This is a genomic window from Streptomyces sp. NPDC041784 (assembly GCF_055591025.1).
Window position 1 is genome coordinate 1 of record NZ_JBVJAB010000006.1, and the last position, 55,466, is coordinate 55,466.

Sequence of the window (55,466 nt, forward strand, 5' to 3'; positions counted from 1 at the left end):
TGCCGCGGCACACGGTACGACGCAGACCACCGACGCTCACTCCCGCTCACCAGAACACCCTTGAACACACTCCAGCGGCAGCAGCTCCGAACCCCCTGATCGGTGTCCCCATCTACGCGATCTTCGATCCCCGTACCGGGACGGGCGCCGTCCTCACCGACATCCATCCCACCCCCGACGGCCCCCGCTACGCCACCCGCAAGGACTTCGTCTACGGCGAGGACGTCACCATCGGTGACTGGACCATCCCCACCGAGAACCTCCCCCGCTACATCCGCTGATCACCGCACGGCCGAAGCCCCCGCCGCCTCCGCCTTCTCCAGCCAGTCCAGGTACCAGCGGGCGAACGTCGTCGGCGTGCCGTCCGGGGCACGGAGAGGTTCGAGGTCCGCGTCGTCGCAGCGGGGGTCGGACCAGACCGTGCCGCGGTGGACGCCGGTGACGACGAGCCACTCGCGTCGGGCGCAGCCCAGGTGGCAGATCGGTATCGCTCCGGCCGTGCGCTCGGGGGCGAACAGCGGGCCGTCGTACCAGCGTTCCTGCCACGCCTCGTACGCCTCGTCGAAGGCGTCGATGTCCTCGAAGGACTCCTCGTCGGGCTGTTCGGCGAGGAGGGCGTCGACGATCTCGGGGTCCGGGCCGCGCTCGGGGAACGGCCGGGCCAGCAGCGTCAGGTCGGCGAGGTCCGCGCCGTCTCCCTCCCAGCGCCAGCCGCCGTCCACCCGCCGGACCGGGAAGACGCCGTACGACGGGCCCGCGCCGCCCGCGCCGACCCGGGTGAGGAACGTCCGGTAGTCCTCCGGCAGCCGTACGCCCACCTGCGCCTCCAGGTCGGCCAGCTCGGCTTCGGTCAGAGGTTCGTCCAGGGCCCAGCCGTGCCCGTACGCCCCGAACACCTCGCGGCTCGCCTCGCGGGAGCCCAACTCCGTGACGCGCCGCCGCACGCCCGCCCATGTCTCGTCGACCATGCCCCGACCGTACGTCCCCCACTGACAACGGGCCCCGCGGGCATTCACTTCTCCAGTGCCGCCCGCAGCTCCCCCCGTTTCCTGATCCCCAACTTCCGGTAGGTGCTGGTGAGATGGGTCTCGACCGTGCGCCGCGCCACGTGCAGGGCCTGCGCTATCTCCGTGTTCGTACGGCCGTCCGCCGCCAGTTCGGCGATCCGGCGCTCGCTGCCGGTCAGCGCGGCGGACCCGGTGTGGGCGGGGGTGGAGCGGCGGGCTCCGGCGGTGCGCAGGGCCTCCTCGGCGTAGGCCAGCAGCCGTACGCTGCCGAGCCGTTCGGCGCGTTCGGCGCCCTCGCGGAGATGGTCCCGGCCCCGGGTCCGCTCGCCGGAGGCGATCAGCTGGAACCCGTGCGCGAGGAGCGAGGCCACGAACTCGGCCTCGGCCGGGGAGTCCCGCAGCACGGTCACCGCCTCCTCGCCGAGTTCCAGCCCGCGCCGCCCCCGGGTGGCCCGGCCCAGCACGCGCAACGCGCGCCCCACCGTGCGCGGGGTGTTCCAGACGCGGGCCAGTCGCAGTTCCTCCTCGGCCAGGACCAGCGCCTCCTGGGGGCTGCCGAGGGCCAGCCGGCACTCCGCGGCCGCCGTCCGCCACGGGGTGACGACCGGGCTGAGGACCGCGCGGGCGGACTGGCGGCGTCCGCACTCCAGGAAGTCGTGCAGGGCGCCGGTGACGTCCCCCTCGGTGAACCGCAGGACGCCCCGCGCGTACAGGAAGCGGTTCAGCTCCCAGCTGTCGCCGGCCCCGCCGAGGTCGAAGCCGTCGGCCAGCCGCCGGGCCTCCTCGGTGCGGCCGGTCTCCACGAGCGCGAGCAGGGCGTGCGCGTCGGCGTTGGCGGGGCCGGTGTGCCGGGCGGGGCCGGCGGGACGGGCGGCGAGCAGGACGTCGTACGCGCCCCGGGCGGCGGCGATGTCGAGGCGGACGTCCAGCAGGGCCTGTTCCATCGGGTGCAGCAAGGACGGCCGCTGCCCGGCGAGGCCGCGTTCCACGAGTCGTTCCGCGTCGTCGAGCTGGTCGGCCCACTGGGCGACGGCGGCGGCCGTACCCAGCAGGAAGGGTTCCGCGAGCGGATCGGAGGGTTCCGTCAGCAGGGTGCGCAACCGCCGCATCGCGTCCTGCGCCGAACTGTCCCCGGCCGTCGCCGCGTACCGCACGAGCAGCGCCTGGCCGGAGGCGCCGACGAGTTCCGGGGTGCGTTCGGCGGTGTCGGCGAGCCAGCGGTACGCCTCCCGGCGGGCGGTCTGGTCCTGGTCGGAGAGGAGCGCGGACGCGGTCTGCACGGTACGGGCCAGCTCGGGGTGGCCGGCCAGCCGGCCCTCCAGGCGGCGCAGCACCTCCATCGCCGTACGGACCTCGCCGAGGCCCGCGAGGGCGGTGCCGAGCGCGATCGCGGTACGGACCCGGTCGCGGGGTTCGGCGGGCAGGTCGAGTGCCTCGGCGAGCCGGGGTATGCCGGCCGGGGCGTCGGCGGAGACGTACTCGAGCGAGCCCAGCTCGGTCAGCAGGCGCTGGCGCAGATCGTCGGGGACCGGCTCCTGGAGGGCGCGGCGCAGGTATCCGACGGCGGCGTCGGGGCGGGCGTCGCGCAGGGCGGCCGTCACGGCGTCGCGCAGCACGCGCAGCGCCCAGGGCAGGCCGACGGGCCCGCTGTCCAGCAGTTGCCGGGCGACGGCCTCGGCCCGGTCGCCTCGGCGCAGCATCGCCTCGGCGACCGCCCGGTGCGCCTCCTGCCGCCGGGCGGCGGGCCAGCCGGCGAGTACGGCGTCCCGCAGCAGCGGGTGCGCGTAACGGGGCCGCCCGGCGTGGTCCGGCCGCAGCACCCCGAGCCGCGCCATCGCGGTCACCCACCCGGCGACCCGCGCCGGATCGGCCCCACAGGCGTCGGCGACGAGCGCGGCGTCGTGGGCGGCGGCGCGGGGGTCGATGCGGGGGGCTGTGCGGGGGAGGATCCGGGGCTCGGCGGGCCCGCCCGCATACGGCTCGGCGGGCCCGCCCGCATACGGCTCGGCGGGCCCGCCCGCGTGGGTGGCCAGTGTTCGGGCCACCTCTGCCGTCTCCGGGCCCGCAGTGTCCAGCCACCAGGAGACGGCGGCCGGGTAGGAGCCGGGGTACAGCGCGGCGGACGTCTCCGGTACGGCGGTCGGGGGCGGGGCGCCGCCGAGGTCGTCGAGGAGGGCGTGCAGGAGCAGGGGGCTGCCCGCGCCGGCGCGCACCAGGTCGGCCGTCCACCGGGCGGAGGCCGCGGGGAAGGCGGCCCGGACCACGTCGGCGGAGGCCTCGTCGGTGAGCGGGGCGAGGGTGTGGGTGCGGACCAGGGACGGGGAGAGGGCGTGGGTGAGGCCGGCGGGCCCCGGGGCGATGTCGTACTGGCTGCGCTCGGTGGCCACCAGGAGTACCGGTAATCGGTCGACGCGCCGGGCGGCCTCCACGAACCAGCGGCGCGACGCGTCGTCGGCCAGGTCGACGTCGTCCACGGCGACCATCAGCGGGCCCTCGGCGGCGTACGACCGCAGCAGCCGCCACAGGCGGGCCGCGCTCCCCCGGTCGTCCAGGCCGGGCGCCACGTCCGCGAACTCCGGTACGGGGCCGAGGAGATGGAGGACCGCGGAGAAGGGGACGGCGGTGTCCTCGGGGGAGCAGCGGGCGCGCAGCACCCGCAGCCCGCGCTCCGCCGCCCGCGCGACCACGCTCTCCAGCAGGGCGGACCGGCCGGTGCCCGTGGCCCCGCGCAGCAGGACGAGCCGCCCGCTGCCGGCCAGGGCGCGCTCGGCCTCGGCGTCGAGCAGCCTGTGCGCGTCGTGGCGTTCCCGCAGCGGTCCGGTCATCTCTGCCTCCTGCTGTCGGAAGTTCCTGGTACGGACGTCCGTGATGTGGACGTGCCGGGTGTGGGCGTGCCCGGTACGGGCGTCCCTGGTGTGGACGTGCCTGCTGAGGACGACGGCGAATCGGGCACCGCCGTCCCTGTGGCGAGGCTCACGATCCCTCGCCCACGACCCCCGTGAACCCTTCTGACCTGCGGTGACGTGCGGACACCGTGGTGCCGTGGCCGCTGCTCTCGTGGTCCTCCTCGTGGTGCTCCACGATTGCCGCCACCCCACGGTTCGCAGAAGTCTGAATCCGACCCACCCGCCACCGGTCCCCGCCGGCCGGCGGGCCCATGACCCTGGGGGAATCGGTTGCTCAGCTCACCCCGGACACCGGACACCGGCACCACGACAGCCCGCCGGCGCATTCCCGTGTCCGTCCAGGCCCCGGACCCCATCTCCCGCGAGGGCGCCGTCAGCCAGCTGCGCGGACGGCCGGAGATCGAGGTCCGCGAGGACCCCGCGGCCGCCGGCACGGTCGCGCTGCTCATCGAGGACACGCTCGACGAGGCGGCGCTCGGCCGGCTCAGGCGGATCGCGCGCGGTGAGGGCACCCGTGCGGTGCTCGTCGTCGGCACCATCCGCGAGACGGAACTGCTGGACGTCATCGAATGCGGCGTCGGGGCGATCGTCTGGCGCCGCGAGGCCACCGCGCACCGGCTGGTGCAGGCGGTGCTGGCGGCCGCGCGCGGCGACGGTGACCTGCCCGCCGATCTGCTCGGCCGGCTGATCAGCCAGGTCGGCACCCTGCACCGGGGCGCGGTCGGCCGGCCGGGCGCGCCCTCGCTGGGCCTCGCGCCACGGGAGGTGGACGTCCTGCGGCTGGTCGCCGAGGGCCTGGACACCGGAGAGATCGCCAGCAAGCTGTCCTACTCGGAACGGACCGTCAAGAACGTGATGCACGGACTCACGACCCGCCTGCATCTGCGCAACCGGGCGCATGCCGTGGCATATGCCCTCCGGGAAGGCTACATCTGACCGAACGGGCACTCGAAGGCGGACACGCGGGCAGCGTGTCGTGCCCGGTCCCCGACCCCGGCACGCCTCTCCCACCCGGGGCGCCCCGGGCACGATCGACGAACGGCTTTCCGGGCAAGGCAGTTGAGGAGCGCGACGGTGATCCACGAGGTCGACGAGGTCCTCAAGGGACTGCTCGGCGGCGGCGCCCTGACCGGCTCCGACATCGACGTCTCCTTCGAGGCCCCCACCCGCGACTGGGCGGCCCGCCGCAACGCCCCCGTCGTCAACGCCTACTTGTACGACATCCGGGAGGACGTGTCCCGCCGCCAGCGCGGCCAGATCGCGGTGCGCGACCAACGGGACGTAGTGGTGAAACGCCGTCAGCCGCCGCGCTGGTTCCGGCTGTCGTACCTGGTGACCGCGTGGACGAAGACCCCACAGGACGAACACCGGCTGCTGTCCGCCGTGCTGGCGAACCTGCTGCCCCGTGAGCTGCTCTCCCCCGAGGAACTTCCCGGCCTGCTCGGCGCGTTGGGGCTCTCGGTGCCGGTGAACGTGGCCGGGGTGCAGACCGAGTCCCGCTCCCTCGCCGAGATCTGGTCCGCCCTGGGCGGCGAGCTGAAGCCCTCCCTGGACCTGGTGATCACGGCGCCCTTCCCGGCGTACCCGGAGTACGACGCCGGGCCGCCGGTCACCGAGGGCGCGGCGGTCCGCGTCCGCGGCATGGACGACGACCCGCCGCAGGACGGCGAGCGCGCGCACCGGCCGCACCAGGTGGCCGCGGCCCGCGCCGCCCGCGAGGACCGCCGGTGACCGACGCGCTGCTCACCCGGCTCGCCGCCCTGCGCGACCGGGTCGCCGTCCTGGTCGACCACCGCGCCACGGGCGACCCGACGGCCGACGACCCGCTGCGGGGGCTGTACCTGTCCGAGGAGGCGGTACGGCATCTGCTGGGCCGAACGGCGGCCGGGTCGCCCGTGGCGGACCTCCCGCCGACCGGCCCCGCCGGCCCCGTCGGCCCCGCTGTGGGCGACCCCGTCACCGCGCTCGCCGAGCGCCTCCCCCTCACCGACCTGGACGTCACCGTCCTGCTCATCGCCCTGGCCCCGGACCTGGACCGCACCTTCGAGCCGCTCTACGGCTACCTCAACGACGACGTGAGCCGGCGCCGGGCGACCGTCGGACTCGCCCTCGACCTGTGCGGGGTGCCCGCGCACCTCGCCCCGGCCCGCGCCCGATTCCACCCCTCGGCACCGCTGTGCGCGCTCGGCCTGCTGGAGGTCGAGGAGCCCGAACGGCCCTTCCTGTCCCGCTCGTTGCGCGTCCCGGACCGGCTGCTCGCCCACCTCCTGGGCGACGACACCCCGGACGCCGCGCTGCACGGCCATCTCGGTCCGCTCCCGCAGCCGCTCCCGCAGCCGCAGCCACAGCCGCTCCCGGCCGACGAGGACGACGGGACCGCCGTCTTCGTCCAGCGGCTGGCCAAGCGACTGCTGGACGGCCCCCTCACCGCCTACCTCCGCGAGCACCGCGAGGGCGACGGCCTGGCCGCCCTGGCCACCGCCCTGCACGCGGCCGGCCTGCCGGCGCTGCGCTTCACCGGCCCCGCCGACCGCGTCCCCGACCTCCTGCGCGAGGCACGCCTCGGCGGGCGGGCCGTCGTCCTGTCCGGCCTCCCGGACCAGCCGGGCCCGATGGTGGCCGAGCTGACGGCCGCGACGGACGTGACCGTCCTCCTCACCGACCCCCGCCCCTACGACCCGCACTGGTCCCCGTACGACCCGCTGGTCGTGGAGGCCCCACGGCGCCGGGCGGGCGGAACGGAAGCGTGGACGACGGCGTTCGGCACCACCGAACGGCCGGATGCCGAACCAGGCCTCCCCATGGAAGGCCTCCCCATGGAAGGCCTCCCCACGGACGGCCTCGGCCCGAACAACATCGGCCCGGACAGCCTCGGCCGCCTGGGCTTCGACCTGGCCACCGCCGTCGCCCCCTACCGCCTCGGCGGCGACCGTGCCCAGCGCGCCGCGCACGCCGCCCGTGCCCTCGCCGCCTTCGAGGGCACCCCGCTCACCGCGGACCACGTACGGCTGGCCGCCCGCCAGCAGTCGGCGTCCGGGCTGGAGCGGCACGCCCGCCGGATCCGTCCCGCCGTCGGCTGGGAGGATCTCGTGCTGCCCGAGCGCCCCCTCGCCCAGCTCCACGAGCTGGCCCTGCGCGCCCGGCACCGCGACCGGGTCCTGGGCGACTGGCGGCTCAGCGCGGGCGGCGGCCGGGGCCGGGGCGTGCTGGGCCTGTTCGCGGGCGAGTCCGGCACCGGGAAGACGCTGTCCGCCGAGGTCGTGGCCGCCGAACTCGGCCTCGACCTCTACGTCGTCCAGCTCTCCTCCGTCGTCGACAAGTACGTCGGCGAGACCGAGAAGAACCTCGAACGCATCTTCACCGAGGCGGACCGCACCGACAGCGTGCTGCTCTTCGACGAGGCCGACGCCGTGTTCGGCAAGCGGTCGGAGGTGAAGGACTCGCACGACCGGTACGCCAACATGGAGAGCGCCTACCTGCTCCAGCGCCTGGAGTCCTTCGACGGCATCGCGCTGCTCACCACCAACCTGCGCGCCAACATCGACGAGGCGTTCACCCGCCGGCTCGACCTGGTGGTGGACTTCCCGTTCCCGGACCCGGAGCAGCGGCTGGCGCTGTGGCGGCACGGGCTGGCCCATGTGCCGTGCGAGCGGGGCGTGGAACCCGGCCCGCTCGCCCGGGAGTTCGAGCTGGCGGGCGGTTCGATCCGCAGCGCGGTGGTCACCGCCGCCTACCTGGCCGCCGGACGGGGCGCGCCGGTGGGCGACGGCGACCTGTTGGAGGGGGCCCGCCGCGAGTACCGCAAAGCGGGCCGCCTGGTGCCGGGAGAGGCGACCTGGTGAGCCGCTCGGCCGCCTCGCCCAGTGGCCTTATCCCTTGCGCCACTTCTGGTTCGGGGTGCCCGAGCACGTCCACAGCTGGAGCTTCGCGCCGTTGCCGGTGCCGTTGTCCTTGACGTCCACGCACTTGTCGGCCTGCGGGTTGACCAGGTCACCGGCCTGGCTCAGCACGAACTGCTGGGCGGGGTTGCCGCTGCACCGGGCCAGCTGGATGACCGCGCCGTCCTCGCGCGAGCCCCAGGCGACGTCCATGCACATCCCGACGGACCGTACGGTGCCGTCGCCCCGGAAGTCCCACTTCTGGTTGGCGGATCCGGCGCAGTCCCAGATCTGGAGCGGGGTGCCGTCCTTGCCCTTGCCGTTCTGGGCGTCGGGGACGTCGACGCAGCGGTTGGACGCCTGGCCGATGATCAGGTCGCCGACCGGCTCGGGTTCCTCCTCCTCGTCGTCGGAGCCGCCGCCACCGCCGCCGCCCGAGGTGGAGGAGCCGCCGGAACCGCCCGAGCCGGACCCGGAGCCCGAGTCCGATCCGCCGGTGTCGTCCTGCTGGGGCGGCGTGGAGGGGGTCTCGACGTCGGGGAGGGCCTCGGCGGAGGCGTCCGGCTTTTGCGCGGACGGTGCCGACACGACGGGGCTGGGCAGCGCGGTGCTGCCGGCCTGCGTGAGCTTCTCCGAGGCGCGGGTGCCGACCGACGGCTTGTACGTCAGCCAGATCATGACGAACGCGAGCGCCAGCGCGAGGGAGATGCTCAGGGCGGTCGCCAGCCATCTCGGCAGGAACCCGCGCTGCACGAACGTGCCGTCCACCGACAGCGGCACCGCGCCCGAGCGCTGCACGTTCAGCGCGTAGGGCCGCTGTTCCTTCGACCCGAACCAGATGATCTGCCGGGGCCGCAGGGTGGTGTCCACGAACACCGCCCGGCCCGGCTCGATCTGCACATTGCCGGGCCGGAAGTCGTACGCCAGGTTGTCGCCCATGTCGGAGCCGGCGACGGACGCGGTGAGACGGGTGTTGCCGAGGTTGTCGATGGCGAGCCGCGGCCGGCCCCGCAAGCGGCCCTTGACGGTCGGCGGGACCAGCTCCGCGCGCACCTCCGTGAAGGGGGTGACGGTCAGGTTGCCCTCGGGGACGGTGACCGCGTCCGGGTGCTCGGTCGGCGTGATCCGGACCGCGTACGGGTGGGGTCCCGCCGTGGCGTCCGGGGTGCGGGGCGGGGCGAAGGTCAGCTCGACGGTGCCCGTCGTCCCCGGGTAGAGCCGCAGCGTCGGCGGCTCCACCGTCGTCCAGGGCGCCACGCTCCCCACCGGCTCGAAGCGGTACTCGTCGACGACGTCACCGGTGTTGCGCACCCGCAGCCGGACGGTCGTGCCGCCGCCGGGGTCCACGGTCGCGGCCACTGGTTCAAGAGAAGTCCACAGGCTCACGCACCGACGCTACGGCGAGGGCGGCGGCCGAGGTCAGAGGCCACGGGGCAGAGCGGGTGCCCGGCAGGACCGGACCGGCTTGCCCTCCCGGCCGAACGTGCCCCCGGGGTCCTTCGTCGGACGCACTCCCCCGTGGGGCTCACCGGCGTCCAGTCCGACGCGCCTTTCGCGTCGACCGCCCGCACCTGGTGGCACTGCCTCTCCGCCGGCTGACCGGTGAAGGTGAACGGGGTGCTGTTCGGACCCACGCTCACGCTCGTGTTGAGGGTGCTGTTGCGACCTGGTAGCTCGTCTCGTCGGTCGCGGTGTCCTCCCAGACCACCCGTACCCGGGAAGGATCCCCGGCGAGCCTGGTGGCGACCACGCCCGACACCTCGGCGGGACGCCCGGCCCCCAGTCCGGGACCGGTGGTGTGTTTCAGGCTGACGCCGAGCGGCCGCTCAGGGGTTTCACACGGTGAACCGGACCGCTTCCAGCTGGAGTTTGTCCCCCATGGGGCTGCCGCCGTACTTCCAGCCGCCCGGTTCGGTGCAGCCCACGCCCAGCCAGCCCCGGTCCTTGATGTGCGGGTTGAAGCAGACCGCGCCGTCCGGGGTCTTGATCGTGAAGCCCTGAAGCGGCGAGAGCGCCTCCTTGGTGCTGCCGATGTACATGTCGACCCCGTCGGCGGCGTTCGACCACTTGTCGCCCGTGTACCAGCCCTCGTTGACATGTGCGCCGTTGCCCGTGACCCCGCCGGTCGCCACCGTGGCGATGTTCAGCGCCTTGATGGGCAGGCTCTGGCCGGTCGTGCCCGCGATCGCGCCGTCGCACACCGGGGCCTGCCAGCCCTGGTCCGCCACGTACGCGCGGTAGCAGATGTGCCGGCCGTCGCTGCGCGCGGCGAGCTTCTGCACGGCGTCGGCGGCCGTCTCCGGCTCCGGCGCCGCGTCCTCCTCGGCCGCGCCGTCGTCGCCGCCGCCCGAGCCGCCGCCGTCCCCGCTACCCGCCGTGTCCCCGCCGCTGTCCGCGGGGGCCGACGGCAGGGCGGGCTCACTGGCGGCGGGCGCCGAGGGCGCGCTCGGCGCGGGCGCCGAGGGGGTGGGCAGCGCGGTGGCCTCCGCCTGCGCGGCCTTCTCCGTCGCGAGGGTGCGCACCTGCGGCTTGTACGCCAGCCAGATCATGACGAAGGCGATCGTCAGCGCGAGGGAGATGCTCAGCGCGGTCGCCAGCCACCTCGGCAGGAACCCGCGCTGCACGAACGTCCCGTCCACCGCCAGCGGCTGCGCCCCCGACCGGCGCACGGTCAGGCTGTACGGCTGCTCCTCCTTCGACCCGAACCAGATGATCTGCCGGGGCCGCAGCGTGGTGTCCACGAACACCGCCCGGCCCGGCTCGATCTGCACACTGCCCGGCTGGAGTTCGTACGACAGCCGGTCACCGTTGTCGCTGCCGCTGAGGGAGGCGGTGACGCGGGTGTTGCCGACGTTGTCGATGGCGAGCCGCGGCCGGCCCCGGAAGCGGCCCTTGACGGTCGGCGGTACGAGTTCGGCGCGTACCTCCGTGAACGGGGTGACCGTCAGGTTGCCCTCGGGGACCGTGACCGCGTCCGGGTGCTCGGTCGGCGTGATCCGGACCGCGTACCGGGTGGGACCCGCGGCCGCGTCCGGGGTGCGGGGCGGGGCGAAGGTCAGCTCGACCGTGCCCGTCGTCCCCGGGTACAGCCGCAGCGTCGGCGGCTCCACCGTCGTCCAGGCGGCGACGGGGCCGACGGGTTCGAAGCGGTACTCGTCGACGACGTCACCGGTGTTGCGCACCCGCAGCCGGACCGTCGTCCGGCTGCCCGGATCGACGGTGGCGGAGGCTGGTTCGAGGGAGGTCCACATCAGTCAAGGTCCAGGTGGCTCGGCAGTCGACGGCTGGTGATCCAGCCGTACCGGAGCCGGCGGGCGCGGCGGAAGGACCGCGGGGGCAGTCTCGGGGGCAACCCGCCCACCTCGCCCGTCCGCGACCGCGGCCGTCCTGCCCCTGCGGGCAGCGGCCATGCCCCCGGACGTGCACCGCGGGACGTTTCGGGGACGCGCTTCGCGCGTGACGGTGAGAGATGTCCTGACGCGTACCCCGAGGAGAGCACAGCATGCCGTCCTACCTGTCGCCCGGCGTATACGTCGAGGAGGTGGCCAGCGGCTCCCGCCCGATCGAGGGAGTGGGCACCTCGGTCGCGGCCTTCGTCGGGCTCGCCCCGACCGGCCCGCTCAACGAGCCGACCCTGGTGACCAACTGGACCCAGTACGTGGCGGCCTTCGGTGACTTCACCGACGGGTACTACCTCGCGCACTCCGTCTACGGCTTCTTCAACAACGGCGGTTCGGCCGCCTACGTCGTCCGGGTGGGCGGTTCCCCGGCGGGCGCGGCCGGTGACACCAAGTCCCCGGCGGCGGTGGGCGCTTCCGCCGCGCCCGCCGCGCTGCCGGCCGGTGAGCCCCGGCAGCTCGGCACGTTCGCCGTGACGGCCGTGGCGCCCGGCGACCTGAGCGTGGAGGTCGCGGACGCGGAGGGCGAGGGCCCCGCCGAGCGGTTCAAGCTGATCGTCAAGGACGGCGACCGGGCGGTCGAGACGTTCGACGTGTCCGCGAAGAAGGGCAACCGCGCCTACGTCGTCACCCAGGTCAAGGAGCGGTCCAAGCTCATCACCGTGGCCGAGGCCGCGCCCGCCGCGCAGCTGGCCCGCCCGGAGAACCAGACGGTCGCCCTGCCGGCCGCGTCGGCCGCCGCCGCGCCCGCCGTCCCCGCCTCGGACGAGGCCGCCTCGGTCGGCCCGGCCCAGTACCTGGGCGACAGCGCCGACCGCACCGGCTTCGGTGGCCTGGAGGCCGTCGACGAGGTGTCCATGGTCGCGGTGCCCGACCTGATGGCCGCCTACCAGCGCGGCGCGATCGACCTGGAGGCCGTCAAGGCCGTCCAGCTCGGCCTGATCGCGCACTGCGAGCTGATGGGCGACCGCGTCGCGATCATCGACCCGCCGCCCGGCCTGAACGCCCGCCAGATCCGCGTCTGGCGCCAGGAGACGGCCGGTTACGACTCCAAGTACGCCGCCCTGTACTACCCGTGGATCAAGTCCTTCGACCCGGCCGTCGGCCAGTCCCGGCTGGTCCCGCCGAGCGGCCACATCGCCGGCGTCTGGGCCCGCAACGACTTCGAACGCGGTGTGCACAAGGCCCCCGCGAACGAGGTCATCCGGGGCGCGGTGGACCTGGAGATCCAGATCACCCGCGGCGAGCAGGACCTGCTCAACCCGATCGGCGTGAACTGCATCCGGGCGTTCCCGGGCCGCGGCATCCGCGTCTGGGGCGCCCGCACGCTGGCCTCCGACCCGGCGTGGCGCTACCTGAACGTCCGCCGGTACTTCAACTACCTGGAGGAGTCGATCCTGATCGGCACCCAGTGGGTGGTGTTCGAGCCGAACGACCACGCGCTGTGGGCCCGGATCCGGCGCAACGTCTCCGCGTTCCTCGTCAACGAGTGGCGCGCGGGCGCCCTGTTCGGCGCCCGGCCCGAGGAGGCGTTCTACGTCAAGTGCGACGAGGAGACCAACCCGCCGGAGTCGGTCGACGTCGGCCGGGTGGTGTGCGAGATCGGCATCGCGCCGGTCAAGCCGGCCGAGTTCGTGATCTTCCGGCTGGCGCAGTTCTCCAGCGGGAGCGGGGAGCTGGAGGAGTAGCCCACCTCCGTCCGCCGGTACCTCCCCTCAACCCACGTAGAAGGAAAGCCAGATGAGTCTCCAGCCGGGTGACGCCCTCACTTCGCACAATTTCGGCCTCCAGATCGACGGCGTGATGGTCGAGTACCTCGCCGAGGTCAGCGGCCTCAGCCTCGAACAGGACGTCATCGAGTACCAGCAGGTCTCCGCGCAGGGCAAGCCGGTCACCAAGAAGCTGCCGGGCGTGAAGAAGGCGGGCACCTGCACGGTCGTACGCGGTATGACCCAGTCCGCCGCGTTCAACCAGTGGATCACCGAGTCGATCAACGGCGTGATGGGCACGGCCCGCAAGAACGCCACGATCATGGTGATGGATTATCAGAACAATCCGGTCAAGCGGTACAACATGCGCAACGCCTGGTGCAGCAAGATCGACACCAGCACCGTGAAGGCGGGCGAGGCGTCGGCGCTGACCGAGACCGTGACGATCACGTTCGAAGAACTGGTCATCGAGTAATGCGGCGTACGGCGGTGCGGGGGCCGGTGGCGGGCGCGGAGCAGCCTCAGGAGGCGGCTCCGCTCCCGTCGCCGGAGCCCGCGCCCGCACCCGCGCCGGCCCCGGTGCGACAGCGGCTGCAGACGGAGTTCCCCTTCGAGCTGCCGCGCGGCTACGTCGACGAGGCGGGCACGGTCCACAGCGACGGCGTGATGCGCCTCGCGACGGCGCGGGACGAACTGGTCCCGCTCCGGGACATCCGCGTCCAGGAGAACCCGGCGTACCTGTCGGTGGTCCTGCTGGGCCGGGTCATCACCCGCCTCGGCACGCTGCCCCTGGTGCACGACGGGGTGGTGGAGAACATGTTCGCCTCCGACCTGGCGTTCCTTCAGGACTTCTACCGCCAGATCAACGCCGAGGGCCACACCCGCGCCTCGGTGGAGTGCCCGCACTGCGCGGAGCCCTTCGAGGTGGAACTGGGCGGGAGCCGCCTGGGGGAATCGTGACGTACGCGACCGACCGAATGCACGAGGAGATCGCGTACGTCGCCTACCACTTCCACTGGCCCCTGGACGACATCCTCGACCTCGAACACCACGACCGCCGCCGCTACACCGGGCACATCGCGTCACTGGTGACACGGGGCGGGGCGGAGGGTTGACGTGGGGTTTCTGGATCGGTTGAGGGGCCGGGGAGCGGCTTCGGGGTCGGCTTCGGCGGGGGCTGGGGTTGAGGCTGCGGTTGGGGTCGGTGGTCGTGCCGGGGCCGGTGCGCGCACGGAGGTGAGCGGGGAGGGCGGGGAGTCACGTCCGGCGGTGGTGGCCGCGTGGACCGGGCTGCCGCCCATCCAGCGGGCGGTGGGCGGAACGACGGCGGCGGGGGTCGCCGACGCGGGGTTCGGCGGGCGGCTCGCCACCTGGCAGAACCCGTCCTTCACCAGGACGCACGCACACACCGTCCTCGGCGACGGCCCGTCCGGCCGCATGGGCGACCTGCTGGCCGCACCGGCCCGAACGCAGACGTCACCGGTGCCCTCCGCGCCGCCGACCGCTCCCCCCACTCCCCCGGCTGCGCAGCCGCTGACGATGCCGTCGTATGCGGGACCGTCGACAGCGAGGCCCTCCCACGGCGGGCCGCCCCACGGCGGGCCGTCCGCAGGGGCGTCGACCTACGCTCGGCCGTCGGCTGCGACGCCGTCGTACGGCGGATCGTCGGCAGCGGCGCCGGCACCGGCCAGGTCGGTGACGCCTCTGCAGACCCGGGCGGTGAGGCCTGGGGCTGGTCGGGCGGGGGCGGCTGTGGCTGGTCGGACGGGGGCGCCTGCGGCTTCGGCTGGTCGGACGGGGGCGCCTGCGGCGGGGGCGGCTTCGGCGGCGCGGCCGGGGGTGGCTGGGCCGCCTCCGGCAGGGTCTCCTTCACCTTCACTGGCGCGGGCGGTGAGGCCGGCTCCGGCTCCGGCAGGGTCTCCTTCACCGGCGCGGGCGGTGGCCCCTGCGCCTGCCCGGGCGGACGCTCCTTCACAGATCCGAGCGGGGGCTTCCTCGTCCGCCCGGACAGTGGCGCTTGCCCCAGCCCGGACCATGGCCCCTTCGCCTGCCCAGACGGCGGCTCCTTCACAGGCGGCTCAGGCGGGGGCCTCTTCGTCCACCCGGAGCGGGGCTCCTTCACAAGCCCAGGCGGGGACGCCTTCGCCTGCCAGAACCGGGGCTCCTTCACAGGCCCAGCCGGGGGCTCCCTCGTCCGCCCGGACAGTGGCGCTTGCCCCGGCCCGGACCGTGGCTCCTTCGCCTGCCCAGACGGCGGCTCCTTCACAGGCGGCTCAGGTGGGGGCCTCTTCGTCCACCCGGAGCGGGGCTCCTTCGCAGGCCCAGGCGGGGACGCCTTCGCCTGCCCGAACCGGGGCTCCTTCACAGGCCCAGCCGGGGGCTCCCTCGTCCGCCCGGACGGTGGCGCTTGCCCCGGCACGGACCGTGGCTCCTTCGCTGACCCGGGCGGTGGCACCTCTACCGACTCGGGCGGTGCCTCCCGCGTCGGCTCGGGCGGTGGCTCCTTCACAGAGCCGGGACATGACTCCCCCGTCGGCCCGGACGGGGCCTCCTTCACCGAGCCGCCCGTCGTCGGCCTCCACGCCCTCGGCCGCGGTGCCTGTGCAGACCCGCTCGGCAGGCCCTTCCGCGAGCCGACCTACGACTCCTGCACCGACGCCGACGGCAGCGACTTCCCTGACGCCGACGACGGCACCGTCCCCTACGCCGAGCCCGACGGCGACTTCCCCGACCCAGGCCGCGGTTCCTGTACAGACCCGCCCAGCGGGGTCTTCCGCAACCGGACCAGGGGCTTCTTCCCCGGGCTCGACGGCGCCCCTTTCCCCGGCCCAGTCGCCGAACCCGACGGCGAGCCGGCCGACGGCTCCTACACCGACCCTCCCGGCGGAAACTTCCCCCACCCAGGCCACGGTTCCCGTACAGACCCACCCAGCAGGACCCTCCACAACCCGGCCAGCGACCCCTATCCCGGGCCCGACGGCGACCCCATCCCCGGCCCGGACAGCGGCGACCGCCCCGACCCGGCCGACGCCCCCTGCACAGACCCGCCCGTCGTCGGCTTCCACGCCCCCGGCGGCGGTTCCTGTGCAGACCCGCTCGGCAGGCCCTTCCGCGAGCCGACCTACGGCTCCTGCACCGACGCCGACGGCAGCGACTTCCCTGACCCCGACGGCGGCACCGTCCCCTACGCCGAGCCCGACGGGGACTTCCCCGACCCAGACCCCACGTCCCGTGCAGACCCGCCCAGCGGGACCTGCCGCAACCGGACCAGGGGCCTCTCCCCAGAGCCCGACGTCGACCCCATCACCGGCCCAGTCGCCGAACCCGACGGCGACCCAGCCGACGGGTCCCGCACCGACCCACCCGACGGGAACTTCCCCCACCCAGGCCGCGCTACCCGTACAGACCCGCCCGGCAGGACCCTCCACACGCGGGCCAGCGACCCCTTCCCCGAGCCCGACGGCAACCTCATCCCCGGCCCGGACATCGGCGACCCCCGCGGCCCAGCCGGCGCCCCCTGCACAGACCCACCCGACGGGAACTTCCCCCACCCAGGCCACGCTTCCCGTACAGACCCGCCCAGCAGTGCCCTCCACAACCGGACCAGCAGCCTCGACCCCGAGCCCGACGTCGACCCCGTCCCCGAACCCGACGGCGGCGTCCGCCCCGGCCCACCCGACTTCCCCCACCCAGGCCGCGGTTCCGGTTCCCGTTCCCGTTCAGACCCGCCCGGCAGGACCCCCTCGGACGGCGGCTTCCTCTCCGGCCCGGTCGACAACCCCTGCGCCGACACAGCCCACGCTTCCCGTACAGACCCGCCCGGCAGCACCTGCCGTAACGAGACAAGCGGCCCCGTCCCCGAACCCGACACCGATCCCGCAGGCAGCGACCGCCCCCGCCCCACCGACGACTCCTGCGCAGAGCCTCCCGGCGGGGACCTCCCCCACCCGGGCCGCGCTTCCCGTGCAGACCCGCCTCGCAGGTCCCGCCCTCACCAAACCGGCCACCCCCGCTCCCTCACCCCAGGCCCTCCCGCCCACCCACCAGGCCGTACCCCGACAGCAGCCCCGTACGACCGGCGGCGCCCCCATGCCCGGGAGCGCGGCGCCCGTCCAGCGAGCCGTGGCGCGCCCGGACGCCGCCCCTCTGCGCCGCACCGGCCTGGGTGCCCCCGTCACGCACCCGCTCACCACCCAGCGAGCGAAGTCACCCGGCACCCCCGCCTCCACCCCCGCGCCCCGCCCCCGCCCTCATCTCGGCGCCCCCCTCACCCACACGCCCCCCGTCCAGCGGCGCCCGACCACCGCCACTCCACCGCCGGTTCAGCAGTCCCCCACGCTCCCCGCTCCCTCCGTCCCCCTCCCGGTACGCCCCACCCCGGGGACACCGCCCATCCCGGTCGTCGTCCACCCGCGCCCGACGACCGCACCCCCACCTCCCCCCACCGTCCAACGAGCCCCGGCCTCCCGCCCCACACCACCTCCGCCCCCAGCGCCACCCGCACCCCCACCCCCACCCGCACCGCCCACCGGCAACAGCGACAAGAAGACGCCCTCCGCTCCCGCCCCCGCCTTCGACCCCCGCTCCCTCACCGACTTCCAACTCGACGAACTCACCCACCGCCTCACCGGCCGCATCACCCGGCTCCTGCGCACCGAACTCCGCCTCGACCGCGAACGCATCGGCAGACTCCGCGACCCCCGCACCTGACCAGGACCGACAAGCCGCACCCCCGAGAAAGGCCAGACCCCTCGATGTCCCGCGATCTCGACCCGGGCTCCACCATCTTCTTCACCCTGACCATCGACGGCGAGAGCCTCGGGTACTTCAACGGGTGCGAGGGACTGTCCTCCCAGGTGGAGATCGAGCACCGCCAGGAGGGCGGGAACAACGGCTTCGTCTGGCAGCTCCCGTCCCGCGTCACCTTCTCCAACATCCGGCTGACCCGCCCCCTCACCCCGGACACCGCCAAGGTGGCCAAGTGGATCTCCTCGGTGACCACCGGAGTGACCCGCCCCACCGCCCAGATCGCGGCACTGCGCGCGGACGGCTCGGAGGTCGCCCGGTGGGGGCTGATCGACGTGCTGCCGGTGAGCTGGCAGGGCCCCTCCCTGGACCCCGCGAACCCGGGCGTCGCCACGGAGGTCCTGGAGATCACCCACCACGGGTTCACGGACTAGGCGGGGAGAGGCAGAAGCACATGGCCAAGGGAAGCAGGGGCGGCGCCGGCAAGAGCCTGGTCCGCGCGACGCTCGCGATCCACGAACCGCCGGTCGGGACGAGCACCACCCCGGGCGGGCTGATCAGGTCCTTCGGGTTCGACTTCAACCCCGCGCAGTTGCAGCTCGGCCGCCGCGCCCAGTGGAAGGTGACCCCGACCGCCGCCGTCCGCGACGGCTCGAAGCCGGAGTTCATGGGCCCGGAGCCGCGCGAGATGACCGTCGAGGTCTTCCTCGACACCTCCGACGAGCCGGGCAGCAACTCCGTGCTGAAGAAGGTGGAGTCGCTCCTGGAGTGCTGCGAGGTCACCTCGAAGTCCATCGCCGCCGAGCAGCCGTCCCCGCCCTGGGTGGTCTTCCAGTGGGGCTCGTTCTCCACGGCCCGCTTCACGGCGTACGTGAGCAGCGTGGACGTGTCGTACTCCCTGTTCGGCACGACCGGCGTGCCGATCCGCGCGACCTGTCAGATCCGGCTGCACGAGATCCCCAGCAAGACGCAGGGCCAGAACCCGACGTCCGGCGCGCTGACCGCGCAGCGGGTGCACCGGGTCGTGGCGGGGGACTCGCTCCAGTCGCTGGCCTGGCGCGAGTACGGCGACACGGCGGCCTGGCGGGCGATCGCCGAGGCGAACGGCATCGACGACCCCACCCGCCTGCCCACCGGCATCGAACTGGTCCTGCCGGCCGCCGGGGAGGTGGGGCACTGATGGTGCAGTCCGCGTTCTCCAGCATCATCAAGGTCACCCTCGGCGGGCGGCCGCTGCCCGCCGACTTCGCCCCGCTGCTGGTGGAGGGCTGGGTGGACCAGGGGCTCGGGGTGCCCGCCGCGTTCCGGCTGACCTTCCGCGACCCCTACCGGCTGGTCCTCGGCAAGCTGGGCGTGAAGTTCGGGACCCCGGTGGTCCTCACCCCGATCGCGGACGGCAAGGGCGGCGGCGACCCGCTGCTCACCGGCGAGGTCTGCGGACTGGAGGCCGACTACGACGGCACCGGATCCTTCACCGTCATCCGGGGCTACGACCACGGCCACCGGCTGATGCGGCAGCGCCGGGTCGCCGCGTACCGCAACCAGAGCGCCTCCGACATCGCCCGCAAGCTGGCCGCGCAGGCCGGCGTCCCCGTCGGGAAGATCCAGTCCACCAGGACCGTCTACGAGTTCATCAGCCAGGCCAATGTCACCGACTGGGACTTCCTCGCCCGGCTCGCCGACGAGAACGAGATGGTCATGTCGGTCGACTCGAAGGGGAAGTTCCAGTTCGTCAGGCCGGATCCGGCCTCCGGGGCGCCGCCGACCTCGACGCCCGGCGAGAAGAGCCCGTTCGTCCTCGAAGCCGGTACCGACATCCTGCGGCTGCGGACCGCCGTCACCTCCGCCGAGCAGGTCGCCACGGTCGAGGCGCGCGGCTGGGACGTGACGACGAAGAAGAAGCTCACCGCCACCGCGCCCGCCACCACCAACCCCGGCATCAGCATCGGCACGACCCCCGGCGAGGCCGCCGCCAAGTTCAAGCCGGCCAAGCTGGTCGACGCGCAGACGCCGTACGACCGGCAGTCGGAGGTGAAGTTCGCGGCGGAGGCCCTGGCCGACGATGTCACCGGCTCCTTCGCCGAGCTGGAGGTCATCGCGCGCGGCACCCCGAAGCTCCGACCGGGTCTGCCGGTCACCCTCGCCGACGTCGGCGCGCCCTTCGAGGGCAAGTACACCGCCACCTCCGTCCGGCACGTCTTCGGCGACGGCAAGCACTACGAGGCGTGGGTGACGGTCAGCGGCCGGCAGTGGCGGTCCCTGTACGGGCTCGCCTCCGGCGGCGGGGGCGCGACGAACGGCCTCCGTCTCCCCGGCACCACCAACGCCCTGGTCACCGACGTCCAGGACCCGCTCAAGCAGGGCCGGGTGAAGCTCCAGTTCCCGTGGCTGGACGACACGTACATCTCCGACTGGACGCGGGTCGTGCAGTGGGGCGGCAAGGACGGCGGGTCGGTCTTCCCGCTGGACGTCGGCGACGAGGTGCTGGTCGCCTTCGACCGGGGCGCCCTCGACCACCCGTACGTCATCGGCGGCCTCTACAACGGCAAGGACCGGCCGACGCCGGTCAAGGACGTGCCCCTGCACGACGGCGCCCGCCGCCGCGCCGCCCGGCACACCCTCTCCGACCGCGACGGCAACCGGGTCGACCTGCTCAGCCAGAAGACCGGCGGCCGCAAGCAAGGAGTGCGGGTGACGTCCGGCGACGACCGGCTCGTCATCAACCTGGACCGCACGAAGACCGAGATCACCATCGACAGCAAGGGCACGGTCAGCATCACGGGCAGCCGCTCGGTGTCCATCGAGGCGGGCACCGACCTCACCCTCAGCGCGCGGCGCAAGCTCACCATCAAGAGCGGCGGACTGCTCGACATCCGCGGCACCGGCATGGTCAACCTCAAGTCGCTGACCAGCGTCGTCGCCGTGGACGCGATGGGGATGCTGAACCTCAAGGCGGGCGGCGCCGCCACGATCAGCGCGGGCGCCAGTGTCCAGGTGAACGCGACCGCCAACGTGGGCATCCGCGCCGCCACCCTCATGCTCCAGGGCGCCGTCCTCGTCAACGCCAAGCCGTACCCGCTGCCGTGACGCACGACAGAGAGGTGGCCCTCTGATGGCCGAGCAATTCGTCGGATCCGGCTGGGCGTTCCCCCTGCGCATCGGCCCCACCGGAGGCATCGCCCTGGTCAGCGGCGAGCGCGAGATCGAGGAGGCGATCCGGCTGATCCTCGCCACCGCGCCGGGCGAGCGCCCCATGCGCCCGGAGTACGGCTGCGCCATCCACGACCTGGTCTTCGCCCCGGTCAACGAGGCCACCGCCGGCCGTATCCAGCACGAGGTGTACGTCAGCCTCGACCGCTGGGAGCCGCGCATCGAGGTCAACGACGTCGAGGTCACGGCCGGCGCCGAGCAGGGCGTGCTGTTCATCGACGTCCGCTACTCCATCCGCGGCACGAACAACCCGCGCAGTCTCGTCTTCCCCTTCTACGTCATCCCGTCCCACGACGAGCCGGACTCCCCGGGCGCCACGGGTACGGCTTCCGAAAGCGACCGCTGATGGCCCTGCCCTCCCCCAATCTGGACGATCGCCGCTTCCAGCAGTTCGTCGACGACGCCAAGCGCTACATCCAGCAGCGCGCCCCGGAGTGGACCGACCACAACGTCTCCGACCCGGGTGTGACGCTCGTCGAGACGGTCGCGCACATGGCGGACCAGATCGTCTACCGCCTCAACCGCGTCCCGGAGAAGAACCACCTGGCCTTCCTGGACCTGGTCGGCATCCGGCTCTTCCCGCCGTCCGCGGCCCGTACCGACGTCACGTTCTGGCTGTCGGCGCCGCAGGACGAGCCGGTGCCGCTGCCGGCCGGCACCGAGGTGGCCACCGTCCGCACCGAGAGCGAGGAGGCGGTGGTCTTCGCGACGGAACGCGAACTCACCGTCGTACCGTGCCGGTTGTCGCACCTGGTGGTGCAGCACCAGGGCGAGCCGGTCGCCGACCGCAGCACCGACCTCGCCGAGGGCAAGGACCTGCTCTGCTTCGCCGAGTCCCCGCGGCCCGGCGACTGCATGCTGCTCGGCCTGTCCTCCGCCGTCCCGCACTGCGCCGTCGCCCTGGAACTGGACAGCCGGGTGGACGGCGTCGGCGTCGACCCCCGCCAGCCGCCGCTGGTCTGGGAGGCGTGGACGGAGGACGGCTGGCAGCCCTGCGAGATCGACCGCGACGGCACCGGCGGCCTCAACCGCCCCGGCGAGGTCGTCCTGCACATCCCCGGCGGCCATGTCCTGTCCCGCTCCGGCGGCCAGGAGGCCGGCTGGCTGCGCTGCCGGGTCACCGAGCCGCTCCCCGGCCAGCCCTTCTACACCACCTCCCCCACCGTCCGCTCCGCCGAGGCCTTCACGGTCGGCGGCACGGCCCCCGCCGTGCACGCGGAGACGGTGTACGACGAGGCGCTCGGCGAGTCGAGCGGGCTGCCCGGCCAGCATCTGCGCCTCGCCCACGCCCCGGTCGTCGGCGACGACCCGCCGCTGCTGCTCCAGACCGCCGAGCACGAGGGCTGGGTCGACTGGCAGGTCGTCCCGCACTTCGCCGCCTCCGGACCCGACGACCGCCATCTCACCCTCGACGCGGCCACCGGCGAGATCGCCTTCGGCCCGTCCGTCCGCGAACCCGACGGCCGGCTGCGCCAGTACGGCGCGGTGGCCCCCAAGGGCGCGGTCGTCCGCGCCCGCCGCTACCGCACCGGCGGTGGCCGCTCCGGGAACGTGGCCCGGGGCGCCGTCCAGGTGCTGCGCACCTCCGTGCCGTACGTCTCCGAGGTCGTCAACCGCGAGGCCGCGCGCGGCGGGGTGGACGGCGAGACGGTCGAGGAGGCGAAGCTGCGGGCGCCGATCACCCTGCGCGCCCAGGAGCGGGCCGTGACCCTGCGCGACTACGAGGAGCTGGCCCGCCGCGCGGCCCCCGAGACCGCCCGGATCACCTGTCTGGAGGGCGAGGAGGGCGAGCACGGGGCGTACGCGGTCCGGGTACTGGTGGTGCCGCAGGCCGTGCCGGACCCCGGCGGCCGACTGCGCTTCGAGCAACTCGTCCCCGGCGACGCCCTGTTGGACCGCATCACTCGTCACCTCGACCAACGCCGCCTGATCGGCACGCGGCTGGCGGTCGGCCCGCCGTACTACCAGGGCGTCACGGTCGTCGCGACGGTCCACGCGTTCCGCGGCGTCGACACCGACCGCGTCCGCCGCCAGGCCCACGACGCCCTCTACCGCCACCTCGACCCGCTGACCGGCGGCGCGGACGGCAAGGGCTGGCCGTTCGGCCGCCCGGTGCAGTCCGGCGAGGTCTTCGCCGTCCTCCAGCGCGTCCCGGGCGTGGAGCTGGTCGACCAGGTCATCCTGCACCCCGCCGACCCGCTGACGGGCAAGCGCGGCGAGGCAACCGACCGTATCGACCTGTCCGCCCCGGCCCTGGTCTTCTCCTACGACCACCGGGTCCGTGTGATCGGGGACGGCGCGTGAGGGGCTCGGTCGACGGGCTCGGCTCCTCCGCCCCGATCGGCGCGATGCTCCCGGCCGTCTTCGCCGACGACGACCTGGCGCAGCGCTTCGTCGCCGGTCTGGACGAGGTCGTCGCGCCGATCCTCAACGTCCTCGACTGTCTGCCCGCCTACTTCGACCCGGCCCTCGCCCCGGTCGACTTCGCCCAGTGGCTGGCGGGCTGGGTGGGAGCGGAGACCGACGGCACGGAACCGGAGCCGAGGCTGCGGGCCGCGGTGGCGGCGGCCGCCTATCTGCACCGGGTCCGCGGCACCCGGCGGGGTCTCGCGGAGGCGATCCGGCTGGCCTTCGGCGTGGAGCCGGAGATCTCCGAGAGCGGCGGCTCGGCGTGGAACGCGCGCCCGCTCGGCCCGTTCCCCGGCGACCACCGCCCCCACCTCCACGTCACGCTGCGCCTGCCCGACCCCGGCCCGACGGACGAACACCGCCTGGACGCCCTGGTGGCCGCCGCCCGCCCCGCCCACATGCCCTACTCGGTCAAGGTGACCGCAGCCGAAAGGACCCCGGAGAGATGACCACCCAGAACTGCGCCGACTGCGGCACCCGGGCGGAACCCGGCCAGTCCTTCTGCGACGCCTGCGGTGCCGTCCTGAGCTGGACGGACCGGGCATCGGTACGGGCCGGGGCGGGGGCGTCCTCGTCGGGGGCGTCCTCGTCGGGGGCGTCGGCGGGAACGACGCCGGGAGCGACGCCGGGAACGCCTGGCTCCGGCTCCGGCTCCGGGTCCGGGTCCGGCTCCGGGTCCGGCTCCGGGTCCGGCTCCGGGTCCGGGTCCGGGTCCGGGTCCGGGTCCGGGTCCGGCTCCGGGTCCGGCTCCGGGTCCGGGTCCGGGTCCGGGTCCGGGGACGACGTACGACGGCCGGAAGCCGATGCGGCGGCCGCCGCGACCCGGCCGGGTTCCGACACCCCGTCACCGTCATCGTCACCGACGCCGACGCCGCGCCCCACGCCGGACACCACCGCCTCCGCCTCCGCATCCGCCTCGGTCTCCGCCGACGACGATCACACCCCGGACGACGAGGACACCGCGGAGAACCCCCTCCCGGCGCTCCCCCCGACCACGGCCGACGACCCCGAGACCGCGGCGACGACGCCCACCCCCGCCCTCGGCGACACGATGGCGGCCCGGGCGCGCTCCCTCCTCGTCCCCGTCGACGAACCGGAGACGCCCGCGCCCGCCGCGCCGCCCACCGTGGCCCCGGTGCTGCCGGGCCGTCCGGTGGCCGACCGGCCCCAGGTCCGGGTGCCCGTCCCCGAGCGGGCCGACGCGAACGGCGTCGCGTGCCCCTGGTGCCACACGCCCAACCAGCCCGACCGGCACTTCTGCACGCGCTGCGCGATGCCCATGACCGTGGAGGACCGCTCCCCGCAGCGCCTCCCGTGGTGGCGTCGCGTGCTGAACCGCGACGGTCAGGCCCACTGGGCCGGCGACCGCCCCCGGCTGCGCCGCACCTTCGACCGCATCCTGACCTGGGTGGTGTGGGCGCTCGTGCTCACCCTGCTGGTCTGGGTCGGGATGAACGCCTCGGGATGGGTGCAGGCCACCCGCGACCACTTCGCCAAGCGTGCGCCGGTGGCCCCGGACGCGTACGCGGCCTCCCGCTCCTACCCCGGCCACAAGCCGGACCTGGCGTTCGACAAGTACACCAACACCTGGTGGGGTCCGGGTGTCTCGGAGTCGGGCGAGGGCGAGTGGATCGAGGCCCGCTTCGACGAGCCGACCCGCCTGCTGGACGTGATCATCACGTCCGGTACGTCGTCCAAGGCCGACCAGCTGAACCAGTCGGCCCTCCCGCACCGCGTCAAGGCGACGATCACGACGAAGGACGGCAAAACCACGACCCGCGACCTCGTGCTCGACCAGAGCGCGGGCGGCCAGCGCCGCGCCTTCCGGGTCGGCGAGGTCACCAAGGTCCGCTTCACGATCGAGTCGTCGTACGGCGCCTCGGGGAGCAAGCAGGTGGCGATCGCGGAGATCGAGTTCTTCGGCCGGTCGAGCGCGAACGCGTCCTGACGAGACACGGCCCCGGCACGGCCGCGGACGAGGCTCCCCCTCCGTCCGCGGCCGCGGACGGGCGGGGCGGCGGGGCGGTTTCGAGGTCGTCACCGAACTGCCGCCGCGACAGGCGGGCACAACGAAACGAGTCCCACCCCGCCTGAGCGGGATAGGACTCGATACAAGAGCGCCGGGCAGGCCTTGCACCTGCATCTCCCCGCAGGAAGCGGGGCGTCTTTCCTTGGACCACCAACGCAGAACCTGTTCACCGTTGTACTGCGGCGACCGGCTCAAGATCAATCATAGCGTATGACCGGGGTCCTCCGCACCACGCGTGTGTCGGTGCGCCGACGGGCCGTCGAACACGTCCGGGCGACCTCGGGCCACGTCAGGCGACGTCGTCGACCTTCAGCTCCGGCCCGACGACCAGCGTGACGACGCCCGCGGCGGCCGAGGCGTCCGCCGTGGCCTTGGTGCCGGGCAGCCGGGAGGCGATGGCCGCCGCCTGCTGCTCCAGACCCGCCGGGGCGGTGACGGTCGTCTTCGACACCGTGGCGGGCGCGTTGCCCGTGCTGGTGACGGTGTAGCCGGCCAGCCGCAGCTTCTCCGCGACGGCGGCGGCGCGGCCGCCGATGCCGGTGCCGTTGAGGACCTGGACCTTCACCTGGGAGGCGTACAGCAGGTCCTTGACGTCCGCCTTCAGCTGCTCCTTGGTCGTCTCCTTGTCCGTGGCCAGCGCGGTGAACAGGTCGGCGGCCTGCGGGTACTGCCAGACGACGTTGGCCTTGTCGGACGGTACGTCGGCCTCGCGCGGGTAGTTGGGCACGGTGAGGAAGGCCAGGCGGTCGCTCGGGATGCCCTTCAGCTCGTTGGCGAGACCGTACAGCGGCTTGATGCCGGCCAGGTCGGGGTCGGCGGTGAGGGACTTGGTCGCGGACTGCATGAAGCCGTACAGCGAGTCCGGGCTGGTGAGCTTCTTCTGGGCCTTCTCGGCCAGGGCGTTCATGAACTCCTGCTGACGGCCGATGCGGCCGATGTCGGAGTTGTCGCCCACGCCGTAGCGGACGCGCACATAGCCGAGGGCCGTCTCGCCGTCGACGGTCTGGCAGCCGGCCTTCATGTCCAGGCGGGCCTTGTCCGACTTGATGGGCTGCTCGGGGCAGACCTCGATGCCGTCCAGGGCGTCGACCATGCCCTTGAAGCCGGAGAAGTCGATCGACATGAAGTGGTCGATGCGCAGGCCGGTGTGGGCCTCGACGGTCTTGATGCTGCACGCGGCGGCCTCGGCGACCTCGCCGCTGGTGCCGCCTATCGCGAAGGCCTCGTTGATCTTGCCCTTGTGCGGGGAGGACGTCTTGCCGCCGCCCATCTGGCAGGCGGGTATCTGCACGTACGAGTCGCGCGGGAACGACACGACCGCGGCCCATTTCCGGTCTGCCGGGATGTGCAGCACCATCAGCGTGTCCGACTGCATGGTGGTCAGGTCCTTGCCGTACTTGGCGTTGGCGCCGTCGCGGCTGTCAGAACCGACCAGCATGATGTTCTTCGAGCCCGGGCTGAGGTTCTCGGGCCGGTCGCCGCCGATCTTGTCGTCCACGTCGGCGGAGTTGATGTTGTTGTTGAGGTCCTGGTAGATCCAGGCGCCGACGCCGCCGATGCCGAGGACGACCACGGCGGTCACCCCCGCGCCCCAGGCGAGGATCCGTCCCCGCCGCGTCAGCCGGGTGCCGCCGCCGCTCCGGCCCGGCCCCCGACCCGCGCTCCGGCCACTGGTCGGGCCCGCCGGAGTACGTCCCCGCCTTCTCGTTCCGCTCACCGGCGCTCGCTCCTCCGCATCGGCCGTTCCACCCCGTACACCGTGCTCGGATCGTCGGCGTTGGTCACCGCCGAACGTCGGAACCCTACACGCAAGGTGGAATACGTCCCGAGAGCACAGACGACTCAGGAGACTCACGGAACCTCAGAAGGGTTGCCCTGGGTGGGAGTTCGACGCGGCGGGCACCGGGCCCACGCACACGAGTCCGCCCCGGACCGCGGAAACCGGCCCGGGGCGGCGTGAGCTGCTGCTCGGGTACTGCTGGGCCCCTACGGGGCGTTGATCAGGTCGTACGGCGGGACCGTCACCGTGCGGGCGCCCGGCGTACCGCCGATGACGACCTTGCGCAGAGAGACGTTGTTCTTGAGGTTGGTCTCCTTCAGGCGCTTGGCCGGGTTGGCGATGACCTTGATGTAGTACGTGCCGTTCGGCAGGTCGGTGATGTCGAAGGACTGGCCGGGACGGTACTGGGTGTACGTGTCGCCGGAGCCGACGTCGAGGACCTCACGCACCGAGATGGAGTTCTGCTCGCCGCAGGCGGTCGACAGGTCGGTGTTGTAGGGGTGCCAGTTGGCGTTCTTCACCGTGTAGTCGACCGCGTCGGTGTTGGCCAGGCAGAACGCCTCCTTGCCGCTCTTGACGATCTCCTTCTTGTCGGCGGCGAGCAGGTGGTAGCTGGCGAAGTCCGTGAAGTGCCAGTGCTCGTGGCCGATGCGCGGGTCCCACTCCATGGTGCCGGTGGGGGTGTAGCCGATCTGCTTGCCGTTCGCGTCGTAGAAGTACTGGTACGCGTCCATCAGGTCGGCGCCCGGCTTGCGGAAGCCGTCCACGACGAGCGGGGCGGGGCCGGCGTTCCACACGTTGGCGCTGAAGGCGAGGTAGTCCTTGCCGGGCGCGTCGCCGTCCTCGCCGTCGGTGACCGTGATGTCCCAGGCCGGGAGCGAGCGCAGGTCCGGCTTGGGCGCGTTGGCCGGGACGGACGCCCGGCCGGTGGGCCGCTTGGCGTTGGCCTTCAGCGCGGGCGCGACACGGGAGCCGTCGGTGTGGCCGGCGCCGTCGCCCAGGTGGTGGGCGAGACCGCGGTCCTCGAGGGCGTGGGAGAGGGCACCGGGGGTGGGAGCGTCGGCGCCGCGGGGACCGTAGTGGTGACCGCTGTCGTGGCCGCCGGCAGCAGCGCCGCCGTGACCGCCGCCGTGGGCACCGCCGTGGGCCATGGAGGAGGGCTGTCCGGTGGTGAGGCCGACGCCGCCGCCCTCCCCGCCGTCGCTGATCTGCCGGACCGTCACCTTGATGGTGGGCCGGGTGTCAGGGATGCCGAACAGGTCGCGGTACTTCTTCGCCACCGACACCTTGGCCGTGTACTCGCCGGCCGGCAGGTCGATCGGCTTGTCGGAGTCGACAGCGGTGGTGTTGGCCGCCCAGCCCTTCTCGACGCCCCAGACGGAGCCGAGCGTGAAGGGGTTGGTGGGGCAGCTCTGCGGATAGTGCGAGGTGGCCGGGGCGTCCGGCCGGAGCCGGCCGGAGGCGTTGTTCGGGCAGAAGGTGCCCGTGGTCTTCTGCACCTCCCTGCCCGACGCGTCCTTGATGGACACCTCCAGGAAGCCCGGCAGCCCGGAGAAGTCCTTGACGGTCCCGGCGGGCAGGGTCTTGGTCGTGGTCCGCGTGCCGTTGCGCAGGATCTGCTGCGCGACGACGGGGTCCTTGTACGACTTGCGCGTCACCTTGAGCTCGAAGGGCGCCTTGTCGACGGTGACGTACGTGCCGAGGTCGAGGTAGACCCCGGATTCCCCCTCCCACCGGTCGACGGTCACGGCCTTGGAGGCGGCCACGAGCTTGAGCACCGGCGTCCCCGGCGTGCTCGCCGGCGCCGCACCGGCGCCGGGGGCGGCCCCTGCGACGGCGACGACGGTGAGCGCGGCCCCCGCGGCGAACGCCCCGCGCTTGAATCCCTTGCGGTGTTGCAGTCTGGTCATCGGTTCCTCGTCTGCGAGTGCCATGGTCAGTGGCATCGGACTGGACAGCCCACCCGGCCACCACACGGACGCACCCCACGCGCCCCGGCCGGAGATGTGAGCACCCTGTGAGAGGGGTAAAGGGCTTACGGGGGTTGCCTGTTGAACGAGAAACCCACCGAAAGAGCGAAAGAGCGTCAGAGGCCGTACCGGCCCAGCCGTAGTCGCGGAAGCCGTACAGGTCGGGGTAGGTCGACGAGACGTGGTTCCAGACCCCTCTCGTACGGGGTTGCCACCCGTTCGACGCCCGGCTGCTTCGCCCCGCGTCCCCGGAACGGGTGGTTCGGGGGCGAGTCCGGCGTGCGGGCGGCGGACGTGCCGTCATCATGAGCCGGTGTATCAACCGGTGGCCTCTTCCTCCTCTCGCTCCCCCCGCGCGCTGCTGACCCTGTTCCTCGTCGCCCTCGTCCTGCTCGCGGGGCCCGCCTGTGTCCCCGGCGGGGAGCGGGCGGCGGGCGTGCCCGACGCGAAGCCGTCCGGTGGGCCGACGCCGGGTCCCTTCGGGGCTTACCTCGGATACGGCTCCGAGGGGGTGCGGCGGATCTCGGGGCTCGACGGCTGGCTGGGACCGGCCACGCCCCGGGTCGCGCACGCCTACCTTCCGGGGGACCACTGGTACAACATCGCGGGGGCGCCCAGCGATCTCGAACACTGGGCGCGGTGGCGCAAGGCCCGCGCCGACCGGCTGTTCGTGCTCAACGTGCCGATGCTGGAGCGCGCGGAGGCGCATCTGCCCGACTCCTTCGTACGGCGGGAACTGCACCGGGGCGCGGACGGGGCGTACGACGGACACTTCCGCAAGCTCGCCCGGCGGCTCGTCTCGCTCGGGGTGCCGGACACCGTGCTCGTCATCGGCTGGGAGATGAACGGGATCACCTACACGCACCGGTGCGGGCCCGATCCGCAGGCCTGGAAGGCGTACTGGGTGCGGATCGTGACCGCCATGCGGTCCGTGGACGGGCAGCGGTTCCGGTTCGAGTTCGCGCCCAACCGGGGGATCGACGCCGTCCCGTGGCCCAGGTGCTACCCGGGTGACCGCTATGTCGACGTCATCGGCATGGACGCCTACGACCAGCCGCACGGCATGTCCTTCGCCGAGCAGCGCGACGAGCCGTACGGCCTCGCCGAGCACGTGAAGTTCGCACGGGCGCACGGCAAGCAGATCGCGTATCCCGAGTGGGGCCTGTTCCGCAACGGCGACAACCCGGCCTATGTGCGCGGCATGCTCACCTGGTTCGCCCGGCACCGGCCGCTGTACCAGACCATCAGCGACTACTGCCCGCACGGCGTGTGGCGCTGCTCCGGGAACCCGAAGTCGTCCGCCGAGTACCACCAGCTGATGACGGGGCCGTTCGACTGAAAACGCGGCGCGTGTCCCGTCGCATGGCCCGGCACACCCCGCCGCCGGTCTGATGATCCCAAGATGCGACGAGTATCTCGAGTGTCCTGCGCCCGTGCCGTCCCGCTGGCCCTTCTGCTGGTGACGCTCGCCGCCGTGCCCTCCGGCGCGGGGGAAGCCGACACGACACGCGCCCCCGCGATGCGCGCCGACACCGTCCGACGCGAGGCGGCACGGGCCGTCCGCGCCCACGAGGCGGCCCGCGCGCGCGTCGACCTGCTTCGCGCGGCCGACGCCCGCCCCACGAAGATCGAGTCCGCCGAACGGCGTCGCAAGGAGATCCGCGCCGGTCTGTGGGACCTGCTGTGGGCGGCGGGGCGCGAATCCGGTGATCCGGTCGCCGTGGATCCGTCGGGGCGGACCGGGCACTGTCCTCTCCGGGGGGACGGCGACAAGGAAAAGGCGAAGACGAAGGCAACGGCAGAAGTGCGCGGCGCCGCGTCCAACAGCACCGCCGATGCCACACCCGACAGCCCCGCCGACGCCGCCCTCCGTCCCTGGACCGCCCCCACCCGCGACTACTGGCTCTCCGCCGGATACGCCGCCTCGGGCACCCGCTGGGCCCACCGGCACACCGGCCAGGACTTCGCCGTGAACACCGGCACCCCCGTGTACGCCGTCGGTCCGGGCACCGTACGCGCCACGACCTGCGGTGACGGGTTCGGCAACCAGGTGGTCGTGCGGCACCCCGACGGCTACTTCACGCAGTACGCCCATCTCTCCCGCATCGACGTCCGCTCCGGCGAGCGCGTCGCGGCGGGCGAGCGGCTCGGGGTGGCCGGCGCCACCGGCAACGTCACCGGCCCGCACCTCCACTTCGAGGTACGGATCACGCCCTACCTCGGGTCCTCCGTGTCGCCCCTGCCATGGCTGCGGCGGAAGGACGTGCGGGTGAGCCCCTAAGGGCCGGCGGGCGAGTGGCTAGGGGCCGGCCGGCGAGGGGTGTGGACGCCGTATTCGCGTGGACACCCTCGCGCGCCGTGAACCATGCTCCCCACCATGATCCGAGCAGCCACCGTCCACGACGTCCCCGAGATCCGCGCCATGATCGGCGAACTCGCCGCCTACCACCGGTCGGCCGAGGAGGCCCGCGCCGGTGAGGAGCAGCTGCGTGAGGCCTTGTTCGGCGCGCATCCCGCCGCGTACGCGCTGATCGCGCAGGACGACGAGACGGCCGAGACCGTCGGGTTCGCCCTGTGGTTCCCGAGCTTCTCCACCTGGACCGGCACCCGTGGTGTGCACCTGGAGGACCTGTTCGTCCGCCCGCAGGCGCGCGGCGGCGGCCACGGCAAGGCGCTGCTCGCCGCCCTGGCCGCGGTCTGCGCCCGCCACGGTTACGAGCGCTTCGAGTGGTGCGTGCTGGAGTGGAACGAGCCGACGATCGCCTTCTACAAGTCGATCGGCGCGCAGATCGTCGACGACTGGCGGGTCTGCCACCTCACCGGGACGCCCCTCGCCGAACTGGCCGCCCAGGCCCCGCAGGTCGGCTAGACAGGCTGGACCGGCTCGCTGATCCGGCTCAGCCGGTCAGCCGTCCGAGCCGTCCGAGCCCCCTGAGCCCTCTGAGTCCTGTGAGCCCTCTGAGCCGACTCCTCCGGGGAATCCGCGCAGGCCCGCCAGCTTGTCCGGGTTGCCCTGGATGCGGATGGCCTGCATCCGGCCGTCCACCAGGTCGAAGGTGAGCGCCCCGGCCGGCTCCCCGTCGAAGTCGTAGAGGATCCCCACCTGGCCGTTGAGGACGGCGGGCCGGAAACGTACGCCGAGCGCGTGCCGCTTGGTGAGGACGCCGAGGATCCAGCGGCCCACGTGGTCGGCGCCGTGCAGGGGGCGGCGGGCGGCGCTGACCTTGCCGCCGCCGTCGGACCAGCAGGTGACGTCGGGGGCCAGGAGTTCCATCAGCGCGTTCAGGTCGCCGCCCTCGCAGGCCGCGATGAAGCGGGAGGTGAGTTCGGCGCGCCGGGAGTCGTCCGCGTCGAAGCGGGGGCGGCGGGCCTGGACGTGGGCGCGGGCGCGGTGCGCGGTCTGGCGGACGGCCGGTTCGGGGCGGTCGAGGATCCCGGCGATCTCCGCGTGCGAGTAGCCGAAGACCTCGCGCAGGACGAACACCGCGCGCTCCAGCGGGGACAGGGTCTCGAGGACCACCAGCATGGCCGTGGACACGGTGTCCGTCATCTCCGTCTCTTCGGCAGGAGCGTCGGGTGCGGTGAGCAGAGGCTCGGGCAGCCAGGGGCCGACGTACTGCTCGCGGGTGGCGCGGGCCGAGGTGAGGCGGTTGAGGGAGAGGTTGGTGACCGTACGGACCAGGTAGGCGCGGGGGTTGCGGACGGCCGTGCGGTCCGCCGCGTTCCAGTTCAGCCAGGCGTCCTGGAGGACGTCCTCGGCGTCGGCGACGCTGCCGAGCATGCGGTAGGCGGTGGCGAACAGCAGCCGGCGGTGTGCCAGATAGGGGTCGGTCTCCGTCATCGTCCCAGTGTCCTTGGCATCCTTGCCGTCCTTGCCGTCCTTGCCGTCCTTGCCGTCCTTGCCGATCATCGTGCCACTCCCAGGGCGGGGCCACCGTTCGCTTCCGGTGACGCGACGCCCATGGGACAAGTGGCCCGGGCGGGACGTGACACACGAGGAATGTGATGCCGGTCACATGTTACGACTGCCCCATCGGCGTCGGAAATCCGTGCGAGGAGTGGGCACGTCACGGGACACTGCGGTGATCACCGCAAGGGAGGTGATCACCGTAAGGGAGGTGATCACCGAAGGGGAGGGCCGGGATGGCCAAGCGGCGTTACGTGGCCCGGGGCGTGCCCGGCGGATACCGGATCTGGGACCACCGTCGCCGCGGCTACTGGGGCGACTTCTACGAGTTGTGTCCGGACGACCTGCTCACCGCGCTGAACGCCGGGGCGGACCAGGCGCGGATCGTCGAGCTGATGCGCCGCTACAAGAAGGCGCGGCGCTGAACCACCCGACGCCGAGCGGCCGGGGCCCGAGTCAGGGCCGGGTCAGGGCAGGTCGGGCCGGTACGCCACCAGCGCCCAGATCACGAAGATGTCCATCGCGATGAGGATGATCGACCAGACCGGGGCGTAGGGCAGGAACAGGAACTGCACGATCACGCTCAGGGAGGCGAGCATGATGCCGCTGTATCGGGCCCACTCGGCCTTCTCCATGAGGAGCCAGGCGCCGGTCGCCGCCGCCACGACGCCCACGCCCAGCAGGATCCAGCCCCACGCGGTGAGGTTGATCTCGTAGACGTACCCGCCGGACAGGGCGTACACGTCGTCCTCGGCGATCGCGGAGATGCCCTGGAAGACGTGCAGGAACCCGTTCACCAGCATCAGCACACCCGCGAAGGTGACCCCGCCGGCGGCCAAGCTGCCGCGTCCGGCCCAGTGCCGGGTCGGGCCGCCGGGGGAGCCGGTGCCCTGGTGGGAGGGGTCCCAGATCGGCGGCTCCTGGGAGGAGTGGGACTGCGACTGACCGCTCATGGCCGTACCCCGTCTCTGTCGTCGGGTGGATCCGAGTCCGTCGGGTGGATCCGGGTCGTCGGGTGGATCCGGGTCGTCGGGTGGAGCTGCCCTTCGACCTTCCGTCCGGGTGAGGGCCACCACCACGGGGACTGGGCCGTCCGGGTGAGCCGGCATGCGGGTGGGGGCGGGCGGGCCTTCACTGGAAGGAGGCCACGGGACCACCAGGAGGCACGCATGCCGCGCACCAAGAACACGCTGCCGCTGACGGTGGCGGCGGCAGTCTGCTGCGCCGCCGTCCTGACCGGCTGCTCGGACGACGACACGCCGTCGTCCGTGTCGTCCGCCGTCAGCAAGGCCGCCTCCGCCGCCGAGTCCCTGGGCCGGGAGGCGGCCACGGCCGCCGCCTCCTCCCTCTCCGCCGAGGCCTCGTCGGCGTTCGCCTCGGCGACGGCGGAGGTGGGGCGGCAGCTGGACGAGATCAAGGGCGGCACGGACGTGAAGTCCGACGTGAAGCTGGGCACGCCGGGCAGCGACGGCGGCCGGGCGACCGTCGACGTCACCGCCACCAACACCGCGGGCTCGACGAAGTCCTTCGCCGTGCAGGTCGACTTCACGGACACCAGCGGCAACTGGCTCGACACGGTCGTCGTCACCGTCTCCGACGTGGCCGCCGGCAAGACCGGCACGTCGACCGCGCGCAGCAACCGCGACCTCTCGGGCGAGGTGAAAACGGAGGTGGCGCGGGCGGTGCGGTACTGACGCCGGTGGCCGGCACCCCGTCCCTGCCGGGCTCGCTCCTCAAGGAGGGCCTGGCCGACCCGCACCGCCTCCCCGAGCACCTGGCCCTGCTCGCCGTACGCCGGCTGGGCCCGGTGGCCCGCCGTACGGCCGGCGCCGAGCCGCCGCCCACCCGGGCCGAGGTGATCCGCCGCGGCCACCGGGCCACGGTCGCCGAGGGCGCGTTCGTCGGCGGCCCGTTCCTGGCGCTCATCCCGGTCGCCTTCTGCGCGGCGCTGCTGCGCCAGTCGCGGATCTGCCTGGAACTGGCTGCGCTCACCGGCCGCGACCCCACCGAACCGGACCGTGCGGCCGAACTGCTGGTCCTGCAAGGGGTGTACGACGATGTCGACGCCGCCCGTGCCGCCCTCGCCGTGCACGCGCCGGCCCCCTCGCACGGGGTGCGCCCGACCGCCCTGTGGACCCTCACCCTGCGCATGGCCCGGCTGCTCGGCCTGCTCGTCCCCGAGGATCCCGCCGGCCGTCCGGGCCGGTGGACGCAGATCGGCCGCTGGCTGCTGCTGGCGGTGGTGATCCTGGTGGGCACGGTCGTCCCGCTGGTCTGGCTGCCGTACATGGCGCGCTCGTACGACCGGGCCACCGGGCAGCTCACCCGGCGCGCGGTGCGTTTCTACTTCCCCGGGGAGTCCGGCGCGGCGGAGGTCCCGGCCGGGCGGCGCCGCCTGGACCCGACCACGCTGGCCGGGGCCGGGCGCGCGGCACTGTCCCTGCTGGTGCCGGCCGTCCTGGCGCTCGGGGTGGTCGTCGCCGACGTCCGGATCGCGAGCAGCCGGTGGCCGGTGCTGGGCATCGTGCTGATCGCGGGGTCGGTGGTGTCGGGGGCGGTGTGGTGGCACCGGCACCGGCACCGGACGGCGGACGTGGAGGCGCCGGAGGGGTGACGGCGGGCGAAGTCGGGGGGCGGTCGGGCAACCCCCTAGGGTGGGCGCGCGTAACAGCCGGTGAAGGACGGGGGACATGAGCGCACGAGACATGAGCGCAGACGACATGAGCGCACACGACACGGTGATACGGCCCGGCAGTTCCGAGAAGGCCCAGGAGCGCCGGCTGCCCGGCTCCCTCCTCTGGGCCCTCGCGTTGCCCGGATCCCTGCTGCTGGCCTCCGCCGTCGCACAGTGGGTGACGGTGCTCGGGGTCGTGCTGGTGCTGGGGATCGTCGGGGCCGGGACCTGGGTGGTCGGCGGGCGATGGCATCGCGCGGGGGCGGCGACGATCGTCGCGTTCGGCGGGTTCGGGCTGACCATGTTCGCGGGGCCGGCGGTGTACGAGACCTACATGACGACCGCGGGGGATCAGGTACCCGCCGTGGTCGTGAGCGTCGTGGACCAGGACGTGCGGCACGGCGCCGACATGGTCTGCACGGTCCGTGAGGTCGGCGGTGAGCGGCGGACGTTCGAGGTGTCGCAGCGGCAGAACTGCTTCGGGCAGGAGGGGGTGGGGAAGGGCGACCGCATCATGATCCGCGAGGATCCGCTCGGCCTTCTCGACCCCTGGCTGCCCCGCGGCGCCGACGACCAGGACACCACGGACATCACCCTCGCCTGCACGGCCGCCCTGATCCTCCTGGTCGCCGGCACCACGCTGTACGGCGGGCTGCGGCGGCGGGCCTAAGTTCTGCCTCTTTGACTTCGCGCTGTGAGTCGGATGCGCCTGCGGCTGGCCAACGGTTCGGCGTAGCTGACTGCCAGCGGGCATCCCCTGGAGGCATCCTCATCATTCCCAGAAGCGCTTCATGACGTCCGAAAACTGATGGAGTATCCAGCGGTTGTATTCGGGATCGTTCCAGTCGGTGCGCTTCTTCGGGTACTGGAACTCCAAGAGGTAGTGGGAACTGAGCTTGCGCAGTTCCTCGCGAGTGAACTTGGCGGTTGGAATGCGCGTGATCCGTTTACCGTGGGCCGCCGCCAGCTCGCTGATCCTGGTGGGAATCACGAACCGTTGCGGTGCGACGAGCAGGACCGTCTCCTTCGCGTAGTCCAGGGCCGTGACGAGGAAGATGTCCGGCCAACGGTCCCAGCCGAGGTCCAGGCCGTACCGGGCGGAGAGGCGGGCGGGCAGCGACTCGGCGTCCTGAAGAACTCCAGGCTTCGGCAACCTGGCGAGGTCGCCTCCCAAACGGTCGTGCACCTGCTCATGGGTCAGCCAGTCGTCCACGAAGGAGATCCGTCCGAACACGTCGTACGAGCACACGTGGACCCGTTCGCCGTATCTGCTTCTCAGTTCCGGTGAGCGGGTCGCTTTACTGAGGAACCATTCACCCACGTAGAGCTGTTCGTCTCCGTAGCCGTTCCCCCAGGCGGCCAGCTCCGAACCCTCACCACCCACCTCACCGGCCTCGTACGTCTCGGACAGCCACAGGACGGGTTCATTGCGGTCCACGACCTGCCTCGTCACGGGGTATCCCTTGCGCACATAGAGCACTCGCTCCAGCGGGTTCGCTGACTGGATCCTGTTCCCATGCGGGACGGCCTGCCGCGACGCGAAGCGCGGCGCGGCAGGCATGGGCTCATGAGGGCGAAGAGGAGCCCTCGCGACGCGTGAGGTGGGTGAGGGTGACGCCGTTGGGGAAGGCGGTGCGTTCGGCGACGTCGAAGACCGTGGGGTCGAAGGCGCCGTCGAAGGCCGGGAGGCCGGTGCCGACGACCACCGGGTAGCTCTTGATCACCAGTTCGTCGATCTCGGGCAGCAGGGCACCGGCCAGCTTGCCGCCGCCGCAGAGCCAGATGTCCAGGGCGTCCTCTTCCTGCTTCAGCTCACGGACGAGCGCGAGCGGGTCGCCGGGTACAACCGTGACCGCCGGGTCGATGTCGGGCTTCAGGGTGCTGGACACCACGTACTGGCGCAGGTGCGCGTACGGGCTGGTGACCCCGGCGTCCAGCCCGGGCCGGTACGCGCCGAGGCCCATGAGGACCGTGTCGAAGTTCCGGTTGGGCAGGTCGGCGACGCCGACGGCGGCGCGCGCGGGCGTCGGGACGGTCTCGGGGTACACCGCGCTGGTCCAGGCGGAGTAGGCGGCGGCCTGCTTCTCGTCGCCCATGGGGAAGAAGTCGTACTCTCCGCCCGGGCCCGCGATGCGGCCGTCGAGCGTGACAGCGATGTAGTACACGAGCTTTCGCAACTGCGACTCCATGCGTAGTACTCTGACTGAAGTGGTCAGAACTTAGTACTACACCTGGAGTGGTGTCAATGGTGAGACGGAACGACCAGCGACGCGCGGCTCTCGTCGACGCCGCGATCGAGGTCCTGGCACGGGAGGGCGCGCGGGGGCTGACCTTCCGCGCGGTGGACACCGAGGCCGCCGTGCCCAACGGCACCGCCTCCAACTACTTCACCAACCGCGACGACCTCCTCACCCAGGCCGGCGCCCGCGTCTACGAGCGGCTCCAGCCCGACGCGGCGACGATCGAGCGCCAGCGGACGGCCGGGCGGGACCGGGAGACGTACGTCGAGCTGATGCGGGAGCTGGTGGGCCGCGTCTCGTCCTTCCGGACGGGTTACCTGGCCCTCCTCGAACTCCGCCTGGAGGCCACCCGGCGCCCCGAACTGCGGAAGGTCCTCACGGAGCGGGTCCGCGCGGACGTCGACGCGAACGTCGCGTACCACGAGGCATCGGGCCTGCCCGGCGACGCGACGGCCGTCAAGCTGCTGATCCTCACCCTGAACTGGATGATCGTCGAACAGCTCACGCTCCCGGACGTCTTCGGGGAGGCGGAGCGGGAGGCGTTGGTACGGGCGGCGGTGGAACGGATCGTGGACTAGCGGACGAGGGCCTGGGCCTGGGCCTGTCCGGCGGGTCTTGCCGGACAGGCCCCTTGCCCCGGGGAGGGCTCAGCGCTTGAGCATGAAGGTGAAGTCGCCGGAGAGCTTGCCGTTCAGCCGGACCGCCGAGACGAGATCCCCCTCCGTGATCAGTCTCTCGACCTCGGCCCGCGAAAGACCGCACCCTTCAGCGATCAGTCGCACCGGCCGGACAGGGATCCGCGCCGCGAAGCGGACCGAGACGTCGATCACCTCGCGGTCCAGATGATCCGAACCGCCGGTGTCGAGGCGCCAGGCGTTGTCCCAGTCGAGGGCGATGCGATTACGGCGCCGTACGACCGGATCCTGGAGCAACTCGGCCGCCAGACCAGGGTCGTTGTCATGCATCCGGTCCAGCAGCTCAGGTCGTACGGAGCGCACGTTCATCCGCTCCAGGACCGTGAGCTTGGCCGTTTCCCCGCACCCGGTGCAGAGCACCAGGAGCCAGGCGTCGATGAGCTTGTGGTTGGCGTTGACGCGGAATTTGCCGTTCGGCCGGAAGCGCTCGGACGCGCAGGTGTGGCAACGGCGGATGACGAGCGGCAGGCAGGTGGGCATGACCACCCAGATATTGAGCACAGAAGTACACCGTTTCCAGTGAGAAGTCCGCAGCAAAAAGCAGCGCGGCGCACATGCGCGACGCGCGACCGATCAGCGCTCTGGAGGTCTCACACGGTGTACAACGGACCGTCCTTGCCTAGACGACTTGGTTCGGCAGCACGGTAGCGGTGCGCGACGGCACCGCCCCACTGGTTTTCCAGCGCCTCACCGCGGCACCGTGACTTCGAAGAACAGGAAGGTGGGTCTGGTCGCAAGGTCGTGGAAGCCGTCGGGGAACAGTTCACGTGCGGCCGGCTCGGGCTGCGGCTCGGTGATGGCGGCAAGACGGAAGCCGGCGGTGGTGAAGGCGTCGGTCATCGCGTGCAACGGCCTGCGCCAGAACCTCATCGGGAAGGACCGCCCGTTGAACGTCCAGTCGAAGGTATAGCTGGTGGTCGCGAAATAGTCGGGCCGAGGATCCTGGAACGCGTAGGCCACGAAGGGGTGCTCCACGGACGCGATCAGCCGGCCGCCGGGCCTGAGGACTCGCCGTATCTCGGCCAGCGTCGGCCCCCAGTCCTCCAGGTAGTGCAGGACCAGCGACGCGACCACGTCGTCGAACGCGCCGTCGGCGAACGGCAGACGGTCTCTCAGATCGACCGCGTGCAGGGCCACGTCGTCACCCAGCCGCCGCCTGGCCAGTGCCAGCATCCCGGCGCTGGCGTCGATGCCGGTGACGACGGCACCGCGATCGCGCAGTGCGGCGGACAATGAGCCCGAGCCGCAGCCGGCGTCCAGGATCCGGCGCCCAACCACGTCTCCGGCGAGGGCCACCATCGCGGGCCGCTCGTAGTACGCGTTCACGAGGTTGTTCTCGGTTTCCGCGGAGAACGCCTCGGCGAAGCTGTCGTAGTCATTCGCGGGCACGTCGGCTACGGGTTCCATCGCCGCAGCGTAGTGGTCAAGTCACATGATCGGCCGGGCGGAACCTAGGGACGGCGGGCGACGCCGTCGCGTAGGGCCTGGAGGAGGTGGGTGAGGGGGGTGGGGGTGACGGTGAGGACGGTGGCGGGGGTGTCGGACTCGCGGAGGTGGAGGGTGGTGGGGGTGGAGGAGGCGAGTTCGAGGCAGTCGTTGCCGTCGCCGCCACCGGAGTAGGTCGACTTCTGCCAGTTGCCGAGCGCGGCTTCAATGGGGCGCTTCACAAGGCACCGTCCCGTATTGCGCGGAGGAGGTTGTCGACGGAGGCCGCGGTACTGGTGAGGATGGTGGCGGGGCGGTCCGACTCACGGAGGTGGAGAGTGGTGGGCGTGGAGGAGGCGAGTTCGAGGCAGTCGTTGCCGTCGCCGCCACCGGAGAAGGAGGACTTCCGCCAGTTGTCGGGGGTGGTCATGGTGTCCTCACAGTTCCTTGGCCAGCCTGTGGACGAAGTCACGCGAGCGGTCGGGGTCGAATGACGCAGCCTCCATTTTATGAAAGATCGTTCGTGATGCGCTGAGTTGAGCCTCTGAATCGATGGAGACCGTACCGAGGGGTGTGTCACGGACGACCGTGTCCAGTTTGGATACGGGGCCGCCCACGTACGTCATGGTGCTTCCGGCACGGGTGAAGCCGTCCAGGTCGAAGGGGATAACCCGGACGCTCACGTTGTCTGCTTCGGAAAGCGCCAAGACGCGAGTGAGTTGAGCTCGGGAGGCCGCACGATCGCCGACTCGGATGCGCAGAGCCGCCTCGTGGATCACCGCCTGGTACGGGATGGCCGAGGGACCTTCGATGATCACCCGGCGTTCTATGCGATGCCGGACGCGCACCTCAAGCTCCTCTTCGGTGAGTTCAGGAACCCTTGAGGAGAAGACGGCTCGGGCGTAGGCCTCCGTCTGAAGCAGGCCCGGGACGTACAACACAGCAACGTCGTGCCGGAATCTCGCGTGGTGATCCAGCTCCGACAGATCAAGGAAGGATGTCGGCAGCAGCCCCCGGTACTCCTCCCACCAGCCGCGCGTCCGGTCGGTAGCCATCGTGACCAGGGCGTCGATGAACTCGCCGTCTGTGCAGGCGTAGTGGGAGGCGAGGCGGCGTAGGCGCTGTTCACTCACCCCCGCGAGCCCGGACTCGATGTGGGTGATCTGGGTCGGGCTGACCCCAAGCAGGGCTGCCGCCTGGCGGGCGCTGAGATCCGCCGCCTCACGGAGCCTGCGCAGTTCCGTCGCCAGACGCATCTGACGTGCCGTTGCTTCACGCCTCAAAGCTCTCGACCGCTCCTAGGTTCAACGCGCCCACGAGCGCGACCCGTTCGGGGTCAGATTACGCGATCGACTTGCCTCGTCTCTACATTGAGATCTACCGTCAGTGACGCGACCTTCACGCAGCGGAAGCGCACCGCCCCGTCCTGCGCCCCGACTCCTCCCCTCCCTCGCATGGAGCTGACGCATGCCCGAAAGCGACTCCTGGGAGTACACCCTGTACATCCCCACCGACCCTCGCGCCGTCACCCTCTGCCGCCGCACCCTCCGTCTGATCCTCACCCTCCATCACCTCACCCACCTCACCGACACCGCCGAGCTGCTGACCTCGGAGCTGGTCTCCAATGCCGTAACGCACACGAAGGGCCCCGCCGCCCTGCGGATCCGGTACCGCGACGGCGTCCTCCAGATCGGTGCCTGGGACGCCGACCCTCAGCCCCCCGAGCCCCCCGGCAAGCTGGAGCGGCTCACCGACGCCGAGAGCGGCCGCGGCTTCGCTCTCGTCCGGGCCTGCTCCGACACCTGGGGATGGCAGCCCCTCTCCAGGCTCGGCCGCCGCGGGAAGCTCGTGTGGTGCGAACTGGGGGTCGCGTAGATGGTCGGCTCGTCGCACGAGGCGCTGCACCGGATCTTCCAGAAGGACCCGGAACTCCTGACCCGTGCCCTGCAAGACGTGTTGCACGTCCCCTTCCCCAAGCCCTACGACTTCGCCGCCATGAACGTCGACCTCACCGAGATCGAGCCCATCGAACGGCGCGTCGACACACTGCTGCGGGCCGAGACCGACGAGGGCACGTACCTGCTGGTCGTGGAGTCGCAGGGCAAGCCGGACGAGAGGAAGCGCGGCAGCTGGCCGTACTACCTCAGCTACCTCCACGAGAAGTACCGGTGCGAGCCCGTCCTCATCGTCGTCACCCAGAGCCGCGCCACGGCCCGCTGGGCGGCGGAGCCCATTCATCTCGGCGTCCGCAGGATGCCCTCGCTGACGGTGAGACCGTTCGTGCTGGGGCCGGACAACGTCCCCGTGATCGCCACCGAGCAGGAGGCCCGAGAGGACGTACCCCTCGCGGTGCTTTCGGCGATGACACACGGCCGGGGACGCCAGGCCCCCGCCATACTGGAATCCCTGGCAACCGCCCTCGGGACCATCGACCGCGACACCGCCGCGGTACTCGTGCAGTTCGTCGACTCGTGCCTGACAGACCCCCAGGCCCGGCAGATGTGGAGGGACCTCATGACGACGATGCAGTACTTCTGGCGCCACCCCCTCGCCCAAGAGGTGCGCGAGCAAGGACGGGAGGAGGGCCGAGTCGAGGACCGTGCCGAGATGACCCTCCGCATCCTGGAGTTGCGTGGCATCACCGTGCCGGACACCGTCCGCGAGCGGATCGAGGGCTGCACCGACTTCGACCAGCTCACCGTGTGGTCCGATCGCGCCGTCCACGCCACCACCGCCGAAGACCTCTTCGTCGGCCCGAACGGGTGACACAGAAACCTTCCCGCGTCTGAGCTGCGCATACGCCGATCCGCCGGCGGCAAGGGTGCAGGCGATCATGCCCCCTCACGAAACGAGAATCCTCGTGCGTCTCCGGCACTCCCTCGCCGCCGTCTGCGGTGCGCTCGCCCTCACCGCCGTTCTGGCCACGCCCGCCCACGCCGCGACCGGCGACTTCGGCTACAAGGTGGTCGGGCTGGACGGCGAACCGATCTCCGTCAGCCTCCACAACCCGCCGAGCGGCGAGTGCGTCACCCTCCCGGAGGTCGCGGACCCGGGCGCCTCCGCACCCGCCTTCGCCCCGCACAACGACACCGACGAGTTCGCGATCGTGTTCACCGGGACCGACTGCTCGGGCGACTCCTGGACCCTGCGCCCGCACGGGCGTCCCGCCACGGATCGGCTGCTGCTGCGCTCGGTGATCTTCCTGCGCCCGGGAAGCTGACCACGCGCCGGGGCCCCGTCCGGGGCGGGGCCCCGGCTCCCGCCGGTTGGCGAAACGTTGACCACTTCCCGGCCGAGTCCGGAGGAAGTCGCGGGCGAGTACTGGCGGACCCCCGGCCGCCCAGATTCGCCGCATGGCCATGCCACCAGGATGGCGTGAGGCCGGCCGCTCAGGGCCGGATGATCACCTCGTCCCCCACCGACACCTTTCCCGGGCGCAGGACGGTGAAGTACGCGCCGAAGACGACCCCGCCCTCGGCCCGCCGGTAGTCGGCGAGGGTGCGCAGGGGTTCCGGGCCCGCCTTGCGGCCGGTCTCCTGGTCGACCATGGTGACCGCGCAGCGGACCGTGCGCTCGGTGAAGACCAGTTCGGTGCCGCCGATGGTGAGCGCGCGGGCCCCGTCCTCGGTGTGGGGGGTGTCCCAGCCGTCGACGACGAGGTTGGGGCGGAAACGGTTCATGGGCAGGGGGGCGGCGCCGCGCTCGGCCAGTCGGGCGTTGAGGGCGGCGAGGCCGGAAGAGGAGACGACGTGCAGTCGGCCGTGGTTGCCGGCGGGTGGGCGGACCAGTCTGCTGGGCCGGCCGAGCACCTCCGTGAGCCAGGCGTCGACATCGCCGTGGACGTCACCGTCGTCGTGCGTCGCTCGTACCGGCTCGTGGCCCGGCGCCCGCAGGGTCAGTCGGCCGTCGCGCAGTTCGGGTGCGACGAGGGCCAGCCGGGGATCCTCACCCTGCCAGCGGAGGTCGCCCTTCTCGTCGACGATCGCGTAGGCGCGGTCGTCGGTGAGGCCGGTCGGAGTGAGCGCCGCCTCGGTGAGCGTGACGCCCGCGCACCCTTTCACCGGGTAGTACGTGATTCCGGCCAACCTGGCCATTCCGGTCCCCCCTCGTCCGGCCCCGTGTCCGGCCCTTGTCCGCCCCCGTGTCCCTCTCCACAAGTTTTTACGATTTCCCGTGAATCACACGAGCCCCGCGTCCGTACTTCTCGATGTCCGACTTCGCCGGGGACCCTCCACCGGCTAACTCCCCGACCCGGACACAGGAGGAACGGTGCCACTCTCGCGGAACACGATGGGAACCCTCTTCGTGGGCGGAGCCCTGTCCCTGACACTGGCTGCCCTGGCGTACCCGTCGATGCTCGGACTGGACACCGTCTCGACCTCGACCGACAGAATCATCGCCAACACCCAGTGGGGTCCGCTGACCGAGGGCGACCGCGACTTCGTGGTGAAGGTGCGCGCGGCCGGCCTCTGGGAGTACCCGGTCGGGCAGATCGGCCTCCAGAAGGGGCAGAGCAAGGCGGTCCTGACCGCCAGTGAGCACCTGATCGACGGCCACGCGGCGCTCGACGAGACCTGCCGCAAGATCGCGCCGATGCTGAACATCACCCTGCCCAACGTGGCCAGTCCACAGCAGGAGGGGTTCGTCACCCAGCTGAAGTCGGAGAGCGGCAAGCAGTTCGACGTCACCTTCGCCAACATCCTGCGCCAGACGCACGGCTCGATCTTCAACACCGTGGCGAAGGTCCGCTCGACGACGAAGAACTCGCTGGTGCGCGCGCTGGCCGACCAGGCCAATGACACCGTGCTCGACCACATCACGGTGATGGAGAAGACCAACCTGGTCGACTACGACACCACGCTGTTCCAGCAGACCACCCCGCCGAAGCTGCCCAAGTCGGACCTGACCCCGCCGGCCCCGCCGGCCGGCCAGCCGCAGATCGTGCTGACCCCGCCGCCGACCGCCACGTCCACCCCGGTGGACCTGGGCGCCGCGGTGAACGAACAGGAGCCACAGCAGTAGGGCCCCCTTCTCAGGCCAGCCAGACCGTCGTGTCCGGGGCCAGCTGTCCGTCGTCGGCCGGCGGGGCGCTGATGAGCAGCACCTCGCCGGGCGGCAGGGGAACGGGCACGGCCGACAGGTTGGTGACGCAGCGCCAGGCGTCGGAGCGGGCGAAGGCCAGGACACCGTGCGGGGTGTCCCGGTCCCAGGTCAGCTCCTCGCCCTCGATCAGCTTGCGGCGCAGCCGCAGGGCCGTGCGGTAGAACTCCAGGGTGGAGCCGTCCACACCGTCCTGGGCCTCGACGGCGTACCGCGCGAAGGACGGCGGCTGCGGCAGCCAGGCACCGGCCGCGCCGAAGCCGTACGACGGTCCCGTGGTCGTCCACGGCAGCGGCACCCGGCAGCCGTCGCGGCCCTTGCGGGTGCGGCCCGTCTGTTCCCACAGCGGGTCCCTCAGCACCTCGACGGGCAGGTCGGCGACCTCCGGCAGACCGAGTTCCTCGCCCTGGTAGACGTACGACGATCCCGGCAGCGCCAGCATCAGGAGCGTGGCGGCGCGGGCGCGGCGCAGGCCGGTCCGCTCGTCGACGGGCGGCGTGGTGCCGTCCGACAGCAGCCAGGCGTTCTCGTCCGTGCCGGCGGGGAGCTGGAGGCGGGAGGGGTGGCGCAGGACGTCGTGGTTGGAGAGGACCCAGGTGGCGGAGGCGCCGACGGCGCGGGCCGTGGCGAGGGAGTCGGTGATGACCCGGCGGATCGCGTCGGCGTCCCACGGGGCCTGGAGGTACTCGAAGTTGAAGGCCTGGTTCAGTTCGTCGGGGCGGGCGTAGAGGGCGCGGCGGGCGCCCGGCACCCAGGCCTCGGCGACCGCCGTGCGGGGCGGGGAGTAGGCGTCGAGGACGCGGCGCCAGTCGCGGTAGATCTCGTGGACCTCGTCGCGATCGTAGAAGGGGTGGGTGCCCGGGGGCAGGTGGGCGAGGGCCTCCTCGCCGCTCGCCTCCGGGGTGCCGAGGTCGCGCAGGGGCGTGGAGAGGTCCTTGGCGAGGGCGTGGGCGACGTCGATGCGGAAGCCGTCGACGCCTCGGTCGGACCAGAAGCGCAGGGTGGTGCGGAAGTCCTCGCGGACCTCGGCGTGGTCCCAGTTCAGATCGGGCTGTTCGCGGGCGAAGAGGTGGAGGTACCACTGGCCGTCGGGGACGCGCTGCCAGGCGCTGCCGCCGAAGACCGACTGCCAGTCGGTGGGCGGGTGTTCGCCGGCCGGGCCGCGTCCGTCGCGGAAGACGTAGCGGTCGCGGGCCGGGGAGCCGGGGCCGGCGGCGAGGGCCTCCTGGAACCAGGGGTGCAGGTGGGAGGTGTGGTTGGGGACGATGTCGACGATCACCTTCAGGCCGAGGCGGTGGGCCTCGGCGGCGAGCGTGTCGAAGTCGGCGAGGGTGCCCAGGCGGGGGTCGACGTCACGGTGGTCGGCGACGTCGTAGCCGCCGTCGGCGAGTTCGGAGGGGTAGAAGGGGCTGAGCCAGAGCGCGTCGACGCCGAGGGCGGCCAGGTGGGGGAGGCGGTCGGTGACGCCGCGCAGGTCGCCGAGGCCGTCGCCGTCCGCGTCGGCGAAGCTGCGGGGATAGACCTGGTAGACGACGGCCTGGCGCCACCAGTCGGGGTTGTGGGGTGACAAGTCCGTCAGGGGGAGCGTCACGGGAGAGGTCCTGGAAGGCGTCATGGAGAGAAGACTGTCCACATTGCCGGGAAAGTGAACGTCCGTACGTTGCGGAGGGAATCGCTCCACACGTGACGAAGTCGTGATGGAAACTTGAACTCCCCAGGGTTTAGCCCAGGTTGACAGCCATCTGGTGACCACACGACGATGGGCGCACACTGTGGCGCCTGTGACTGACGGGGCCCGTGTTTCCTGTGATCTGACCAATCACCCCTGGCATTCGCCAAGATGGGATACGCATGTCCATAGCGAGACGTGTCACCGTGCGCCGCCTGCTGGGGACGGGCGCCGCGTCGCTCACCCTCTGCGCCGCCTCTGTCGCCGCCGCCTCCGGCGCCTTCGCCCACTCCGGTACGCCCGGCGGTGACGGCTGGAAGTCCGGCGGGCAGTACCAGCCGGGGACCGGCGCGGGGACCGAGACGGGGACCGACCGCTGCCAGTTCTCGCTCGACGGCGAGAACTTCTTCGACTCCGTGCGGGTCGACGACCAGAACCTCAAGCCGACCGAGGACGGCAAGGTCCACATCTCGGTGCGCACCGCCGGTGACGCGTCCACGTGCACCGCGTCGCTGGCCTCCTACCTCGCCCACGGCGCCACCTTCGCCACCTCCGGTGAGCAGGTGTTCATCGACTTCGACTCGGTGACGGTGAAGCCCGGGAAGACCGACACGCTCGACATCGCCGTGCCGGACGCCGGCTGCTTCGCGCAGATCGACCTCTACCGGGGTGCGGTCAAGTTCGACGGCGAGCTGGACGCGAACGACGGGTTCGAGCACGGGGACGTGCCCAAGGGGCCGGACCGGCCGGTCATCAAGGACAAGCTGATCGCCGCGTGGAACGGCGGGACGAAGGACTGCACGGCGACCGAGCAGCCGCCGTCGTCCCCGCCCGCCGACGACACGGAGTCGCCCTCGGCGCCCGCCTCGCAGCCCCCCGCGGACACGCCGTCCGACACGCCGTCCGACACGCCGTCGGACACCCCCTCCGAGTCGGAGTCCGCCACGCCGACGCCGTCCGCGAGCGAGTCGAGCAGCGCGCCGGCGCCGACGCCCAACGGGGGCGGCGGTGACCTCGCGGAGACCGGCGCGAACAGCACCACTCCGGTGATCGCCGGTGGCGCCGCGGCGCTGCTGATCGGCGGAGCGGCGATCGTCGTCGCCACCCGCCGCCGCAAGGCGTCGCGCGCGTAGCGCGGACTGTCCCGCCCACCCGACTCGGTGGGCCGAGAAGCACCCCCCACCAGGGGGGTGCTTCGCTATGCCCCCTCCACCGCCCCCAGGTAGAGCTTCACGTAGCGCTCGATGTCGACGTCCAGGGCGACGTCCACCAGCTGGCGGGCTCTCGTGTCGCCGTGGAGTTCGGACTCGCCCGGGCGGGGGCGGCGGTCGACGACGGTCTGGCCCCGGGTGGGGCCGGGGGCGAGGGAGACCTCGACCGGGAGGAGGGCCGTGGTGAGGCCCGCCGGGTCGGCCACCGCGCAGACCGCTCCCGCGTCGCCGAGGCCGCCGTGCGGGTCGTCGCCGTCCGGGTCCGGGGCGGAAGGGCGGTGGGCCAGGAGCTCACCGGCCAGACGGGCGCCCGGTTCCGCGCTCGCGCGCAGGCGCCGTACGTCCGCGCCGGGGACGACGACCCGCTGGAAGACGTCCAGGCCGTACATCGTCATCGGCACCCCCGCGGTCAGCAGGATCGCGGCCGCCTCCGGGTCGTGCCACACGTTGAACTCGGCGACGGGCGTGGCGTTCCCGACGGCCACCGCGCCGCCCATGAACACGATCCGCTCGATGTTCCGGGTCACCTCCGGGTGGGTGCGCAGGAGCAGGGCGATGTTGGTGAGGGGCGCGGTCGGGATCAGCGTCACCGGACGGGGCGACGCGAGGATCTCGCGGTGCAGGAGGGTCACCGCGTCCACGTCGACGGGGGTGCGGGTGGGGGCCGGCAGGCCGGGGATGTCGCCCATGCCGTCCTCGCCGTGCACATGGCGGGCCGAGCGGGCCGGTTCGATCAGGGGGCGATCGGCGCCCCGAGCGACGGGGACGTCCCCGGCGCCCGCCGCCTCCAGCACGGTCAGCGTGTTGCGGACCACCCCGTCCACGTCCGTGTTGCCCGCCACGCAGGTCACGGCCCGCAGGTCCAGGCCCGGGTGGCGTACGGCGAACAGCAGGGCCAGGGCGTCGTCGACACCCGTGTCGCAGTCGATGATCACGGGGATGGGGCGGTCGTCGGTCACCTGGTGACTCCTTCTGCCGTGGAGGTTCAGCCGTTGCGCGCCTTCGCGCCGACCTTATGCGCCCCCGCTCACCGCCACAGCTCGGTTCCGCGCGCCGCCGCGCGGGCCGCGATCCGGCGGACCAGGTCGTCGGCACCCACCGCCCCCGGCTTCCCGCCGTCCCGCAGGCGTACGGCGACCAGCCCGGCCGCCGCCTCCCGCTCGCCGATCACCGCCAGGTACGGCACCAGCCGCTCCGCCCGTACCCGCGCACCCAGGCTGCCCTGGCCGGCGTCCACGAGCCGGACCCTGAGGCCGGCCGCCTCCGCCCTGCGGGCCAGGTCCGCCGCGGCCTCCTCCTGCGCCTGCGACACCGGCAGCACGGCCAGCTGGACGGGCGACAGCCAGACCGGGAACGCCCCGCCGTGCTCCTCGATCAGATGGGCGACGGCCCGCTCCACACTGCCGATGACACTGCGGTGCACCATCACCGGCCGGTGCCTCGCCCCGTCCGCGCCGATGTAGGTCAGGTCGAAGCGGGCGGGCTGGTGGAAGTCGATCTGCACGGTGGACAGGGTGGCCTCCCGGCCCGCCCGGTCCGCGATCTGCACGTCGATCTTCGGGCCGTAGAACGCGGCCTCGCCCTCCGCCTCCTCGTACGCGATGCCGGACCCGTCGAGGACCTCCCGCAGCAGCGCGGTGGCCCGGCGCCACAGGTCCGGGTCGGCGACGTACTTGCCGCCCTCCCCGGGAAGCGAGAGGCGGTGGCGGTGCGCGCGGATGCCCAGGTCGGCGTAGGCGCGGGCGATCAGCGCGAGGGCCGAACGGGCCTCCGCCACCGCCTGCTCCAGGGTGCAGAAGATGTGCGCGTCGTTGAGGGTGATGGCCCGCACCCGGGTGAGTCCGCCCAGCACCCCGGAGAGTTCCGCGCGGTACATGCCGCCCAGCTCGGCGATCCTGAGCGGCAGTTCGCGGTAGCTGTGCGGGCGGGAGCGGTAGATCAGGGCGTGGTGGGGGCAGAGGCTGGGGCGCAGGACCACCTGTTCGGAGCCCTCCCCGCCGAGTTCCATGGGCGGGAACATGTCCTCGCTGTAGTGGTCCCAGTGGCCGGAGATCTCGTACAGCTCGCGTTTGCCGAGGACCGGCGAGTACACGTGCCGGTAGCCGGCCGCGCGCTCGGCCTCACGGACGTACTCCTCCAGGGTGTGGCGGATCAGGGCGCCGTCGGGCAGCCAGTAGGGCAGGCCCGCGCCCATCAGGGGGTCGGTGTCGAACAGGTCGAGTTCGCGGCCGAGGCGGCGGTGGTCGTGCACGGGGGGCTCCCTCGTTCGGGGGGGCGAGGGAGCCCGGGGCACGACGAAGCCCCGGGGCACTCGCCCCGGGGCTTCGGTCATCCAGTCGTGGATCAGCGCGCCGGGACGGTGTCCGGCGTCGTCGTGAGGGACGGCTGGGCGCGCTGCATGCCGGTGACCGTAGCAACGGACGCCACGCTGGACGAGCCGTTTTCCCGCCGCCCGATTTCCACCGCCCGCATCAACGGCGGTAACCCGAACGGCCCGCCGCGCTGGTCGGCTCGTGCGTGCGGTGTTGCCGTGAGAAGGAGCCCGCGGTCCACGGCGGCCGCAGTCCACACGCGTTTCAGGAGGCAGTCCTCGATGACCCGTCGCACCCTCCTCGCCTTCGCCTCCGCCACCCTCGGGCTGCTCACCGCCGTCACCGGCTGCGCCACCCTCGGGCTGGAGCACCCGCCGACCGCCGAGCCCGCCCCGGCCACCAGCTCGGCGGCGCCGAACCGGCCCGCCGCGCCGACCACCCCGTCCGCGCTCACCGAGGCGCAGGCGCAGGCGGCGCTCATCACCGACACCGACCTCGGCGCCCCCTGGACACGGACGCGCGGCGCCGCGACCTGGCGGGACGGGCTGCTGAAGGCGGTCACCGCCGTGCCCGGGTGCCAGAAGCTGCTCGACGCGCTCTACACCGACGAGCTGCTCGGCACCCCGGCCCGCGCGGTCGTCGGGCTCGACGACCCCGACACCGGGGCCCAGCTGCGCTACCAGCTCACCGACCGGCGCCCGGCGGACGCCGACCGGGCGCTGGCCTGGCTGCGGACGCTGCCCGGGACGTGCGCCCGGTTCACGGCCACGGCCGCGCACGAGACCGTGCTGGACGTGCAGGTGGTGGAGCTGCCGCTGCCGGAGGTGGGGGACGCCCGGCAGGGGCTCAGGGTGTCGCTGACGATCTGGGCGACGGCCGAGGAGAACCCCGACGGGGAGCCCACGGTCCTCGCCCTGGACGTGGCCGCCGTGCGGGCCGGCGAGGACGCGTTCGCGCTGACCAACGGCGGGCTGGGCGACGTACCGAACGAGGCGACCCAGGCCGCCGTCCAGCTCGGCGTACGGCGGCTCGCGGACGTCCGCAAGCAGGGGCGGGCGCAGGTCTGAGAACCCGTCGCGTCCGGACCTCGGCCGGACGCGTCCGGACCTCAGTCGGAGTCCAGGCGCAGGCGGCGGGTGACCACCTCGTGGGCCACGACGAGGACCGTGCGGTCGCTCGCGAAGGCGTGGCCGCGCAGCAGGTCGAGCGCCGCGTCGGGGCCGACGCCGCGCTGGGCCATGACCATCCCGACGGCCTGGTGGACCTCGTCGTGGTCCAGGGCCAGCGGGCTCAGCCAGAGTCCGTCGTCGCCGAGGAGGCCGGACTCCTCGCCGTGCGGCAGGGCGAGGAGCGCGGCCGTCATGAGGTCGGCCACGGACCGCGCCGTCCGCACCTCTCCGTCGGCCAGTTCCCCGGGGACGTCCCGGTAGAGGTCGAGCGTGCCCACGCACACCGTGCCGTCGCCCAGGGGCAGCGCGTACACGGCCCGCACCCCGGTGGCCGCCGCCTGCTGGGCGTACACCGGCCAGCGGGAGGTATCCCGGGCGCCGGACAGGTCGGTGGCGAAGACGGCCGTGCCGGTCTCCGCGGCCTCCAGGCACGGCCCGTCGCCCAGGGTGGCCTCCAGCTCCATCAGATACGCGGCCCGTTCACCGCTCGCGCTCAGCGGCAGCGGCATCCCGGCGCCGCGCAGCGACACGCTCGCACCGCTCACCGGCAGCAGCCGTACGGCGGCCGAGCAAAGCCGTTCGGGGACCTCACCCGGAGCGGCTCCGCTCGTCTCCTCGGCGATCACCTCGCCGATCCGGTTGCGCACGGTCATCACCTCCGTGCACGGGTGACGCACAGCTCCGGTCGCTCCCCGGGTACCCGCCGGGCGGCGGGGGAACCGGGTTTCGGCTGGCTACGGCCGGCTACGGCTTCTCGTGTGGGGGCCGAGGGCTGGTATCCGTTACCGAAACCCCTCGGTATCCCCTCGTGCCCCCCGGTATCCCCTCGTCAAAGGGGTGGCTGGGCCGGGGCCGGGCCCAGGGTCGTGGTTCCTGGGGCCGTGCGGTGGCCCAGGCCCGTGCGGTAGGCGTCCAGGGCCGCTTCCACGCGGCCGGTGCGGCGGAGGAGGTCGCCGAGGAGGCGGCAGAGGTCGGCGAGGTCGCCGGCCGCGCCGGCGCGTTCCAGGAGGCTGAGGGCGCGGACGTAGTGCTCCTCGGCGGCCTCCGTGTCGCGGGCGTCCTCGGCGATGATGCCGAGCAGCCGGTGGGCGGCAGCTGCGTGCACGGCTCCGCGTTCGGAGGAGAGGTCGCCGAGGACGCGCTGGAGCAGTTCGGCGGCCTCCGCCGACTTGCCCCGGCGGTGCAGGACGTCGGCCAGTTCGACGGCCGCCTGACTGCCGTAGAGCGTGGCGCGGGTGGCGGCGAGCATCTCCTGGGCCTGCCGCAACTCGCCCTCGGCGCGCTCCAGTTGGCCGTTCTGGGCGTAGACGTAACCGCGCATCCAGTGGCAGTTGGCGAGTTCGGTGCGCAGCTGGAGCTGGCGGTACAGCTCGGCGGCCTTGGCGAGGGAGGCGTCGGCCTCGGCGAGCCGGCCCTCGGCGAGCAGCGTGCGGGCGACGGAGCGGTGCATCCGGGCGACGAGCGCGGGGTCGCCGACCTGGGGCGCGAGGGCGAGGGCGAACTCGGCGGCCTGGGCGGCGCGGGCCTGGGCGCCCATGTCCATGTACGGGCCGATGACGGAGGCGTAGAGGAGGAGCAGCGCGTCGGGGTCGTGCAGCCCGCCGCGGTTCAGCTCGTCGAGGGTGGATTCCAGGAGGTAGACGGCGTACCGCAGCTCACCGGCGAGGTAGTGCGCGACGGCGCGGCCGCGCAGCGCGGGGACACGGCTGGGCAGGGGCGCGTCGGCGAGCCGTGCCTCGGCCCGCTCGAAGCAGTCCCGGGCCGCCGCCAGGTCGCCGGTGTCGATCCCGCACTCCCCGAGTCCGAGCAGCGCGGTGGCCTCCTCCTCTGCCAGGCCGTTCTCCTGCGCCTCGGCGAGCAGCGCGGCGTACTGGCGGGCGGCCTCCTGCGCCTCCCCGGTGGCGAGGGCGCGCTGGGCCTCGGTGAGCCGCAGCCGCAGATCGGTGACGAGCCGCGCCGACCGTCCGGTGGCCAGTTCCCCGAAGTCGACGCCGAGCCGTTCGGCGATGTGCTTGAGGGCCTCGTCGGAGGGGCGGACCCGTCCGGCCTCCAGGGTGGAGACATACGCGGGGGTGTATGTCGGTTCCGCCAACTGCCTTTGAGTCAGGCCCCGTTCGATGCGCAATCGCTGCACGCGCCGACCTATGACCTCTGGTTCGTCCCGTTCTCCCACGCCTTGACTCCCCCAACTCCCCCAGTGCCTCTTGCCGTTGGACTATCGCAGCCCCTACGTTAAACGGCGAATTAAGCATGCTTAATACATGAGTGTCGTCAGCTGTGGTCCGCCGACATCGATGCTGTGAGGTTGCCGTGCCCGGACGCCCATCCGCCTCCCGCGGACAGTGTTACGCCAGGGCCCTCGCCGCGGCCGTGCTGGCCGTCACGGCCCTGGTCGCAGCGGCCAACGCGGTCCCGGCCCGCGCCACGACCACACCCCCGACCGCCCAGGAACAGCAGGGGCAGCAGGGGCAGCAGGGGCAGTCCACGGGCCGCTGAGACCGTCGGCCACCGGCCGCTCCCGCTCCCGTTCAACCCTGGGTCTGCAACTGCCGTAGCTGCCGCCGTACATGGTCCAGGGCGCCCCGGCGCCGGCCGGGGACGCGGCCGCGCAGCTCCGCGAGCGCGGGGCCGAGTTCACGGGCCCGCGCCGGGTCGGTGATACGGCCCCACTGGTGGTGCGCCCGGTCCACGGCCGCCTCCACCGCGGGCGCGTCGACCGGCTGCCCGGCGGTCAGCCGGGCAGCCGCCACCGCCAGCCACGCCCGGCAGCTGCCCGCGGCGTCCCCCGCGAACATCGCGAGATCCGCCCGCACCTCGGTCCAGTGCAGCGCCGTCTCCGACCCCACCCCGTGCGAGACGGCCGCCGCCTGCTCCCATGTCGCGGCCAGCGCGTCGGCGTCGGCGTGCCTGCCGTCCCGGACGGCGAGGGCGATGGCGGCGTGCGGATCGTGGGGTATGTCCGGTGTGCCCTGCGTCCCGTCCGGCGTTCGGGGACGAGGCGCGGCGGATCCCGGTGCGGGAGGCTGGGGGCGGTGGCCCCGAGGGGAGGGAAGGACAGGGGCGGCGGCGAAGACAGGGACGGGAAGGGCAGAGGCAGGCAGGGGCGGGGCAGGCAGGGCGGAGGCGGGACGGGCCGAGGAGGGATGGGCCGAGGAGGGATGGGCCGAGGAGGGATGGGCCGAGGAGGGATGGGCCGGGGCGTGGCGACCGTCCTGGACGACGGCGGGGGCGTATCCCCCCACGCCCGCACCCCCGTACAGCACCAGATCCCCCACCTCCCCCTCCCCGGCGATCCGCGCCAACGCCATCTGGTGCAGCTGCTCCACGGCCGGCCGGCCCCCGCTGCGCAGTATCGTCGCCAGCGCCTTCATGTACGTCGGCGCCGCGACCGTACGCCGTCCCGGCGGCGGCGCGATCCGGCCGTACACCGCGACGCCGGGCCCGCACTCCAGGACGTGCCCGCGCAGCCAGCCCCAGGTCTCCGCGTCGGCGTGCAGGTCCACCAGCAGCGTGGTCGTGCCCGGCGTGCGCAGCCGCAGCTCCTCGCGCAGCCAGTGCCACGGCAGGCCGGTGTAGCGGACGGTCGACGGGGTGGTCCGGGCCAGGGCCAGGTGGGGCAGGTGCTGACGGCGGTCCAGCTGGAGCTGGCCGGTGACGAAGATGGTGAGCGGCCCGGGTGCCGCCGCGGCGGCCCGCAGCCGGGTGAGCACGGCCTGCGGTTCCAGGGGGTCGGCCAGCTCGACGACGTTCGCGGTGTCGGTGCCGGCCAGTATGGCGGGCGGCACGGCCGCGAGCACGGGGAGGACGGACGCCGCGTCCACCAGACACCCCTTGCCCACGGGCGAGGCCGCCAGCAGCAGCACGGTTCCGGGCATGGTCCCCTCCCCCTGTCGATCACGTACCTCAGCACCGTAACCGCTGCTGCTGCAAAGGTGTGCCCCCAGGCCTGCAAACGTCCCCGTACGGGGCGTTCGTCGCCCGGGGCGGGGGCGGTGGGGCGGTCCGGGTCACCCCCGGCCCGG

53 protein-coding genes and 1 pseudogene (1 of these 54 running past the window's edge) are annotated in these 55,466 nt (G+C 72.8%); 31 read left to right on the forward strand and 23 right to left on the reverse strand.

Features of this window, described 5'->3' with window-relative positions; translation table 11 throughout:
* A pseudogene (locus ACZ6D7_RS14385) lies at window positions 1-281 on the forward strand (hypothetical protein); the annotation flags it as partial.
* On the opposite strand, the gene ACZ6D7_RS14390 reads toward ACZ6D7_RS14385, so the two are convergent.
* Both ACZ6D7_RS14390 and ACZ6D7_RS14395 read right to left on the reverse strand, forming a co-directional pair.
* Entirely contained in the window at window positions 282-968 is a 687-nt protein-coding gene (locus ACZ6D7_RS14390; RefSeq protein WP_469489455.1) for an SMI1/KNR4 family protein, read from the reverse strand. It abuts the pseudogene before it with no gap.
* Between the two features lie 44 nt (window positions 969-1,012).
* Entirely contained in the window at window positions 1,013-3,832 is a 2,820-nt protein-coding gene (locus ACZ6D7_RS14395) for an AAA family ATPase (protein ID WP_469489458.1), read from the reverse strand.
* Between the two features lie 351 nt (window positions 3,833-4,183).
* Between ACZ6D7_RS14395 and ACZ6D7_RS14400 the strand changes: the two genes are divergently transcribed.
* From ACZ6D7_RS14400 to ACZ6D7_RS14410, 3 genes are all read left to right on the forward strand, one after another.
* A complete protein-coding gene (locus ACZ6D7_RS14400; RefSeq protein ID WP_469489461.1) occupies window positions 4,184-4,849 on the forward strand; it encodes a helix-turn-helix transcriptional regulator in 666 nt (221 codons plus the stop codon).
* 138 nt (window positions 4,850-4,987) lie between these two features.
* Window positions 4,988-5,644, forward strand: coding sequence for a Pvc16 family protein (locus tag ACZ6D7_RS14405; RefSeq protein WP_469489464.1), 657 nt, complete (start codon window positions 4,988-4,990; stop codon window positions 5,642-5,644).
* Complete coding sequence (locus tag ACZ6D7_RS14410) at window positions 5,641-7,755, forward strand: ATP-binding protein (RefSeq protein WP_469489469.1); 2,115 nt, start codon at window positions 5,641-5,643, stop codon at window positions 7,753-7,755. Before ACZ6D7_RS14405 ends, ACZ6D7_RS14410 begins: the two co-directional genes overlap by 4 nt.
* 27 nt (window positions 7,756-7,782) lie before the next feature.
* Here ACZ6D7_RS14410 and ACZ6D7_RS14415 read toward each other — a convergent pair whose 3' ends face one another.
* Window positions 7,783-9,177, reverse strand: a complete 1,395-nt coding sequence (locus tag ACZ6D7_RS14415; RefSeq protein WP_469489472.1) for a ricin-type beta-trefoil lectin domain protein — start codon at window positions 9,175-9,177, stop codon at window positions 7,783-7,785.
* 449 nt (window positions 9,178-9,626) lie between these two features.
* A complete protein-coding gene (locus tag ACZ6D7_RS14420; protein ID WP_469489475.1) occupies window positions 9,627-11,042 on the reverse strand; it encodes a hydrolase in 1,416 nt (471 codons plus the stop codon).
* A 251-nt stretch (window positions 11,043-11,293) separates the two neighbouring features.
* On the opposite strand from ACZ6D7_RS14420, the gene ACZ6D7_RS14425 reads away from it, so the two are divergent.
* The 12 genes from ACZ6D7_RS14425 to ACZ6D7_RS14480 all read left to right on the forward strand — a co-directional run bounded on the left by ACZ6D7_RS14425 (window position 11,294) and on the right by ACZ6D7_RS14480 (window position 25,211).
* On the forward strand, window positions 11,294-12,877 hold the full coding sequence (locus ACZ6D7_RS14425) for a phage tail sheath family protein (RefSeq protein ID WP_469489478.1): 1,584 nt from the start codon (window positions 11,294-11,296) through the stop codon (window positions 12,875-12,877).
* 52 nt (window positions 12,878-12,929) lie between these two features.
* Window positions 12,930-13,373, forward strand: a complete 444-nt coding sequence (locus ACZ6D7_RS14430) for a phage tail protein (RefSeq protein ID WP_390659605.1) — start codon at window positions 12,930-12,932, stop codon at window positions 13,371-13,373.
* On the forward strand, window positions 13,373-13,858 hold the full coding sequence (locus tag ACZ6D7_RS14435; protein ID WP_469489481.1) for a hypothetical protein: 486 nt from the start codon (window positions 13,373-13,375) through the stop codon (window positions 13,856-13,858). Before ACZ6D7_RS14430 ends, ACZ6D7_RS14435 begins: the two co-directional genes overlap by 1 nt.
* Entirely contained in the window at window positions 13,855-14,013 is a 159-nt protein-coding gene (locus ACZ6D7_RS14440; RefSeq protein WP_469489488.1) for a DUF6760 family protein, read from the forward strand. Before ACZ6D7_RS14435 ends, ACZ6D7_RS14440 begins: the two co-directional genes overlap by 4 nt.
* 2,848 nt (window positions 14,014-16,861) lie before the next feature.
* The gene (locus ACZ6D7_RS14445; RefSeq protein WP_469489491.1) at window positions 16,862-17,608 is read left to right on the forward strand and encodes an extensin; all 747 of its coding nucleotides are present in this window, start codon (window positions 16,862-16,864) and stop codon (window positions 17,606-17,608) included.
* Between the two features lie 44 nt (window positions 17,609-17,652).
* Complete coding sequence (locus ACZ6D7_RS14450; protein WP_469489495.1) at window positions 17,653-18,078, forward strand: phage tail protein; 426 nt, start codon at window positions 17,653-17,655, stop codon at window positions 18,076-18,078.
* A 20-nt stretch (window positions 18,079-18,098) separates the two neighbouring features.
* On the forward strand, window positions 18,099-18,824 hold the full coding sequence (locus ACZ6D7_RS14455) for a CIS tube protein (protein ID WP_469489499.1): 726 nt from the start codon (window positions 18,099-18,101) through the stop codon (window positions 18,822-18,824).
* Entirely contained in the window at window positions 18,824-20,731 is a 1,908-nt protein-coding gene (locus ACZ6D7_RS14460; RefSeq protein ID WP_469489502.1) for a VgrG-related protein, read from the forward strand. The genes ACZ6D7_RS14455 and ACZ6D7_RS14460 overlap by 1 nt, the downstream gene beginning before the upstream one ends.
* 25 nt (window positions 20,732-20,756) lie before the next feature.
* Window positions 20,757-21,200 carry a GPW/gp25 family protein gene (locus tag ACZ6D7_RS14465; RefSeq protein ID WP_469489506.1) on the forward strand — a complete coding sequence of 148 codons (444 nt, stop codon included), beginning with the start codon at window positions 20,757-20,759 and terminating at the stop codon, window positions 21,198-21,200.
* Window positions 21,200-23,158, forward strand: a complete 1,959-nt coding sequence (locus tag ACZ6D7_RS14470) for a putative baseplate assembly protein (protein WP_469489509.1) — start codon at window positions 21,200-21,202, stop codon at window positions 23,156-23,158. The genes ACZ6D7_RS14465 and ACZ6D7_RS14470 overlap by 1 nt, the downstream gene beginning before the upstream one ends.
* Window positions 23,155-23,712: a phage tail protein gene (locus ACZ6D7_RS14475; RefSeq protein WP_469489513.1), complete on the forward strand. Its 558-nt coding sequence runs from the start codon at window positions 23,155-23,157 to the stop codon at window positions 23,710-23,712. The genes ACZ6D7_RS14470 and ACZ6D7_RS14475 overlap by 4 nt, the downstream gene beginning before the upstream one ends.
* Window positions 23,709-25,211, forward strand: coding sequence for an NADase-type glycan-binding domain-containing protein (locus ACZ6D7_RS14480; RefSeq protein ID WP_469489517.1), 1,503 nt, complete (start codon window positions 23,709-23,711; stop codon window positions 25,209-25,211). The genes ACZ6D7_RS14475 and ACZ6D7_RS14480 overlap by 4 nt, the downstream gene beginning before the upstream one ends.
* Window positions 25,212-25,581: 370 nt before the next feature.
* Here the strand turns inward: ACZ6D7_RS14480 and ACZ6D7_RS14485 are convergent, their stop codons facing one another.
* Both ACZ6D7_RS14485 and ACZ6D7_RS14490 read right to left on the reverse strand, forming a co-directional pair.
* Window positions 25,582-26,913, reverse strand: coding sequence for an LCP family protein (locus tag ACZ6D7_RS14485; RefSeq protein ID WP_469490738.1), 1,332 nt, complete (start codon window positions 26,911-26,913; stop codon window positions 25,582-25,584).
* Window positions 26,914-27,278: 365 nt separating this feature from the next.
* A complete protein-coding gene (locus ACZ6D7_RS14490; protein WP_469489520.1) occupies window positions 27,279-29,006 on the reverse strand; it encodes a lysyl oxidase family protein in 1,728 nt (575 codons plus the stop codon).
* A 349-nt stretch (window positions 29,007-29,355) separates the two neighbouring features.
* On the opposite strand from ACZ6D7_RS14490, the gene ACZ6D7_RS14495 reads away from it, so the two are divergent.
* From ACZ6D7_RS14495 to ACZ6D7_RS14505, 3 genes are all read left to right on the forward strand, one after another.
* Window positions 29,356-30,381, forward strand: coding sequence for a glycoside hydrolase family 26 protein (locus ACZ6D7_RS14495; protein WP_469489523.1), 1,026 nt, complete (start codon window positions 29,356-29,358; stop codon window positions 30,379-30,381).
* A 63-nt stretch (window positions 30,382-30,444) separates the two neighbouring features.
* Window positions 30,445-31,323 (forward strand): M23 family metallopeptidase, encoded by an 879-nt coding sequence (locus ACZ6D7_RS14500; protein WP_469489527.1) that lies wholly within the window; start codon window positions 30,445-30,447, stop codon window positions 31,321-31,323.
* A gap of 96 nt (window positions 31,324-31,419) precedes the next feature.
* The gene (locus ACZ6D7_RS14505; RefSeq protein WP_469489532.1) at window positions 31,420-31,911 is read left to right on the forward strand and encodes a GNAT family N-acetyltransferase; all 492 of its coding nucleotides are present in this window, start codon (window positions 31,420-31,422) and stop codon (window positions 31,909-31,911) included.
* 36 nt (window positions 31,912-31,947) lie between these two features.
* Here the strand turns inward: ACZ6D7_RS14505 and ACZ6D7_RS14510 are convergent, their stop codons facing one another.
* On the reverse strand, window positions 31,948-32,883 hold the full coding sequence (locus ACZ6D7_RS14510; protein ID WP_469490743.1) for an RNA polymerase sigma-70 factor: 936 nt from the start codon (window positions 32,881-32,883) through the stop codon (window positions 31,948-31,950).
* Window positions 32,884-33,185: 302 nt separating this feature from the next.
* On the opposite strand from ACZ6D7_RS14510, the gene ACZ6D7_RS14515 reads away from it, so the two are divergent.
* Window positions 33,186-33,374: a hypothetical protein gene (locus tag ACZ6D7_RS14515; RefSeq protein ID WP_469489537.1), complete on the forward strand. Its 189-nt coding sequence runs from the start codon at window positions 33,186-33,188 to the stop codon at window positions 33,372-33,374.
* Between the two features lie 42 nt (window positions 33,375-33,416).
* On the opposite strand, the gene ACZ6D7_RS14520 is transcribed toward ACZ6D7_RS14515, so the two are convergent.
* A complete protein-coding gene (locus tag ACZ6D7_RS14520; protein WP_469489540.1) occupies window positions 33,417-33,902 on the reverse strand; it encodes a DUF7144 family membrane protein in 486 nt (161 codons plus the stop codon).
* A 216-nt stretch (window positions 33,903-34,118) separates the two neighbouring features.
* On the opposite strand from ACZ6D7_RS14520, the gene ACZ6D7_RS14525 reads away from it, so the two are divergent.
* The 3 genes from ACZ6D7_RS14525 (at window position 34,119) to ACZ6D7_RS14535 (ending at window position 36,293) form a co-directional block, all read left to right on the forward strand.
* Window positions 34,119-34,643, forward strand: coding sequence for a hypothetical protein (locus ACZ6D7_RS14525; protein ID WP_469489542.1), 525 nt, complete (start codon window positions 34,119-34,121; stop codon window positions 34,641-34,643).
* Window positions 34,644-34,648: 5 nt separating this feature from the next.
* Window positions 34,649-35,563 carry a hypothetical protein gene (locus ACZ6D7_RS14530; RefSeq protein ID WP_469489544.1) on the forward strand — a complete coding sequence of 305 codons (915 nt, stop codon included), beginning with the start codon at window positions 34,649-34,651 and terminating at the stop codon, window positions 35,561-35,563.
* Between the two features lie 76 nt (window positions 35,564-35,639).
* Window positions 35,640-36,293, forward strand: a complete 654-nt coding sequence (locus tag ACZ6D7_RS14535; RefSeq protein ID WP_469489547.1) for a hypothetical protein — start codon at window positions 35,640-35,642, stop codon at window positions 36,291-36,293.
* Window positions 36,294-36,395: 102 nt separating this feature from the next.
* Here the strand turns inward: ACZ6D7_RS14535 and ACZ6D7_RS14540 are convergent, their stop codons facing one another.
* Both ACZ6D7_RS14540 and ACZ6D7_RS14545 read right to left on the reverse strand, forming a co-directional pair.
* Window positions 36,396-37,184, reverse strand: coding sequence for a hypothetical protein (locus ACZ6D7_RS14540; RefSeq protein WP_469489550.1), 789 nt, complete (start codon window positions 37,182-37,184; stop codon window positions 36,396-36,398).
* 4 nt (window positions 37,185-37,188) lie between these two features.
* Window positions 37,189-37,800, reverse strand: a complete 612-nt coding sequence (locus tag ACZ6D7_RS14545) for a dihydrofolate reductase family protein (protein ID WP_469489553.1) — start codon at window positions 37,798-37,800, stop codon at window positions 37,189-37,191.
* 68 nt (window positions 37,801-37,868) lie between these two features.
* Between ACZ6D7_RS14545 and ACZ6D7_RS14550 the strand changes: the two genes are divergently transcribed.
* A complete protein-coding gene (locus ACZ6D7_RS14550; RefSeq protein ID WP_469489556.1) occupies window positions 37,869-38,441 on the forward strand; it encodes a TetR/AcrR family transcriptional regulator in 573 nt (190 codons plus the stop codon).
* Between the two features lie 69 nt (window positions 38,442-38,510).
* Here the strand turns inward: ACZ6D7_RS14550 and ACZ6D7_RS14555 are convergent, their stop codons facing one another.
* The 5 genes from ACZ6D7_RS14555 to ACZ6D7_RS14575 form a co-directional block, all read right to left on the reverse strand.
* A complete protein-coding gene (locus ACZ6D7_RS14555) occupies window positions 38,511-39,059 on the reverse strand; it encodes a DUF1062 domain-containing protein (protein WP_469489562.1) in 549 nt (182 codons plus the stop codon).
* Between the two features lie 186 nt (window positions 39,060-39,245).
* Window positions 39,246-39,965 carry a class I SAM-dependent methyltransferase gene (locus ACZ6D7_RS14560; RefSeq protein WP_469489565.1) on the reverse strand — a complete coding sequence of 240 codons (720 nt, stop codon included), beginning with the start codon at window positions 39,963-39,965 and terminating at the stop codon, window positions 39,246-39,248.
* 44 nt (window positions 39,966-40,009) lie between these two features.
* Entirely contained in the window at window positions 40,010-40,225 is a 216-nt protein-coding gene (locus tag ACZ6D7_RS14565; RefSeq protein ID WP_469489568.1) for a DUF397 domain-containing protein, read from the reverse strand.
* The gene (locus ACZ6D7_RS14570; protein WP_469489571.1) at window positions 40,222-40,413 is read right to left on the reverse strand and encodes a DUF397 domain-containing protein; all 192 of its coding nucleotides are present in this window, start codon (window positions 40,411-40,413) and stop codon (window positions 40,222-40,224) included. Before ACZ6D7_RS14570 ends, ACZ6D7_RS14565 begins: the two co-directional genes overlap by 4 nt.
* A 7-nt stretch (window positions 40,414-40,420) precedes the next feature.
* The gene (locus ACZ6D7_RS14575; protein ID WP_469489575.1) at window positions 40,421-41,239 is read right to left on the reverse strand and encodes a helix-turn-helix domain-containing protein; all 819 of its coding nucleotides are present in this window, start codon (window positions 41,237-41,239) and stop codon (window positions 40,421-40,423) included.
* Between the two features lie 211 nt (window positions 41,240-41,450).
* On the opposite strand from ACZ6D7_RS14575, the gene ACZ6D7_RS14580 reads away from it, so the two are divergent.
* The 3 genes from ACZ6D7_RS14580 (at window position 41,451) to ACZ6D7_RS14590 (ending at window position 43,203) form a co-directional block, all read left to right on the forward strand.
* Window positions 41,451-41,858, forward strand: a complete 408-nt coding sequence (locus ACZ6D7_RS14580; protein WP_469489579.1) for an ATP-binding protein — start codon at window positions 41,451-41,453, stop codon at window positions 41,856-41,858.
* A complete protein-coding gene (locus ACZ6D7_RS14585; protein ID WP_469489582.1) occupies window positions 41,859-42,749 on the forward strand; it encodes an RpnC/YadD family protein in 891 nt (296 codons plus the stop codon).
* 94 nt (window positions 42,750-42,843) lie between these two features.
* A complete protein-coding gene (locus ACZ6D7_RS14590; protein WP_469489585.1) occupies window positions 42,844-43,203 on the forward strand; it encodes a hypothetical protein in 360 nt (119 codons plus the stop codon).
* 169 nt (window positions 43,204-43,372) lie between these two features.
* Here ACZ6D7_RS14590 and ACZ6D7_RS14595 read toward each other — a convergent pair whose 3' ends face one another.
* Window positions 43,373-44,077, reverse strand: a complete 705-nt coding sequence (locus ACZ6D7_RS14595) for an MOSC domain-containing protein (protein ID WP_469489588.1) — start codon at window positions 44,075-44,077, stop codon at window positions 43,373-43,375.
* A 196-nt stretch (window positions 44,078-44,273) separates the two neighbouring features.
* On the opposite strand from ACZ6D7_RS14595, the gene ACZ6D7_RS14600 reads away from it, so the two are divergent.
* Entirely contained in the window at window positions 44,274-45,005 is a 732-nt protein-coding gene (locus tag ACZ6D7_RS14600; RefSeq protein WP_469490748.1) for a DUF4142 domain-containing protein, read from the forward strand.
* 10 nt (window positions 45,006-45,015) lie between these two features.
* On the opposite strand, the gene ACZ6D7_RS14605 is transcribed toward ACZ6D7_RS14600, so the two are convergent.
* Window positions 45,016-46,698 carry a glycoside hydrolase family 13 protein gene (locus tag ACZ6D7_RS14605; protein ID WP_469489595.1) on the reverse strand — a complete coding sequence of 561 codons (1,683 nt, stop codon included), beginning with the start codon at window positions 46,696-46,698 and terminating at the stop codon, window positions 45,016-45,018.
* A gap of 236 nt (window positions 46,699-46,934) precedes the next feature.
* Here ACZ6D7_RS14605 and ACZ6D7_RS14610 point away from each other — a divergent pair, with 236 nt between their 5' ends.
* Complete coding sequence (locus tag ACZ6D7_RS14610) at window positions 46,935-47,885, forward strand: LAETG motif-containing sortase-dependent surface protein (protein ID WP_469489599.1); 951 nt, start codon at window positions 46,935-46,937, stop codon at window positions 47,883-47,885.
* A 65-nt stretch (window positions 47,886-47,950) separates the two neighbouring features.
* Here the strand turns inward: ACZ6D7_RS14610 and ACZ6D7_RS14615 are convergent, their stop codons facing one another.
* Complete coding sequence (locus ACZ6D7_RS14615; RefSeq protein ID WP_469489603.1) at window positions 47,951-48,922, reverse strand: nucleoside hydrolase; 972 nt, start codon at window positions 48,920-48,922, stop codon at window positions 47,951-47,953.
* A gap of 68 nt (window positions 48,923-48,990) precedes the next feature.
* Complete coding sequence (gene thrS / locus ACZ6D7_RS14620; RefSeq protein WP_469489607.1) at window positions 48,991-50,214, reverse strand: threonine--tRNA ligase; 1,224 nt, start codon at window positions 50,212-50,214, stop codon at window positions 48,991-48,993.
* A gap of 342 nt (window positions 50,215-50,556) precedes the next feature.
* Between thrS and ACZ6D7_RS14625 the strand changes: the two genes are divergently transcribed.
* A complete protein-coding gene (locus tag ACZ6D7_RS14625; RefSeq protein WP_469489611.1) occupies window positions 50,557-51,342 on the forward strand; it encodes a hypothetical protein in 786 nt (261 codons plus the stop codon).
* A gap of 41 nt (window positions 51,343-51,383) precedes the next feature.
* Here ACZ6D7_RS14625 and ACZ6D7_RS14630 read toward each other — a convergent pair whose 3' ends face one another.
* Both ACZ6D7_RS14630 and ACZ6D7_RS14635 read right to left on the reverse strand, forming a co-directional pair.
* The gene (locus ACZ6D7_RS14630; protein ID WP_469489615.1) at window positions 51,384-52,097 is read right to left on the reverse strand and encodes a GAF and ANTAR domain-containing protein; all 714 of its coding nucleotides are present in this window, start codon (window positions 52,095-52,097) and stop codon (window positions 51,384-51,386) included.
* Window positions 52,098-52,273: 176 nt separating this feature from the next.
* Entirely contained in the window at window positions 52,274-53,617 is a 1,344-nt protein-coding gene (locus ACZ6D7_RS14635; protein WP_469489620.1) for a helix-turn-helix domain-containing protein, read from the reverse strand.
* 137 nt (window positions 53,618-53,754) lie between these two features.
* On the opposite strand from ACZ6D7_RS14635, the gene ACZ6D7_RS14640 reads away from it, so the two are divergent.
* Entirely contained in the window at window positions 53,755-53,940 is a 186-nt protein-coding gene (locus tag ACZ6D7_RS14640) for a hypothetical protein (RefSeq protein WP_469489623.1), read from the forward strand.
* 32 nt (window positions 53,941-53,972) lie between these two features.
* Here the strand turns inward: ACZ6D7_RS14640 and ACZ6D7_RS14645 are convergent, their stop codons facing one another.
* Both ACZ6D7_RS14645 and ACZ6D7_RS14650 read right to left on the reverse strand, forming a co-directional pair.
* Complete coding sequence (locus ACZ6D7_RS14645; protein ID WP_469489626.1) at window positions 53,973-55,319, reverse strand: hypothetical protein; 1,347 nt, start codon at window positions 55,317-55,319, stop codon at window positions 53,973-53,975.
* Window positions 55,320-55,451: 132 nt separating this feature from the next.
* Window positions 55,452-55,466, reverse strand: partial view of a PP2C family protein-serine/threonine phosphatase gene (locus tag ACZ6D7_RS14650; RefSeq protein ID WP_469489631.1) — the 3' end only. 1,233 nt of this gene lie beyond the right edge of the window; 15 of the gene's 1,248 nt are visible here — the last part of the coding sequence; the start codon falls outside the window, past its right edge; it ends in the stop codon at window positions 55,452-55,454.

Bases quoted from the DNA above. Each gene is read 5' to 3' on its own strand.
- ACZ6D7_RS14390 (WP_469489455.1), bottom strand. From the start codon at position 968: ATGGTCGACGAGACATGGGCGGGCGTGCGGCGGCGCGTCACGGAGTTG.
- ACZ6D7_RS14395 (WP_469489458.1), bottom strand. From the start codon at position 3,832: ATGACCGGACCGCTGCGGGAACGCCACGACGCGCACAGGCTGCTCGAC.
- ACZ6D7_RS14420 (WP_469489475.1), bottom strand. From the start codon at position 11,042: ATGTGGACCTCCCTCGAACCAGCCTCCGCCACCGTCGATCCGGGCAGC.
- ACZ6D7_RS14425 (WP_469489478.1), top strand. From the start codon at position 11,294: ATGCCGTCCTACCTGTCGCCCGGCGTATACGTCGAGGAGGTGGCCAGC.
- ACZ6D7_RS14430 (WP_390659605.1), top strand. From the start codon at position 12,930: ATGAGTCTCCAGCCGGGTGACGCCCTCACTTCGCACAATTTCGGCCTC.
- ACZ6D7_RS14435 (WP_469489481.1), top strand. From the start codon at position 13,373: ATGCGGCGTACGGCGGTGCGGGGGCCGGTGGCGGGCGCGGAGCAGCCT.
- ACZ6D7_RS14450 (WP_469489495.1), top strand. From the start codon at position 17,653: ATGTCCCGCGATCTCGACCCGGGCTCCACCATCTTCTTCACCCTGACC.
- ACZ6D7_RS14455 (WP_469489499.1), top strand. From the start codon at position 18,099: ATGGCCAAGGGAAGCAGGGGCGGCGCCGGCAAGAGCCTGGTCCGCGCG.
- ACZ6D7_RS14460 (WP_469489502.1), top strand. From the start codon at position 18,824: ATGGTGCAGTCCGCGTTCTCCAGCATCATCAAGGTCACCCTCGGCGGG.
- ACZ6D7_RS14465 (WP_469489506.1), top strand. From the start codon at position 20,757: ATGGCCGAGCAATTCGTCGGATCCGGCTGGGCGTTCCCCCTGCGCATC.
- ACZ6D7_RS14470 (WP_469489509.1), top strand. From the start codon at position 21,200: ATGGCCCTGCCCTCCCCCAATCTGGACGATCGCCGCTTCCAGCAGTTC.
- ACZ6D7_RS14480 (WP_469489517.1), top strand. From the start codon at position 23,709: ATGACCACCCAGAACTGCGCCGACTGCGGCACCCGGGCGGAACCCGGC.
- ACZ6D7_RS14490 (WP_469489520.1), bottom strand. From the start codon at position 29,006: ATGGCACTCGCAGACGAGGAACCGATGACCAGACTGCAACACCGCAAG.
- ACZ6D7_RS14500 (WP_469489527.1), top strand. From the start codon at position 30,445: ATGCGACGAGTATCTCGAGTGTCCTGCGCCCGTGCCGTCCCGCTGGCC.
- ACZ6D7_RS14505 (WP_469489532.1), top strand. From the start codon at position 31,420: ATGATCCGAGCAGCCACCGTCCACGACGTCCCCGAGATCCGCGCCATG.
- ACZ6D7_RS14510 (WP_469490743.1), bottom strand. From the start codon at position 32,883: ATGACGGAGACCGACCCCTATCTGGCACACCGCCGGCTGCTGTTCGCC.
- ACZ6D7_RS14515 (WP_469489537.1), top strand. From the start codon at position 33,186: ATGGCCAAGCGGCGTTACGTGGCCCGGGGCGTGCCCGGCGGATACCGG.
- ACZ6D7_RS14520 (WP_469489540.1), bottom strand. From the start codon at position 33,902: ATGAGCGGTCAGTCGCAGTCCCACTCCTCCCAGGAGCCGCCGATCTGG.
- ACZ6D7_RS14525 (WP_469489542.1), top strand. From the start codon at position 34,119: ATGCCGCGCACCAAGAACACGCTGCCGCTGACGGTGGCGGCGGCAGTC.
- ACZ6D7_RS14535 (WP_469489547.1), top strand. From the start codon at position 35,640: ATGAGCGCACGAGACATGAGCGCAGACGACATGAGCGCACACGACACG.
- ACZ6D7_RS14540 (WP_469489550.1), bottom strand. From the start codon at position 37,184: ATGCCTGCCGCGCCGCGCTTCGCGTCGCGGCAGGCCGTCCCGCATGGG.
- ACZ6D7_RS14550 (WP_469489556.1), top strand. From the start codon at position 37,869: ATGGTGAGACGGAACGACCAGCGACGCGCGGCTCTCGTCGACGCCGCG.
- ACZ6D7_RS14560 (WP_469489565.1), bottom strand. From the start codon at position 39,965: ATGGAACCCGTAGCCGACGTGCCCGCGAATGACTACGACAGCTTCGCC.
- ACZ6D7_RS14570 (WP_469489571.1), bottom strand. From the start codon at position 40,413: ATGACCACCCCCGACAACTGGCGGAAGTCCTCCTTCTCCGGTGGCGGC.
- ACZ6D7_RS14575 (WP_469489575.1), bottom strand. From the start codon at position 41,239: ATGCGTCTGGCGACGGAACTGCGCAGGCTCCGTGAGGCGGCGGATCTC.
- ACZ6D7_RS14580 (WP_469489579.1), top strand. From the start codon at position 41,451: ATGCCCGAAAGCGACTCCTGGGAGTACACCCTGTACATCCCCACCGAC.
- ACZ6D7_RS14585 (WP_469489582.1), top strand. From the start codon at position 41,859: ATGGTCGGCTCGTCGCACGAGGCGCTGCACCGGATCTTCCAGAAGGAC.
- ACZ6D7_RS14595 (WP_469489588.1), bottom strand. From the start codon at position 44,077: ATGGCCAGGTTGGCCGGAATCACGTACTACCCGGTGAAAGGGTGCGCG.
- ACZ6D7_RS14600 (WP_469490748.1), top strand. From the start codon at position 44,274: ATGGGAACCCTCTTCGTGGGCGGAGCCCTGTCCCTGACACTGGCTGCC.
- ACZ6D7_RS14605 (WP_469489595.1), bottom strand. From the start codon at position 46,698: ATGACGCCTTCCAGGACCTCTCCCGTGACGCTCCCCCTGACGGACTTG.
- ACZ6D7_RS14610 (WP_469489599.1), top strand. From the start codon at position 46,935: ATGTCCATAGCGAGACGTGTCACCGTGCGCCGCCTGCTGGGGACGGGC.
- ACZ6D7_RS14625 (WP_469489611.1), top strand. From the start codon at position 50,557: ATGACCCGTCGCACCCTCCTCGCCTTCGCCTCCGCCACCCTCGGGCTG.
- ACZ6D7_RS14630 (WP_469489615.1), bottom strand. From the start codon at position 52,097: ATGACCGTGCGCAACCGGATCGGCGAGGTGATCGCCGAGGAGACGAGC.
- ACZ6D7_RS14645 (WP_469489626.1), bottom strand. From the start codon at position 55,319: ATGCCCGGAACCGTGCTGCTGCTGGCGGCCTCGCCCGTGGGCAAGGGG.